Origin of the sequence: Sphingobacterium sp. UBA1498, from assembly GCF_002325125.1 — a bacterium.
Classification (GTDB): Bacteria; Bacteroidota; Bacteroidia; order Sphingobacteriales; family Sphingobacteriaceae; genus Sphingobacterium.
On sequence record NZ_DCRG01000001.1, the window covers coordinates 163,471 to 221,141 of the forward strand.

51 protein-coding genes (2 of these 51 only partly in view) are annotated in these 57,671 nt (G+C 39.7%); 19 read left to right on the plus strand and 32 right to left on the minus strand.

From position 1 onward, the window contains the following. A protein-coding gene (locus B3139_RS00650) for an alpha/beta fold hydrolase (protein WP_293879234.1) crosses the window boundary here: on the plus strand, positions 1–135 show its 3' end. It extends 648 nt beyond the left edge of the window; only the last 135 of its 783 coding nucleotides appear in the window; its start codon lies beyond the left edge, outside the window; its stop codon occupies positions 133–135. Positions 136–212: 77 nt separating this feature from the next. On the opposite strand, the gene B3139_RS00655 is transcribed toward B3139_RS00650, so the two are convergent. The 7 genes from B3139_RS00655 to B3139_RS00685 form a co-directional block, all read right to left on the minus strand. Continuing rightward, positions 213–1,511, minus strand: coding sequence for a cryptochrome/photolyase family protein (locus tag B3139_RS00655; protein WP_293879236.1), 1,299 nt, complete (start codon positions 1,509–1,511; stop codon positions 213–215). Between the two features lie 154 nt (positions 1,512–1,665). Further along, complete coding sequence (locus tag B3139_RS00660; protein ID WP_209574381.1) at positions 1,666–2,721, minus strand: NAD(P)-dependent alcohol dehydrogenase; 1,056 nt, start codon at positions 2,719–2,721, stop codon at positions 1,666–1,668. A gap of 242 nt (positions 2,722–2,963) precedes the next feature. Continuing rightward, positions 2,964–3,194: a hypothetical protein gene (locus B3139_RS00665; RefSeq protein ID WP_293879239.1), complete on the minus strand. Its 231-nt coding sequence runs from the start codon at positions 3,192–3,194 to the stop codon at positions 2,964–2,966. Between the two features lie 7 nt (positions 3,195–3,201). Further along, positions 3,202–3,510 carry a hypothetical protein gene (locus tag B3139_RS00670; RefSeq protein ID WP_293879241.1) on the minus strand — a complete coding sequence of 103 codons (309 nt, stop codon included), beginning with the start codon at positions 3,508–3,510 and terminating at the stop codon, positions 3,202–3,204. A gap of 127 nt (positions 3,511–3,637) precedes the next feature. Continuing rightward, positions 3,638–4,225: a TetR/AcrR family transcriptional regulator gene (locus B3139_RS00675; protein WP_293879243.1), complete on the minus strand. Its 588-nt coding sequence runs from the start codon at positions 4,223–4,225 to the stop codon at positions 3,638–3,640. A gap of 186 nt (positions 4,226–4,411) precedes the next feature. After that, complete coding sequence (locus B3139_RS00680) at positions 4,412–5,092, minus strand: hypothetical protein (protein WP_293879245.1); 681 nt, start codon at positions 5,090–5,092, stop codon at positions 4,412–4,414. A 248-nt stretch (positions 5,093–5,340) separates the two neighbouring features. After that, positions 5,341–5,535, minus strand: coding sequence for a hypothetical protein (locus B3139_RS00685; protein WP_293879247.1), 195 nt, complete (start codon positions 5,533–5,535; stop codon positions 5,341–5,343). A gap of 286 nt (positions 5,536–5,821) precedes the next feature. Here B3139_RS00685 and B3139_RS00690 point away from each other — a divergent pair, with 286 nt between their 5' ends. Next, on the plus strand, positions 5,822–6,022 hold the full coding sequence (locus B3139_RS00690; RefSeq protein WP_293879249.1) for a YqaE/Pmp3 family membrane protein: 201 nt from the start codon (positions 5,822–5,824) through the stop codon (positions 6,020–6,022). Positions 6,023–6,214: 192 nt separating this feature from the next. Then, the gene (locus tag B3139_RS00695) at positions 6,215–6,664 is read left to right on the plus strand and encodes a hypothetical protein (RefSeq protein ID WP_293879251.1); all 450 of its coding nucleotides are present in this window, start codon (positions 6,215–6,217) and stop codon (positions 6,662–6,664) included. 68 nt (positions 6,665–6,732) lie between these two features. Here B3139_RS00695 and B3139_RS00700 read toward each other — a convergent pair whose 3' ends face one another. The 12 genes from B3139_RS00700 to B3139_RS00760 all read right to left on the minus strand — a co-directional run bounded on the left by B3139_RS00700 (position 6,733) and on the right by B3139_RS00760 (position 18,576). Continuing rightward, positions 6,733–7,941 (minus strand): DUF1266 domain-containing protein, encoded by a 1,209-nt coding sequence (locus B3139_RS00700; protein ID WP_293879253.1) that lies wholly within the window; start codon positions 7,939–7,941, stop codon positions 6,733–6,735. Between the two features lie 29 nt (positions 7,942–7,970). After that, the gene (locus tag B3139_RS00705; RefSeq protein WP_293879254.1) at positions 7,971–8,624 is read right to left on the minus strand and encodes a hypothetical protein; all 654 of its coding nucleotides are present in this window, start codon (positions 8,622–8,624) and stop codon (positions 7,971–7,973) included. 187 nt (positions 8,625–8,811) lie between these two features. After that, positions 8,812–9,165 carry an arsenate reductase (glutaredoxin) gene (gene arsC / locus B3139_RS00710; protein WP_293879256.1) on the minus strand — a complete coding sequence of 118 codons (354 nt, stop codon included), beginning with the start codon at positions 9,163–9,165 and terminating at the stop codon, positions 8,812–8,814. Between the two features lie 286 nt (positions 9,166–9,451). Then, positions 9,452–11,191 carry a HAMP domain-containing sensor histidine kinase gene (locus tag B3139_RS00720; RefSeq protein WP_293879258.1) on the minus strand — a complete coding sequence of 580 codons (1,740 nt, stop codon included), beginning with the start codon at positions 11,189–11,191 and terminating at the stop codon, positions 9,452–9,454. Between the two features lie 24 nt (positions 11,192–11,215). Continuing rightward, positions 11,216–12,337 (minus strand): sensor protein KdpD, encoded by a 1,122-nt coding sequence (locus B3139_RS00725; RefSeq protein ID WP_209574406.1) that lies wholly within the window; start codon positions 12,335–12,337, stop codon positions 11,216–11,218. Positions 12,338–12,400: 63 nt separating this feature from the next. After that, positions 12,401–13,486, minus strand: coding sequence for a porin (locus tag B3139_RS00730; RefSeq protein WP_293879261.1), 1,086 nt, complete (start codon positions 13,484–13,486; stop codon positions 12,401–12,403). A 47-nt stretch (positions 13,487–13,533) separates the two neighbouring features. Then, positions 13,534–14,100, minus strand: coding sequence for a K(+)-transporting ATPase subunit C (locus tag B3139_RS00735; RefSeq protein ID WP_293879263.1), 567 nt, complete (start codon positions 14,098–14,100; stop codon positions 13,534–13,536). 22 nt (positions 14,101–14,122) lie between these two features. Then, the gene (kdpB, locus tag B3139_RS00740) at positions 14,123–16,132 is read right to left on the minus strand and encodes a potassium-transporting ATPase subunit KdpB (RefSeq protein ID WP_293879265.1); all 2,010 of its coding nucleotides are present in this window, start codon (positions 16,130–16,132) and stop codon (positions 14,123–14,125) included. A gap of 24 nt (positions 16,133–16,156) precedes the next feature. After that, the gene (kdpA, locus tag B3139_RS00745) at positions 16,157–17,842 is read right to left on the minus strand and encodes a potassium-transporting ATPase subunit KdpA (protein ID WP_293879267.1); all 1,686 of its coding nucleotides are present in this window, start codon (positions 17,840–17,842) and stop codon (positions 16,157–16,159) included. Positions 17,843–17,971: 129 nt separating this feature from the next. Continuing rightward, positions 17,972–18,049, minus strand: a complete 78-nt coding sequence (locus tag B3139_RS00750; RefSeq protein WP_209575115.1) for a potassium-transporting ATPase subunit F — start codon at positions 18,047–18,049, stop codon at positions 17,972–17,974. Further along, positions 18,050–18,427, minus strand: a complete 378-nt coding sequence (locus tag B3139_RS00755) for a DUF7674 family protein (protein ID WP_293879269.1) — start codon at positions 18,425–18,427, stop codon at positions 18,050–18,052. Positions 18,428–18,453: 26 nt separating this feature from the next. Further along, complete coding sequence (locus B3139_RS00760; protein WP_293879271.1) at positions 18,454–18,576, minus strand: hypothetical protein; 123 nt, start codon at positions 18,574–18,576, stop codon at positions 18,454–18,456. A gap of 728 nt (positions 18,577–19,304) precedes the next feature. On the opposite strand from B3139_RS00760, the gene B3139_RS00765 reads away from it, so the two are divergent. Further along, a complete protein-coding gene (locus tag B3139_RS00765; protein WP_293879273.1) occupies positions 19,305–20,036 on the plus strand; it encodes a 3-keto-disaccharide hydrolase in 732 nt (243 codons plus the stop codon). A gap of 255 nt (positions 20,037–20,291) precedes the next feature. On the opposite strand, the gene B3139_RS00770 is transcribed toward B3139_RS00765, so the two are convergent. Both B3139_RS00770 and B3139_RS00775 read right to left on the minus strand, forming a co-directional pair. Next, entirely contained in the window at positions 20,292–21,200 is a 909-nt protein-coding gene (locus B3139_RS00770) for an NAD(P)/FAD-dependent oxidoreductase (protein ID WP_293879274.1), read from the minus strand. Between the two features lie 10 nt (positions 21,201–21,210). Then, on the minus strand, positions 21,211–21,837 hold the full coding sequence (locus tag B3139_RS00775; RefSeq protein WP_293879276.1) for a class I SAM-dependent methyltransferase: 627 nt from the start codon (positions 21,835–21,837) through the stop codon (positions 21,211–21,213). A 245-nt stretch (positions 21,838–22,082) separates the two neighbouring features. Between B3139_RS00775 and B3139_RS00780 the strand changes: the two genes are divergently transcribed. Further along, complete coding sequence (locus B3139_RS00780; RefSeq protein ID WP_209574425.1) at positions 22,083–22,745, plus strand: DUF1349 domain-containing protein; 663 nt, start codon at positions 22,083–22,085, stop codon at positions 22,743–22,745. A 45-nt stretch (positions 22,746–22,790) separates the two neighbouring features. Here the strand turns inward: B3139_RS00780 and B3139_RS00785 are convergent, their stop codons facing one another. The 3 genes from B3139_RS00785 to B3139_RS00795 all read right to left on the minus strand — a co-directional run bounded on the left by B3139_RS00785 (position 22,791) and on the right by B3139_RS00795 (position 26,874). Further along, entirely contained in the window at positions 22,791–23,576 is a 786-nt protein-coding gene (locus tag B3139_RS00785) for a helix-turn-helix domain-containing protein (protein WP_209574427.1), read from the minus strand. 35 nt (positions 23,577–23,611) lie between these two features. Continuing rightward, positions 23,612–26,167 (minus strand): BamA/TamA family outer membrane protein, encoded by a 2,556-nt coding sequence (locus tag B3139_RS00790; RefSeq protein WP_293879281.1) that lies wholly within the window; start codon positions 26,165–26,167, stop codon positions 23,612–23,614. 263 nt (positions 26,168–26,430) lie between these two features. Next, positions 26,431–26,874: a DUF1572 family protein gene (locus B3139_RS00795; RefSeq protein ID WP_293879283.1), complete on the minus strand. Its 444-nt coding sequence runs from the start codon at positions 26,872–26,874 to the stop codon at positions 26,431–26,433. Between the two features lie 342 nt (positions 26,875–27,216). Between B3139_RS00795 and B3139_RS00800 the strand changes: the two genes are divergently transcribed. From B3139_RS00800 to B3139_RS00845, 10 genes are all read left to right on the plus strand, one after another. Further along, positions 27,217–27,816: a TetR/AcrR family transcriptional regulator gene (locus B3139_RS00800; RefSeq protein ID WP_293879284.1), complete on the plus strand. Its 600-nt coding sequence runs from the start codon at positions 27,217–27,219 to the stop codon at positions 27,814–27,816. 78 nt (positions 27,817–27,894) lie between these two features. Next, on the plus strand, positions 27,895–29,097 hold the full coding sequence (locus B3139_RS00805) for an efflux RND transporter periplasmic adaptor subunit (protein WP_293879285.1): 1,203 nt from the start codon (positions 27,895–27,897) through the stop codon (positions 29,095–29,097). A gap of 13 nt (positions 29,098–29,110) precedes the next feature. Next, positions 29,111–32,299, plus strand: a complete 3,189-nt coding sequence (locus B3139_RS00810) for an efflux RND transporter permease subunit (RefSeq protein ID WP_293879286.1) — start codon at positions 29,111–29,113, stop codon at positions 32,297–32,299. A 6-nt stretch (positions 32,300–32,305) separates the two neighbouring features. Beyond that, positions 32,306–33,751 (plus strand): efflux transporter outer membrane subunit, encoded by a 1,446-nt coding sequence (locus B3139_RS00815; RefSeq protein WP_293879287.1) that lies wholly within the window; start codon positions 32,306–32,308, stop codon positions 33,749–33,751. Between the two features lie 371 nt (positions 33,752–34,122). Next, positions 34,123–35,070, plus strand: coding sequence for a sensor histidine kinase (locus tag B3139_RS00820; protein WP_209574441.1), 948 nt, complete (start codon positions 34,123–34,125; stop codon positions 35,068–35,070). Between the two features lie 8 nt (positions 35,071–35,078). Then, the gene (locus B3139_RS00825) at positions 35,079–35,831 is read left to right on the plus strand and encodes a LytR/AlgR family response regulator transcription factor (protein WP_209575117.1); all 753 of its coding nucleotides are present in this window, start codon (positions 35,079–35,081) and stop codon (positions 35,829–35,831) included. A gap of 302 nt (positions 35,832–36,133) precedes the next feature. After that, complete coding sequence (locus tag B3139_RS00830) at positions 36,134–37,252, plus strand: efflux RND transporter periplasmic adaptor subunit (RefSeq protein ID WP_293879290.1); 1,119 nt, start codon at positions 36,134–36,136, stop codon at positions 37,250–37,252. A gap of 138 nt (positions 37,253–37,390) precedes the next feature. Further along, the gene (locus B3139_RS00835) at positions 37,391–40,552 is read left to right on the plus strand and encodes an efflux RND transporter permease subunit (RefSeq protein ID WP_293879292.1); all 3,162 of its coding nucleotides are present in this window, start codon (positions 37,391–37,393) and stop codon (positions 40,550–40,552) included. A 1-nt stretch (position 40,553) separates the two neighbouring features. Further along, complete coding sequence (locus B3139_RS00840) at positions 40,554–41,969, plus strand: efflux transporter outer membrane subunit (protein WP_293879294.1); 1,416 nt, start codon at positions 40,554–40,556, stop codon at positions 41,967–41,969. Between the two features lie 146 nt (positions 41,970–42,115). Then, entirely contained in the window at positions 42,116–42,481 is a 366-nt protein-coding gene (locus B3139_RS00845; RefSeq protein ID WP_293879296.1) for a VOC family protein, read from the plus strand. A 63-nt stretch (positions 42,482–42,544) separates the two neighbouring features. Here the strand turns inward: B3139_RS00845 and B3139_RS00850 are convergent, their stop codons facing one another. The 3 genes from B3139_RS00850 to B3139_RS00860 form a co-directional block, all read right to left on the minus strand. Next, complete coding sequence (locus tag B3139_RS00850; RefSeq protein WP_293879298.1) at positions 42,545–43,771, minus strand: DEAD/DEAH box helicase; 1,227 nt, start codon at positions 43,769–43,771, stop codon at positions 42,545–42,547. A gap of 200 nt (positions 43,772–43,971) precedes the next feature. Beyond that, on the minus strand, positions 43,972–45,159 hold the full coding sequence (nhaA, locus tag B3139_RS00855; RefSeq protein ID WP_293879300.1) for a Na+/H+ antiporter NhaA: 1,188 nt from the start codon (positions 45,157–45,159) through the stop codon (positions 43,972–43,974). A gap of 549 nt (positions 45,160–45,708) precedes the next feature. Beyond that, positions 45,709–46,689, minus strand: a complete 981-nt coding sequence (locus B3139_RS00860; protein ID WP_293879302.1) for a hypothetical protein — start codon at positions 46,687–46,689, stop codon at positions 45,709–45,711. 275 nt (positions 46,690–46,964) lie between these two features. Here B3139_RS00860 and B3139_RS00865 point away from each other — a divergent pair, with 275 nt between their 5' ends. Continuing rightward, positions 46,965–48,590: an ABC-F family ATP-binding cassette domain-containing protein gene (locus B3139_RS00865; RefSeq protein WP_209574457.1), complete on the plus strand. Its 1,626-nt coding sequence runs from the start codon at positions 46,965–46,967 to the stop codon at positions 48,588–48,590. Between the two features lie 134 nt (positions 48,591–48,724). On the opposite strand, the gene B3139_RS00870 is transcribed toward B3139_RS00865, so the two are convergent. Then, positions 48,725–49,711 (minus strand): endonuclease/exonuclease/phosphatase family protein, encoded by a 987-nt coding sequence (locus tag B3139_RS00870; protein WP_293879305.1) that lies wholly within the window; start codon positions 49,709–49,711, stop codon positions 48,725–48,727. A 203-nt stretch (positions 49,712–49,914) separates the two neighbouring features. On the opposite strand from B3139_RS00870, the gene B3139_RS00875 reads away from it, so the two are divergent. The 3 genes from B3139_RS00875 to B3139_RS00885 are packed head-to-tail and all read left to right on the plus strand — an operon-like array spanning position 49,915 to position 53,223. Then, positions 49,915–51,090: a glycosyltransferase family 4 protein gene (locus B3139_RS00875; protein WP_293879307.1), complete on the plus strand. Its 1,176-nt coding sequence runs from the start codon at positions 49,915–49,917 to the stop codon at positions 51,088–51,090. Beyond that, positions 51,078–52,079 carry a lysylphosphatidylglycerol synthase domain-containing protein gene (locus tag B3139_RS00880; protein ID WP_293879309.1) on the plus strand — a complete coding sequence of 334 codons (1,002 nt, stop codon included), beginning with the start codon at positions 51,078–51,080 and terminating at the stop codon, positions 52,077–52,079. The genes B3139_RS00875 and B3139_RS00880 overlap by 13 nt, the downstream gene beginning before the upstream one ends. Then, a complete protein-coding gene (locus B3139_RS00885) occupies positions 52,066–53,223 on the plus strand; it encodes a glycosyltransferase family 4 protein (protein ID WP_293879311.1) in 1,158 nt (385 codons plus the stop codon). The genes B3139_RS00880 and B3139_RS00885 overlap by 14 nt, the downstream gene beginning before the upstream one ends. 38 nt (positions 53,224–53,261) lie before the next feature. Here B3139_RS00885 and B3139_RS00890 read toward each other — a convergent pair whose 3' ends face one another. From B3139_RS00890 to B3139_RS00905, 4 genes are all read right to left on the minus strand, one after another. Continuing rightward, the gene (locus tag B3139_RS00890; RefSeq protein ID WP_293879313.1) at positions 53,262–54,491 is read right to left on the minus strand and encodes a sterol desaturase family protein; all 1,230 of its coding nucleotides are present in this window, start codon (positions 54,489–54,491) and stop codon (positions 53,262–53,264) included. Positions 54,492–54,796: 305 nt separating this feature from the next. Continuing rightward, positions 54,797–56,380 carry an MDR family MFS transporter gene (locus tag B3139_RS00895; protein ID WP_209574471.1) on the minus strand — a complete coding sequence of 528 codons (1,584 nt, stop codon included), beginning with the start codon at positions 56,378–56,380 and terminating at the stop codon, positions 54,797–54,799. A gap of 2 nt (positions 56,381–56,382) precedes the next feature. Further along, positions 56,383–57,486: an HlyD family secretion protein gene (locus B3139_RS00900; protein WP_209574472.1), complete on the minus strand. Its 1,104-nt coding sequence runs from the start codon at positions 57,484–57,486 to the stop codon at positions 56,383–56,385. Between the two features lie 14 nt (positions 57,487–57,500). Further along, positions 57,501–57,671, minus strand: the final stretch of a protein-coding gene (locus B3139_RS00905; RefSeq protein ID WP_293879318.1) for a TolC family protein. It continues 1,140 nt past the right edge of the window; 171 of the gene's 1,311 nt are visible here — the last part of the coding sequence; its start codon lies beyond the right edge, outside the window; the stop codon is at positions 57,501–57,503.

The following is a 57,671-nucleotide window of genomic DNA, read 5'->3' on the forward strand; positions in this document are numbered from 1 at the left end:
TTACCGGAAGATAAGGCAAAGATCAAGGAACAATTTCCAAGTGCTGAGTTTAAAACAATACCTAATGCAGGTCACTGGGTTCAAGCCGAAAATCCACAGGTGTTCGACGCTTTTGTCGATGAATTCTTAGATTAGTAAATTCACAAATAGCCAATGTCTATCCCTGTTTGCCAGTTAGTAAAACCTGACGTTCTAGGCAGACATTGGCATTTTTATTTCAAAGCCGTCGAATAGGTTTTTATTGCTCGATCGCGAGCCATTTGGTGATCTACCATAGGCTGGCAATAATCTGCAGTACCTAATTCCGGTACCCACTTTTTTATATATTCCTGATTTTTATCAAACTTTTCCGCTTGCAGAGCCGGATTGAAAACCCGAAAATAAGGTGCGGCATCACAGCCACTCCCAGCGGCCCACTGCCAGTTGCCATTGTTGGCAGACAGGTCATAATCATTTAGCTTTTGAGCGAAGTAAGCCTCCCCCCACCTCCAGTCGACCAATAAATGCTTGCAAAGAAAACTTGCCACGACCATTCGTACACGATTGTGCATATAGCCTGAAGTATTCAATTGTCGCATGCCTGCATCGACCATGGGATATCCGGTCTCTCCCTTGCACCATTGCAGAAATTCCTCTTCATCATTCCGCCATGGTATAGTGTCGTATTGCTTTCTAAAGGATTCGGTAACGACATGGGGATAGTGATAAAGTATCTGCATAAAAAATTCACGCCAGATCAACTCAGATAACCATGTTGCATTATGTTTTAACGCAAATGCAACACATTTACGAACACTGATGGTTCCAAAACGAAGTGCTATCCCCAATTTGGTGGTACCCGTTAAAGCTGGATAATCGCGTGTTTCATCGTAATGGTCTATGATACTCGCATCCAGATGCGGTTCTTCAAAAATGAGGTCTGTTTCTAAGAAACCCATCTGTTTTAACGGAATGATTTGCTGCTGTTTTTGCTGAAAGAAAAATTCCGTTCCATAAGTATAGGAACGATAATCGTCGGGGCTCAATTTCTCCCGCCATTTTTTTGCATACGGTGTATAAACCGTATATGGCGTTCCATCATTCTTTAAAATGTCTCCCTTATCAAAAATTACCTGATCTTTTATAGCTTTGAAAGGAATTTCAATCGATTTGCAATATTCGAAAATTTCCTTGTCCCTACGAATTGCCTTCGGCTCATAATCTCGATTACAATAAACTCCCTGGATGTCAAATTTTTCAGCTAGGTCTTTAAAAATATTGATAGGTTTACCATAAAATGTATTTAACGAGGCACCACTTTCTTGCAGTACAGCATTGATATGCGTTAGCGCTTGATGAATGTAATGAAGCCTACGGTCCCCTTTATCTTCCAATTGCTCCAAAATTTCCTCATCAAATATGAATATGGGCAATACAGGGATTCCAATCGTCAACGCGCGAGCAAGACCGCTATTATCATCTAAGCGTAAGTCCCGGCGAAACCAAAATATAGTAACTTTAATTTTTTCCATAAAATGACGAATTTTCCATTCCCTAATCTTAGCTAACAACTCTTCGGCACAAATGGTCAGTGCAGCAATTAGTCATCATTAATGCTATACAAACTAAACCATCAAGAGTAATAGATATGATGCCTGATGGTTCAGGGTTAAAAATTATATTGGATTAGTTTTTCAAACTTGCCATATCGATAACAAACCTATATTTAACATCACTTTTCAGTAACCTGTCGTAGGCATGATTGATATCCTGCATTTTAATTAGCTCGATATCGGATGTAATATTGTGCTTACCGCAAAAATCAAGCATCTCCTGCGTTTCTGCAATTCCACCGATCATCGAGCCTGAAAAACTTTTACGCGTTGGAATCAGACTAAACGGAGCGACGGGTAATGGATGTTCTGGAGCACCGACAAGGGTCAGTGAACCGTCCCGCTTCAATAAACTTAAATAGGCATTGATGTCATGCTGTGCCGAAACGCAGTCTAAAATGAAATGTAATGTTCCCGCATGCTCTTTCATTTGTTCTGCATCGGTTGATAAGATGACTTCATCAGCACCTAACCGTTTGGCATCGTCGACTTTCGAAACAGAAGTTGTAATCACAACCACTTGAGCGCCCATTGCTTTGGCTATTTTGACACCCATATGTCCCAAACCACCAATACCAACTATACCAACTTTTTGTCCTGGTCCGACATTCCAATGTCTCAACGGGGAATAGGTAGTAATTCCGGCACACAATAAAGGAGCTGTTGCTGCGAGGTCCAAATTTGCAGGGATATGAAGCACAAAACCCTCATCCACCACTATGCGTTCGGAATAACCACCAAACGTCTGTTTGTTGAGATGTTTATCGTGTCCATTGTATGTTTGGATATTTCCATTTTCACAATATTGTTCCAGCCCTTCTTTGCAACTTTCACATTCACGACAACTATCTACCATACAACCTACGCCGGCTAAATCGCCGACTTTAAACTTGGTTACAGCATCCCCAACTTTAGTAATTCGTCCTACAATTTCATGGCCGGGTACATTTGGATAAACAGTCCCACCCCACTCGTTTCGCGCTGTATGTAAGTCAGAATGACAAACACCACAAAATAAGATATCAATCTCGACATCTTTTCCAGTGACTTCACGCCGTTCAATAGCCATCTGTTGCAGCTCGGCAGCTGGTGCGCTTGTGCCAAACGCTTTAATTGAAAATGTACTCATACTTGATAAAATCGTTATATTATTTTTGAATAAATGCCTAAAATCCCCATAGCTCCTAAATCCATCCACGCGATAAAAATAACCACTGGATGTGAAAAATGTTTTGAAGGAATTACAGTAAAAGTAAATAGTAACTTTTAAATTAGCATTATTCGAAGGCTCAAATTGCAGTTTCTTTATGGCTCATCACATACTGGGTTAAAAAGCACTTTAAATATACGAAGTGTTATAAACCAGATGCACTAATCAGTATCCTCTACTTGTACAAATTGCATTGTCAAACCTTGCTGCTGACATATATTCAGAATAGAGAATTCTAGTCGGCTACTCATCCGAAGGACAAGCAGAAATTGTTGGTCATCCAACATGAGATCAATATTTTTTATCTCGGGGAAACTCTGATAGAGAAAATGATAAATCTCGCTGGCTCTCCATTTTAGCTTGCGAGACAACGAATAAACTACTTTATACATATTTAGATTATTTCAAAATTTTAACGGCAATTTGTTGTAGGTGATGGCTCAAAAAGTGCATCTGCTTTAGTTCTTCAATGTCCCGGGCTAGTCGAACTTTTTTATTTTCATTTTCCAGCGCAAGAGCAAGCCCATCCAACCGCTCTACATCACTGTTGATTAATAAATAACAATCTATATCTGGATCCAACAGTCCCATAATCTCAGTACGGCCGGCTTGCTCTCCCTCCACCATAATCAAAATGCACCTTTCTGATGCAACACGCTTTACCGACTTGCCCACTTTTGCATTTAATGCCACAGTACTTTTCCCCATATATGTTTTTTATTAAAAGAGTTTAAAAATTAATATAGACATATTTTGTATTAATGTCGAATCAGAAAACAAAAAAACAGCAGGTATATTCCTCACTATCCAAAAAATTTTCCTTATTGTAAAACTATTAGCGAAGCCCCTTGACACAGATACTTGTTAGCCAAGAAAGTCGGGCTTCAAAATCTGGAAAACGATCAAAGAGTAAAACTTCCTGCTCAAAACAACGCGATGTGGTCACTAACATTTCCGATAAGAATAAGATGTCATTTTCGCCAAGTGGCTGAATCTCCTCTTTCTTAATGGCCAATTCAATCATTTCACGGATCAGCTTGATTTCGTCATCCAACATGTAACGCGTTTTTGAAACCATCAAAGCTGGATCTGACTTCATGTCTTCAAATGCGAGATGAAAACGCTTAGTGATTAAGTTGATTTGGCGCAATTTTGCCTGTAAAAAACCAACTAGGTTATCTTCCAATGTAGCATCTCTATGATATGTTTGACTCGCAACTTGAAATACTTGTTGACACAGGTACTCCGCAATTGCATCGAACACGTCCATTTTACTGGTAAAATAATAATACAAAGTGCTCCGCCCCTTTCCACAAGCTTTTGAAATATCCTGCATAGAGACTCTTGCAAATCCATATGTTTCAAACACTTTCATGGAAGATAAGATAATTTCTTCTCTAATATTTTCCTGTTGACCTGTCATTGTTCGACAAATATATAAAAAATGTCGAAAACAAAAGTTATATCATTATTTTTTTATTATGGGTATTGATTTCCTTTATCTGCTTTTGTTATTCTTTACTGTTCCTATTCTTTGGCGAATCGAGAAATGATGATAGATTTAAAGCTAGTGGATTTATCAAGACTGAGTGTCTAACCATTTGTACGTCTATTCATTGCCATGAGGGATATAATCTGGTAGATAAACGTGTTCTTTTCTCATCGTTTGGATATACATTTTACCGTAAATCTCCAAACGGATATCGACAATTTCAGTGATTGCAGGTTTATTGTCTTCATCTTCCCCGAATGAGAAAATCTGTTCTTCCCGTCTATTTTTTTTTAGTAAAAAATAATAAAAATCTTCGCTTTCCCAACCTTCTATACTGCCGCCGACATCATTCTGAAGCTTTAGTGCTCTATAGTTTTTTTGTAAATAGCGATGAATTTTATCAAAATCATCGCTATTTTTTGAGCTCTTCATCGCATTTAGATAAGCAAATTTACCACCTTGATCTTCCGCCATCGTTAGGGAAGGAAATGAGACTCCGTTAAAGAGCGCTATGGTATCTTTTTCTTCATTGTAAGAAACAGTGGTATAACGATATCCAAAATTTTTGACTGGCTTTAACTTTCTTGTCCCCCAACCACCGGTAGATTCCAGGTAAAATGCGGTCGGTAGACTGCCTTCCGAATTGAAAATAGCCAGGGTATCCTTTTTAAATATAGCAGTTTCAAAGATTTCCTTTAGCCTTTTTTTATCCATATTTTTAACATCTGCATGCAACAATTCCTCACTCCTCTTTATTTTGGGTTCATAAAATCTGGACACATTGAATGTTTTATCCATTTTTTCAAGTATCACCCTATCCCCGTTTTTCGGTTGACAGGAATACAGGATACCAGATAAAAAAATCAGACAAGATGTAGCTTGGAATAGAAAGTGAAATGGCCTCATGGGAATTATCAATCAAATTATTTTTTTGAGTTACGATTTTAATACGTCGTAAAGATCTTCAAACTAAAATAAATTTGTAGTTATTTGCAAATGAAATAGGGCCATATCGCCTATTATCTGAAGTCGTCGGGGACTTACAATCAGTCTTTCGGTAACAATTGATCGACGTATTCTCTTATCTCTTGTGGCAACATGAGGTAAACTGATGTTTTCAGATTTTCTTTACTCGGCACGCCATCGATAAAAATATTTTGAAACCCTTCATTGAGCCATTTTCCTTCATCTTCCAGGTATCCACTATATTTGTTGTTTAAATTTTCAATAATACTACTCATGTTTTCCGTCATTTATTCTATGTTAACTGCACCTACGCTATACGATAGGAAGATATCAACATTGGTGCCACTCCAAGCTAAAATTTTAAAATTTAATGATCAAATAGTATATTTTAAGTTTTCTTAACATTTACTTTTTCTGACAAAACGTAACCTTTACGCATTGCCTATTAATGCATTTAAACAGAGTAAAAAAGTAACGCAATTTGCTTTAGTCGATATTATTTTCGACTTTTATAAATCAATACGCTGATTTGTATTTTATTCTATAATTCACCGATTATTTATGATATTAATAGCAGTTTTACTTCCTTGGTTATCATTCTTTTTGCGCGGAAAGATCCTAAGCGGTATCCTCTGTTTGATTCTGCAGATGACCATACTGGGCTGGATTCCCGCAGCTATATGGGCAGTTGCATCCCGTGTCGATGGTAAGAATAAACAGCGCATACGAAGGTTGGAACGTTATATGCATCATGAACGGTAAAGCTTTAACACCCCCCACCTATAATTGATTAATCTAACTAGTAGGCAGCTTTCTGCATGTAAAATAAGAAAATAACTGAGCTGTATAGTTCATCTATAATAGGGTCTGAAGTCTCATCAATATATCTATTAAGGATGAAACACTGTGGTATATTTATTGTATGAACATCATGAAATTTAAAACCTGATTCATATGAGAAAATTAGCATGTATAGTAGCCGGCCTTGTTACTTTAGCCGCTTGTAACAATGCTCAAAGGGACAATGAAACCACACATTCAGCGACTGACAGCGTGAAAGGAGAAACGCCATCAATCGGCGGCAGCAAGGATGAGCACGGCTGTCTTGTATCGGCAGGACAAACATGGAGTGAGATCAAGCAGGGCTGTATCCAGGTCTTTACTATTGGCTTTCGCTTAAATCCGGTTGATGTAGAAAAAGGAAAAGCCGTTATAAGTGCCTTCGTTGTGCTAAGCGAAGATAAGTCAAAGGCAGAATTATTTTTACCTGAAGCCAGTAAAAATAACATTCTCCTAGATAAAGTTGATAATGACATTTACCAAAAGGATAGCTATCGATACGATGCCAAGAAATCAGTGCTCTATGTCAATGATGCAATCAAATATAAGGGTAACATTGAGTAGGACCATCGACCGAATCTTTGCGTAGATAAAGCTGACTGATTCGTACATTCGCCGAATCAGTTAGTGTTTTAACTTCCACAACTCAGATAGAACATCGGAATTCCCTCTTCATCTTTTTCAATTACATCCAATCCTTCAAAAAAGACATGGTCTCGGAGTTCTTTCTGAGCGATTTGTTGCTCCAATTGATAAAGCAAATCCAACGCCGTAAAATATCGGCTATTTGAAGACTTTAATTTTGCGCACAATTCTACCTGGTAAAATCCAGCGTGATTCTTATCTTCAGAAAAGGCCTCTATCTCATTGTCCAATAAATATTCATTTTCTTCTAAATCGTTCATACTCCGTATCCATACACGATAGCAGACCTCAATTTGTGCTTTGTCAACGACAATTTGATTCGGGATCCAATGATTCCATTTTTCAACTGTACCTTTTTGATACGCGTTAACTTCATTTTCAAATTCTTCGATATGAAGATATTTTTTCAGCTGGAATCTCCAAGTCAAATGTGTTAGTATTCCAGACGGGCTTCCTGCACGCCATGCTATATTATTCCAGGGACTTCCTTTCTTTTCCCTCAAATATCCGATGTATCTTTTCAAATAAGATTTCCTGATTTTGCTAGTTAAACCTACATGGTTCTCTCCTTCTAAAAAATAATCGGCAAATAAAAACCAATCACCAAAATGCTTTTTCGCATAGTGCGACAAATTCTTTAGAATATTTGAAGCCACAGGTTTTGAAAGGTACCCAGCGTCGGTTGCAGATGTAGTAATATAACTTATTATAGCAATAGCAAAAGCATCTACCCCTACTTTGGAAATGTTCCAAACATCTGTATCAATTTGACCATTTTTTTCCTCCAATGCGGTTCCTCTCTTTTCTATGCCAAGCAAATTAAAATATGAACTCAAACTATCGAGACAACTTTCCGTATCTTCGATAGCAAAGTCACTTTTTAACAGTCTGATAAAATCATTTTTGTATTGATCAATTTTTGGATAATTTCCAAATTGATATAAGTGAAGAGGATAGCTCCCGTCATCGCCGTTACTTCCGGATACGGTAAACCAGTCTCCAAAAACAATCACCCTAAATGCGGCTCCAAGTGCGTTACCAAACTGTTCTTCATAAGGAATACCCAAGATTATGTTGCTATCGATCAATGTGCTGTCAGCCTTTTGTTCCTCTCCAGCTTTCAAACTGAGTTCTTCTTTGGGCTCATTTACGCCAAGCTTCGCTGCATTTAATAATTCTTTAAAAAATTTCAACATAATCCTATGGCTATTAACTGCATAAAAACTTACTTGCTATACTTTGCAACTAAAGCATAATCATAAGGGATCTGCATGGATAATTCGCGTGCCTGCCAAATATCTCCTTCCGACGTTTGATAAAAGTCATAGGCATTTTTCATAAAATTCTCTCCGTTTGGAGCTTCAACCCAATCTTTCTTCTCTCGATTATACAGTAAAATCATGCAACTTACGCAGCGATAATAACCTGATATGTTCGGATTTTGATAACAGGTTCCAACTTTAATATTGATCTTTTGATTGATAATGACATCGGTCAATTTCCGATCTGTGAGATGAATTAATGCGATCTGCGCGTCTTCATGGTCTGGCGCCAACTTTGTAGCCACTAATCGTCCAAAATCGACTTTTTTAATTCTTTCGATTTCCAATGCCTTAAACTCCGGCGATACGCGATTTGTATCCACGGGATATAAGTCATTTTCTGGAGCGGCCGCAACCACATCGGTCATAGCGGATTCGTTTGTTACAGCAGCAAGAAGTTTCTTATTGTGTTCATAATTTTCCCAATCCGTCTTATCATACGTCATCCACTGCTGCATTTTATACAACAAAGTCTCGTTTTTATTGACTTTCACAAAAAAGGCTGTCACTAAAAATGCAATGAGCAAAATAAATAGTACAAGTAGTATTCTTTTCAAACCAAAATTATTTATTGTTAGTATGCTATATATTATTAAATGCGTGTAGCATCTTTCATTTGATGCTATAAATCTGCATATAATTATTCAATCAGTACATCTAGAACCTATATTAGGTCAAATTTTGACGATATTTGTAGCTCAATATTCAATATTTGAAATAACTTAAAAAAAAATTAAGCGATTGCTATGGTTTGATGGCAATGAGTTCTATGACTTTTTCAATCGGCCTGCCAATTATTGCGACACCGTCCTTTACCACGATGGGTCGCTCAATCAAAATAGGATGCGCGAGTAGCACATCTATCCATTGCTCATCCGTCAGTTGACGGTTTTGAAATTTCTCTTGAAACACCGATTCTCCTTTTCTAATGAGCTCAAAAGGTGTTATCCCGAGTTGCCCCAATAACTCGACTAATTGTGCCTTCGTCGGCACTTCATTAAGATAATCGTGTACCTCAAATTGAGCGCTATGCTTTTCTAACAGTTTCAGTACATTGCAGCTCTTGCTACAATGTATATTGTGGTAAATTTTAATCATGGTCGCAACGTGTAAAAATTTCATCCCTCAGAAACCCCATTCTGAACACTCCAAAAATAGCAACAAAATCATGAATCATTCGAGTAAGTAGCGCATTGCCGCTTTAGAAAAGACGATAGTTTACCTAAATGGATAAAAATAACGGTAAAAAAAAGTCTGAAACGTCTGGTTACAAATATGATAGACCTCTATTATGCACATGGTGTAGATCCGAATCTAGCGGAAAATGCTGGAGCCATTGACGTAGAATTATTGGATATTATAAAATAATTATCCATCGGAGACATTAGTTTTCATTGGAAGCCGCACTGCGCAATGAAAAATAAAAAGAACTTCCAGCACCATAATCACTTTCAACGCCGATTTCTCCCCCCTGTGCTTCTATAAACTCTTTACTGATACTTAAACCAAGACCGGTTCCCCCTTTCTTAGAGCCCGGCACACGAAAGTAACGTGCAAAGATTTTCTCGAGGTACTTAGCTTCTATTCCTTGTCCATTGTCTTTTACGGTAAATCTGGTTTTAAGTCCTATACTTTCAACGGCTATATGGATGACAGAATCTTCGTAGGAATATCGTACTGCATTGGAAAGGAAATTTGTCAATACCCACGCTGTTTTTTCATTGTCAGCAACAATGTACTTCGCCGTCGGCGCTACTTCAATAGTAAAATGAATATTTTTCTGGTTGGCAGCAAATTGATTAGCCATGACTGCGTATTCAATAATAGGCTGTATTTCTGTCGTATGTAAATTAATCTGAATAGAACCGCTTTCAACTTGGGTCATATTTAACAGTTCGCCTGTAATCTGAAGTAAGCGGTTGGAATCATCCTTTATTCCATTTACAAGCGCGAGCTGTTCGGTATTCAACGGGCCTATTTGCTCGTTCTCCAGCAATTGAACTCCCATCTGAATCGCTGCAATAGGTGTTTTGAACTCGTGAGAAACGGTGCCGATAAAGTTTGTTTTTGCAAGATCAAGTTCCTTAAATGGCGTAATATTCTTTAGGATAACCACCTGCCCAATAAACTTTGATTCCAGTTCACCTGTCGGCAAAACATTGATATCGATAACATCTTTCTCAAAATAGCTTTCTCTATCGTCCGCATAAATTTTAACAGCATTCTTTTCACGTTGCTCCACAGGAAGGAATAGGTCTTTAAAAATATCTTTAGCAAGATCATTTTCATCTGAAACCGCCAAAGCAGATCTTCCGAGAAGTTGATCTTTATGTAGATTGGTGATGCGAAGCGCTTCCTCGTTGACAAAAATAACACGTCGCTCTTCGTCGAAGCCTATCACCGGATCATGCATATGATCAACAAGAGACTCGATTCGACTTTTTTCCTTTAAAATTTTTTCAAGTTTACTTTCAGCGTATTCTTCCAATTTCTCTGCCATGGAATTGAATGAAGCGACGAGTTCAGCAAACTCACCTCCGCTCTGTACCTGAATTCGTTCTTTGTAGTTCTGTCCTGCAATCTGTCGAATACTCGCTGTCAATTTTGCTATGGGATCAGCTATATTGGATGGCAAATTGACCAGCAATATAAAAGCAATAATAAAACAGAGTGCCCCAGCAAATGAAATGACCAGAATGGCATGTTCTGCGGTGCGATCCGCAACAATACTCTTCCGAGAAATTGCCGTCATATTTTGCTCCATTAACAAAGCAATATCCTTTCTGATGGACGAGATAATAGTGATGTCTAAGGGATTATATTTCAGTTTTAAAAAATGTTCAGCAATCGCGTTCGTTGTTTGTTGCTCTCCGACTTCAGTAACATTTCTCCGTTGTTTGTCAAGGTTGACCTCGAAGTTCTTAAAAGCAGTTTTTTCTACAGGAATTTCCTCCAGTGCCAATAACATATTTTTGGCATACAGCAGCGTATTATAGTTCGCCGTCAATATATTTGCGGTATCTTTTTTTAATCGGTTCACATACCAGCCACTTAACGCGGCAAGTAAAAAGATCATGAGAAACAGTGCCCCCACACCGAATGTAAGTTTGGTTTTTATTTTCATCTTATTCAAAATTGGTCTTTATCATTAAGACAATATTATCAGATCAACATCTTCAGTAGACAGCTGTGCCAAAAGTTTGCTAAAAATATCTCTAGCCAGTAAAATCCTCAAAAGGGACAACCGCGGTTTCCCAATACAAACTGTAGTGATCTTACGTGTCACACAGAGGGTGATGATCTCCTTGGCTACGCTCCGGCTTTCTACTTTAATAATTTCCCCTCCTAGTTCTGTTGCCAATTTGAAATTATTGATCAAGTGCCGTTGTTTATTCAACGCAATCCGATCGCCGCGTTCTTTTGGTAACTGTACATATAGCAAAAACCAGCTACTGTTGTAATATCCTGCCAATCTTGCTGTCTTTCGGATGACGTTTTTTGCTTTTGTTTCATTGGAACTTATACAGGCCAAGAAACGTTCCTTTCGCACCCATCGCTGGGGCTGCACTTCGGTCTCTACTTTGCGCTGGACCTGGGAGGCCACTTCTTTCAATGCCATCTCGCGCAACTGCAAAATATGCTCACTTTTAAAGAAATTTTGAAGTGCAGCCTGAATTTTTGAGGCATCATAGATCTTGCCCTCTTTTAGACGAACAATAAGTTCCTCTGCGGTGAGGTCAATATTAACGACTTCGTCTGCAGAATCAATAACACTGTCGGGAACTCTTTCTTGCACTTCGATCCCTGTAATTGCTTTGACTTCTTCGTTTAAACTTTCGATATGCTGGATATTAACAGCACTGATTACATTAATCCCTGCCTCGAGAATTTCTATGACATCTTGCCATCGTTTGGCATTTTTGCTGCCTTCAATATTGGTATGTGCCAGCTCATCGATAATGACAACCTCTGGACGTGAATTCAAAACAGCATACAGATCCAATTCCTCCAACTGCTTGCCTTTGTAAAAAAGATGACGCCGAGCAATAATCGGAATACCATCAAGCAATTGATGTGTATCCTTTCGATTATGGGTCTCAATATAGCCGATACGCACATCGATTCCGCCCTGTAAAAGTGTATGTGCATCCTGTAGCATGCGATATGTTTTTCCGACACCAGCACTCATTCCAATATAAAGTTTGAATCGCCCTCGTTTCGATTTCCGGATCAGATCCAAAAAGTGCTCAGCGCTTTTCCTTTCTTCCATGTCTAATACCTTTCATTGTCAAAAGGTTCCTGCCGATGTAACACAAGGCAGGAACCTTTGTTTTTAAAAACTAACCGTTAGTGCCGTGACAGCCGTCACGGTATTTTTAAGCAGCTGATTTGACCGATCAAGGAACATAGCATCTTTATTCCTGAGGTTGCGCAACTCTGTACGCCAAAGAACATTTGGGAGAATCGCATAATCCGCATTTAAAGAGTAGCCAAATGTTTGAAAGCCCTGAGCTGTTCCAGTAGAGACAATAACACCATGTTTATCGTTGTAATATTCTCCTCTTGCTGTTAAGCTAAATCTTTCAGTCGTTGCGTATCGTGCAATTAATACGGGCGTGTACCATACGTTGTACGTTGAGCTCCCCCTTCCTTTTTGTTCTGCCCCAATATCAAATCCCACTGTAATGCCTAGCTTTTGGTTCATTTGATAGATTGCATACAGGTTATGGAAATAACGCATCTGTCTTACACTATCCGCTTTATCGCTGCCGATAAAAGAACCGCTATTAATGGTCCATTTATCTGTGGGTTTATAGACCAATTGATGTCCAAATGCAGGCAAACTACTGCCATCTACACGTTGAATACGCTGCCAGCCGTTTAAAACAAGCCCACTTAAAAACAGTTTTCCAGAAGCAGATGTGTACGATATTTTTGCGCCAGTTTCGAAATATGGCGAATTATCAGCAAAAATACTTCTCGTTACCGTCCAATTGTCCTTTCCTATAGCGCTTTCAAAGCCCAAATGGGAGGAAAATATTCCCGCATCGATCCATAGATTATGCTTTTTCGAGATGCGAACACCAGCATTCGCTTCGTAAATATTTTTTAAAACGCCAGGTTCCGCACTATAATTGGCATTCATATATGTACCGACACCTAATGCAAGATTTGCACGGGTATTCGTTGTTTCGTATGCAGCTTTTAAAAGTGCCAAATTTATGTTTACTTCATTCGTTCTGTTATGGCTATAAACAAACCCGGGGCGGGTGTTTCCAATTGAATTATTAAAGTCCCGAAGATAATATGCTTCAAGGTAACCGCTAATAGCCAATGAGGTATTTTTAGTCGTATCCTGCTGTGCAAATAATTGTGTTGTGCCTAGTAACATAAAGGCCAACATCGCGAGTTTTTTCATATATATCGTTGTTATAAAGTGTATGTCAAGGGATCCTGCGGTCAATTTTATTTTTCAGCCATCTTATCCAATGCTATATTTAGTTCAAGGACATTGACCTTTCGAGGTCCGAATATATGCCACAAAGGTGCCTGCACGTGGGCATCGACAAGAGACTGTAAGCTATTGACCGATATACCTCTCGCTTTCGCAATACGGTCAATTTGTATTTTTGCTGCTTCAACGGAAATATCGGGGTCCAAACCACTACCGCTGGCCGTAACGATGTCTACAGATACCTGTTCGCGTTTTACCGTAGGATTGTGCACTAAGAAAGTATCAATACGGGATTTCACTTCCAAAAGGTATTCTCCGTTGGACGGACCTTTGTTGCTTCCCCCCGATCCTGCTGCGTTGTAACCGACTATTGAAGGACGCGACCAGAAATAATCATCGCCTGAAAAAGCCTGGCCAATATTCCTGTAATACGTCTGACCATTATGTTTTAGGATTTCGCCTTTTCCACGATTGGGTGCTATTTGAGCTATCGCCCATACAAGGGCTGGATATACAACTGCCAGTAGGAGCAATAAAATCATTGTAATCTTTATCGCTGGATATAGATGTGTTTTCATTTTCTTTTGTGATTAAAATTCATTAGATGAATAGAGAAACCAGTAGATCGATGGCCTTGATTCCAACAAATGGAACAAGTACCCCTCCAAGTCCAAATACGAGCAGGTTTCGTCGCAACAATGCACTTGCACCGATCGGTTTGTATGCAACACCTTTTAATGCTAAGGGAATAAGTAATGGAATAATAATGGCATTAAATATAACGGCAGATAGTATAGCACTTTGAGGGCTACTGAGCTGCATGATATTCAAGCCCTGAAGTGCAGGTATTGCTGCAATAAATAAAGCTGGAATAATTGCGAAATATTTGGCGACATCATTTGCGATACTAAAAGTCGTCAAAGTCCCTCGCGTCATCAGCAATTGCTTACCTATTTCTACCACTTCAATCAATTTGGTGGGATCGTTGTCAAGATCGACCATATTGCCGGCTTCTTTTGCAGCTTGTGTTCCACTATTCATCGCTACTCCAACATCGGCTTGCGCAAGTGCCGGGGCATCGTTTGTGCCATCCCCCATCATTGCTACCAATCGCCCGTCGCGCTGTTCTTTTTTAATGTAGTTCATCTTATCTTCAGGCTTAGCTTCTGCAATGAAATCATCTACGCCTGCTTTTTCAGCAATATACTTGGCAGTTAGCGGATTGTCTCCCGTCACCATAACGGTCTTGATACCCATTTTTCGCAATCTTTCAAATCTTTCGCGTATTCCGGGTTTTATCACATCCTGTAATTCTATCACTCCCAGCACCTGTTCATTCTCGGCAACGACCAGTGGTGTACCACCGTTTTGGGAAATAAGCTTCACGCGTTCATCGATTTCCTGCGGAAATCGATTACCAGCTTTTAAAACAATATTTCGAATAGCATCAGTCGCACCTTTACGAATACGTGTTTGTGCAAAGTCTATTCCTGAGCTGCGGGTCTCGGCGGTAAACTTGATAAATTCGGGGTTTTCGACGTTATAGCTCGACGGATTAACCTCCGCCAATTCTACGATTGATTTGCCCTCAGGTGTTTCATCAGCCATCGAGCTCAACGTTGCCGCCCGCACCAACGATTCCATCATGACACCATCTGCAGGGTAAAAGTTTGTCGCCTTACGATTTCCAATGGTGATTGTTCCGGTTTTATCCAGCAACAATACATCAATATCGCCAGCTGTTTCAACAGCTTTACCGCTTTTCGTAATGACATTCGCGCGAAGTGCCCGATCCATACCCGCGATACCAATTGCCGATAGAAGACCGCCTATTGTGGTGGGAATAAGACAGACGAAGAGTGAAATAAACGAAGCAATGGTGATACCGACATTGGCATAATCTGCAAATGGTTTTAAGGTTACGGTTACGATGATAAACACGAGTGTAAAACCTGCTAGAAGGATCGTCAATGCAATCTCATTCGGCGTTTTTTGTCGGCTAGCCCCTTCTACCAAAGCAATCATCTTATCTAAAAAGCTTTCGCCCGGTTCTGTTGTCACCTGTACAACAATTCGATCCGACAGCACCTTGGTACCACCGGTAACTGAGCTTTTATCTCCCCCAGCCTCGCGGATTACCGGTGCCGATTCCCCTGTAATTGCGCTTTCATCAATGGTTGCCAATCCCTCAATAATCTCACCATCCAATGGAATTACATCCCCGGCTTGACAGACAAAGACGTCACCTTTTTTCAATTGTGCGGATGAGACTACCCGGCCATCGCGTAAAGTTGCGGGGGTTTCCTCCCTTGTTTTCCGCAAGCTATCTGCTTGCGCTTTACCCCTGGCCTCTGCAATTGCCTCTGCAAAGTTGCCAAAGAGCAGGGTCAAAAATAGAATAACGAATACCGTAAAATTATACCCCAATGTACCTTGTGATTTTTCTCCAGCCATTATCCATAGACAGACCACAGCCATAATCAATGTTCCGACTTCTACGGTAAACATCACTGGGTTACGGAACATTATTTTCGGATTCAGCTTCACGAAAGATTGCTTTAATGCTTTTTGGACAAGTTCTTTCTGAAACAATGTTTGTTGATTGCTCATTTTAAAGTGCTTTAATTTTACGTATTACATGGAAAAATATTCCGCTATTGGACCCAAGGCCAGTGCTGGGAAGAAAGAGAGCGCTGCGATAATCGCAATCACGGCAAATACCATCAAACCGAATGTACTGGTATCTGTCTTTAACGTCCCCTCTCCTTCTGGTATGAATTTCTTTTCGGCCAACATTCCTGCAATAGCTATAGGGCCTATGATCGGTATAAAACGGCCGAGCAACAAGACGATACCCGTCGAGATATTCCACCAAATTGTATTGTCTCCAAGCCCTTCAAAGCCACTTCCATTGTTCGCCGCAGATGAGGTGTATTCGTACAATATTTCACTAAAACCATGGAATCCAGGATTGTTCAATGTAGAAGCACCCTGGGCTGGAAATGCTGTCGCAAGTGCTGTACCGACAAGGATTAGAAAAGGATGGGCAAGAGCAACAATCATGGCGATTTTCATTTCGCGCGCTTCCACTTTCTTACCCATAAACTCGGGCGTACGCCCTACCATTAAACCGCTGATGAAAACAGCGAGTATAATAAAAATAAAGAAGTTGAGTATTCCAGCTCCCACACCACCATAGAAGGCATTTACCATCATGGCTATCAATTCGTTCATTCCAGATAAGGGCATATAACTATCATGCATCGAATTGACAGAACCTGTCGAAATCATCGTTGTAACGATACTCCAAAACCCAGATGCGGCGGCACCTATACGTACCTCTTTTCCCTCCATAGCTCCCATCGATGTGTCAATCCCCATCTGTGCAATAGCTGGATTTCCTGTAACCTCCATTTTTATATTTGGAATGACCAGCAAGAGAAAACCAATGGTCATTACACCAAACATCATCCATGAAAATTTGCGTTTGCGAATAAAAAAGCCAAAGGCAAATATCATGGCCATCGGGATAATAAACTGGGCGATCATTTCAACCATGTTGGTCAAATAATTCGGATTCTCGAGTGGATGCGCGCTGTTCGCGCCGAAGAAACCACCACCATTTGTACCCAGATGTTTAATTGGAACGAAGGCAGCTACTGGTCCGCGGCTCACCTCTACAGTATCTCCGCCCATTGTCACCATACTGTCCTTACCTTCGAAGGTCATAGGCATGCCTTGGAACACAAAAACGGTAGCAACCAACACAGAAAGAGGCAGTAAAATACGGGTACATGATTTTACAAAGAAATCATAAAAATTACCCAATTGGGTTGTTGTTTTATCCCTAAAAGCTTTGAAAATAACAACTGCGGCAGCCATGCCAACACCAGCTGTCACGAACTGAAGAAACATGAGCCAAATCTGTCCAAGATAGCTTACGCCAGATTCACCCGAATAGTGCTGAAGATTACAGTTGACCAAAAAGGATATACTGGTATTAAAAGCCAAATCAGCAGTCATTCCTGGATTTCCATCGGGATTCAAAGGCAAATGCCCCATATTCATTAGGATAACCATACTCAATAGAAACCAAACCAAATTGATAGTCAAAAGAGCAATAAGGTGCTGTTTCCACGTCATCTGGGAAGTAGGTTCAATTCCTGTCAGTCGATAAAAAAATCTTTCAATGGGCTCAAAGAATGGATCTAACCACGTCTTTTCATTGCCATATACCTTAGCTATATATTTTCCCAGGGGAAGTCCAAGCAGCAATGTTACGATGAACATTACTATGATTCCAAGAATCTCTGTATTCATTTCTTTAATTGATTTGTATAAAAAGTGTATCATTTCCCATCTTTAACTCACACCATCCCACTTTTTCCATTTCATGGTAGGGTAGCGCACTATTACATGAGTGACGATATCGTATGAGCAATCTCATTATTAGAATTTTTCAGGTTTTAGAAGTACATAACAGATATATCCAAAAACCAGTAGTGCTACAATAAATAAAGCTGTCATTTATTTTGATATGAATAGATTATGTATTTGTTGTCCTTTACGGATTTCTAAAAAAGTTACGGGCAACCGAGCTTCGATTACGGTCCATGTATGAACGGTACTGATGCGTTGAAGACCTCCCAAGGATCTTACAAAAAGGTTTTCCAAAATATATTTGACGTAATGGTTTCCATGGCCGTAAATCGTTCCGAGAAACTCGATATGCTGACAGATTTTGTCTGTGCTGCGCACGGTAATCAAGTGTCGAAGATGATTAATCACAGCCTGCAAGACGCCGGCAAAATTGTGCTTCCGAAGCAGGAAATTAATCTCTGATCGAATTTCCTTATAATGAAGGGCCATATACAAACCTGCCCTGTATTGATTTAATTTTTTCATGTTTGAATAGAACTATACTTCAAAATCTAACCGACATAGAGCTGAAAAACCATCGCAATAATTAGCACCATTAAAATAATCTTCGCTATGCGGTCTCCCGATATATTGTGCGGCGATACTGTACCTTTATTTTCTTGCTTCTCTTTCATATGATCTCTTCTATATTTTCTCAAAAAAATCCACCATTTTGTAGAATAACCAGAAGCAAAAGATTCCAGTTATGAGGAGTATGATTGTCATTACCATTGTTAAATTTTATTAGTGATTCGCGATTTCTTTTTTTTTAAATTTCCATTACATACTAGAATTTGTGACAATCACTCCTTTGGAGGACTTTTGCCGCAGGTTATTCTTTTTCGTTCTGTTCCCATTTGTATTGTCATTTGTCCCAATAAGCCAAAGGTTGTTCCAGTATGCCAAAAGACAGCATAAACAATTATTAATCAGTGAATAAAAAAACAAACACTCCGAAAAGCATTTGGAAACCCTATCATTTTGATCGGGTCCTTTTATCAAAATGAGAATGACTATGCGGAAAATGTGATCAAATTATTATAATTTGTACCTTGTCTTACACTTCTGAAAAAAAGGGGGCAAGTTAACGCGCTCTGTCCAACCGACTGACTAGACAGTTATGGTTTCAACTGGCTAGACAGTAAGGTTTAAAAATTGATAAATGCGTATGCTAAGAGGCGTTTTTTCGATTGTATAATCAGAAGCACTGTGTAACTAATTTGCAGAGAAAAAGCAGATTGTTGCGCGAAGTAAGTATTTAAAATTATCTTAGTAGAAACGTAACAAGTGAAGACACTATATTAATTAGCGCTTAGCTGTTGAAACATAGAATTACCAAACGAACACTTATAGAAATAAAACTATGATAGACTTAAACCTTTTTAAGAAAATTATCTTATCGGTCTTTATGGGCTTTGTTTTACTATCCTGCCAAAGTGAAAAAAGCAATCCCAATACATTGACAGAAGAAGAGCAAAGTAATGGGTGGCAACTCCTATTTGATGGTACTACACTCAACAATTGGCATACGTACAACAATAGTAAAAATGCGCCTACAGCGTGGATCGTTAAAAATGGAACGATATACTGCGATCCAAAAAACGAAAGCCAAAAATATGATTTAGTATCGGACAAGGAGTATAAAAACTATGAGTTTAAGTTTGAATGGAAACTGGAAAAAGAAGGAAATAGCGGTGTTTTTGTCAATGTACAGGAAAAACCGGATATCGATGCGACCTACCATTCAGGACCAGAGTACCAATTGTTGGCCGATTCTCATCCTGATTTTGATAAGCCATTAAAGCGTTCGGGATGTCTCTATACATTTCTACCGCAGCAAAACTTTGTCAATGTTAAAGCGCAAGATGCTTGGAATGAATCAAGTATCATCCAAAAGAATGGAAAAGTCACTTTTTACCTCAATGGTAAAATCACCGCTGAAATGGATTTTAATTCAGCAAAATGGAAAGATTTAGTAAAACAGAGTAATTTCAAAGATTATCCGGAGTTTGGTCAGCATATTAGTGGAAAAATAGCGCTTCAGGATTGGTCAAGAGGTGTCTCATTTAAAAATTTAAAAATAAAACCATTGTAATTAAAAAGTCCTATTCTCCTTATTAGGTTAAGTTAAGCAATAGCTATCAAGAAACAGCTGTTCGCTATGGAAGGTATCTCTAGGCCAATGTAGAAAAGATGAAACCGATAGTGGTTTCATCTTTTTTATAACTAGATTCTTCCATTACATCTGCTATTGTCACATGTAATTTTTCAGTAACAACTTTAGGGTAAGGACGTGCCAATAGACGGGAGTAAGGTACAACTAACGCCCGAAAACAGATTAGTACAGTCACTAAAAAGCTTCGTCGACAAGTTCTTTATTGACCATTGCTCCAGCTAAATTTCCCTTAGCAACAGCATTCGCCACTGAACGCATCGCACTGGAGTTGTCTCCACAGGCAAATACTCCTGCGAGTGAAGTTTTTTGAAAATTATCTACTTGGATATGCCCCTGTTCGGTTATTTCACAACCTAAGGCAGCAGGAATAGTAGTGTGTTGTCTGAAAGGAATGGCAGCATAAACAGCATCGAAGGCAAGTTCACGCCCGTCTTTTAATTGAACTTGCTGAACCCATCCATTCTTATGTTGGATTTTATTGATTTCTTCTTCAATAATAGCAATACCATGTCGATTTAGTTTTTCTATCTGCTTGACATCGAACCCTGCTCTACCTGCAGTCAGCAGTGTTAAGTCGGACGATAGATTGTGAACCAAACCTGCAAGGTGAAGTGCTCTTTCACCATTCGCTATAATTGCAGTTTTTCCCTTCCGGAATTCATAGCCGTGACAGTATGGACAATGGATAACCGAAATTCCCCAACAGGCTGAAAATCCTTGTATACTAGGCATAATATCTTCCACACCCGTGGCGAAAATGAGCTTTTTAGCCTTAAATACCTCCCCATTCTCGGTAATTATTTCAAAACCTTCAGTGGTCTTCGTACCGACCACAGCAAGTCCCTTCTGAAACTTGACACTGGGGTAGTTGATGACTTCTTCCCTCGCTTTTTTAGCTATACTCAGCGGCTTTTCGCCATCATGCGTGATGAAATTATGGGAGTGGGGCGTCTGCCTATTACAAGGTAGACCACTATCGATAATCAACACGTTTCGCAAGGATCGTCCTAATGCCATCGCTGCAGAAAGCCCGGCATAACTTCCCCCAATAATAATTACCTCAAAACTTCTATCATCTTTCATATATACATTATTAATTATTAGTCCGCTTCTGACAAATGATGAAGTAGAATGGAAAATTTTCCTCCACTTCCCTAATTTCGATTAATCCATAGAAATCGAATTCGGCATGAATGGAATCAACATCGTAAAAGAACATATGTACTCCTCCAAACATTGCAAATCGATCAGTGCCTATGGCCTCCCCCTTTCCATAGATGCTTGCTAGCTTTGATACGGTCGTAAAAATCATAAAACCTCCTTCAGCCAATTGGTCAAAACAATGCTGGATTAACGCAACGCGTTCATCAGCATCCAATAGATGAATAAGCCCATAACAAAATATACCGTCATATATGTGCCGATCAAAGGGCATTTCATTAACCGAACCATGATAGATAACCGTATCTGCCCCAAAGGATTTACGGGCGAGTTCAATGGCAGTTTTAGAGATCTCAATACCTGTAATTTTTATTCCGTTTTCCAAAAACGGGCGACCATTGCGACCGTAGCCGAACCCGGGGATCAAGATATTTTTGATGTTGCGCTCCAAAAAGAAGCGCACCGCAAGACGTGTAGACTGTGCGGCTTCATCTCCCCACATTTCCTGCTTCTCTACAAAATTACGTTCCCAAAATTCCATACTGCTGTTGCTTATCATGTTTAATATTGAAAATCAATCCTGTAGGCCATACCACTACGGTATACTAACGAATTAAAAGTCAACTTTACGAAGATAATATTTTTTACTATTGCAACTATGTAGCAAAAACACTAAATGCAATTAAATTGCAAATAAATTACAATGGGTATTATTGAAAACGTGGTTATTTATCAGTATTGAAAACTTATACTATGCTTAAATATCTTTGCTGATGAAATCAATTTCATCACAAAAACAAAAACATGAAAACTATAAGGACATTTTTAGCAGCTTCGTTACTTCTATTACTAACTGTACAGGCTAGCGCACAAAAATTGGATCGGATGCTTTGGTTTAACGAACCGACAGAATGGAGTATCAAAAACAATTCGCTGTCGATGCTTGTTACGCCTAAAAGCGATTATTGGCGTATCTCCCATTATGGATTTACAGTAGATGACGCCCCATTTTTCTATACGTTACGCGGGGGAGAGTTTGAAGTCAAGGCGAAGATCTCCGCCAACTACAAAACCCGGTTCGATCAAGCAGGTATTATGCTGCGCATTGATCATGAAAACTATATAAAAGCGGGAATCGAATTTGTGGACGGAAAATATAATTTAAGTACGGTCGTTACCCATAAAACGAGTGATTGGAGTATTGTTCCGATCGATAAGGAAATCCCCTACATCTGGATCAAGGCGATACGCAGATTAGATGCTGTTGAATTTTTCTATTCTTTTGATGACAAGGAGTATATTATGATGAGAAATGCCTGGCTACAGGATAATCATCCTGTTATGGTTGGTTTAATGGCCGCTTCACCAGACGGCAATGGGTTTGAGGCCAAATTTGATTATTTTACGATCAAACATCTTGCAGATCAACGTCGAAGTAAATGGCTGAAAGATAATAATTCAAACTAAGAATACTGACGCCCGCCTAAGATAGCCACATAGACGGGCGTTATCTTAAATCTGTTCAGTATGATCCTGCTGTATCTTATTAAACACACTTACTGCTTCATATGAATTTCGAACACGAAGCTTTTGGAGTATATTTTGGCGATGACGATTTACTGTATTTATACTTAGTCCAAGTTTTTCGGCAATTCGCTTGCTAATCATTCCCTCCTTGATACAGCTTAAAATTTCCTTCTCTCGTGTACTAATCGAAGTTTTCGCGCCATAACCTTCCAGGTGATAGACAACACCTGTTACTTGATTGAGAATATAATTTCGCAGATTGATGGATGTTTCAATTTCTGGCAATACGGTATAACAGCATAAAGCCAACTGCGGAAATTCGGGCCCTGGAGTGTCCAAATAAAAAATCTGATGGGACAACTGCATGATTTGCCCCTCCCTCCCCTCGACCCTAAGGACACTGTTTGCTTGATAATTGAATCGATCAGCTGTATCTATCTTTTTGACCAAGTTGAGAAACTGAAGCTCCAAAGCATGTTTAACAGCCAAATCTTCAGGATAAACACGTTCGAGAAGAAAATCCTCCCAAATACTATTTATTTCAATCTTCTTATCATTTTCGGGAAGGTAAAGCCGCTCTGCAAGTTTACCGATGTAGGTATAACTCCAGTTCGCTGTCAGGTCACTCAGTACCGCTATACCATTATGAATATCGGCAAAAGTCTTTGCGTAGGTCTTATAGTGTTTTAGTACAGACAAATCGACGCTGCTATTCCGCAGCCTACGCTCCGCGAAATTTTTATCTAATTTTTTTTTGATCTCCGATTTCATTTCAATTCATACTTAGGAAGCTCCCTTTTAGGTCTTTAAAAAGAAAGTCCAACGCGTAGATAAGGCAAGGTTGCTTCTTTACTAAAACCCACTACACCCTGGATTGTGAGTAGGTCGCCGGGCATAAAATAAATCCCACCTCCATAACCCATATGCCAGTCATTCGAGTTTTCGTGACTCATCCATACCCTTCCGACATCATAAAAACCAATTGCTCCCACTGTTCCAGGAACGATATAAGAAGCATAGCTAAATAATTTTAATCGCATATCAAAATTATTATAAAGAGCTGTTTTTCCAGTGAATCGCCGTGAATTATATCCCCTTAAGCTCATTTCACCTCCTATTTGTGCATGCTGATAAAAATAGGGATTTCCCCATACAGCATCAAATCCTACCCGGTTAGCAAAAGTAACATAATTGTTGGCAATGGTTTTATAAAAACTCATAGCGTGCTGTAGTTTCGTATAGTTTCGTACTTCGCCTCCAACTTCTGTATTCCAGCCTAACCTGGTATGTAGGTGTACTCCAGATTTAGGGTTAGCAACATTGTCACGGGTATCATATTCTAACCCGGCAGTAAGCCCCGTAAAGAAATTATTTCCATAGATCGGTTCTAATGGATATTTTTGATTGAACTCCTCGAAATAACGTCCAAAATTATTCGATTCTTTACTTGTATAATATTCGGACGAAGATCCATAGAATACCTTGAATTTAGGGTCTAAATACTTTTCCAGAAAAATGTCTCCGCTCACAAGATCATATCGATTCCGATAAAAGGAAATACCCTTTGAATCCGACTTATCAAAACTAGTATTGTTCCCATATCCAAAGAAATTACTCAGGTTTTTGGGACCAAGAGAAGAAAGATGAATATAAAGATCGTGCCCCGCAATGAGATCTTTGTAATTCCCTTTATAATCAAACATAAATGATTCTCGACCAGTTAGGTAATTAGCCAAAAACTGGTGTCGATAAGCATAGGGCTTTTTTCTAAACCCCTGATTTTCGATCATGTACCCCAGTCCAAAAATAAGCCCACGGTCTATTCCATAATCAAGGTTAAAAACGACCCCTTTACGATCATAGATAAAATTCTCGTAATCAAACTTATGGACAGCGGTATCTTTGCTCAGCTTGAGATGAATATCATCATCGACATGCATAGTACCCGGTACTCGCTCTTTCGCATCATAGATGTAAACTTTTCTCCCATTGACAAACTTATCAGTTGTACGGTACAGATTTTGTCCATCACCACCAATTAGCCGGATCTTTATAGGCGATTTGCCCGATCCATGTAGCTTATATTCATCAGCACCCGATATGCCATAAATACGGACTTCTTTAGTCTGATCAGGTAAAAAAGTCCGTTTCAGTAATTTCCGCCCTTCGGTTCCATCTTTTTTCTTATTGTGGATATTAATCGTAACTGAACCATCTTTATTGTAATCAACATCTACAAATTCAGACTTGGAAGACAATGGTAATTCAACGATACGCGCAAGAAATCGATAGTAAGTTAGCCCACTTTCCATCAGTTCGTCCCTTCTCGAGCGAATATTTGTTTCTAATTCATTGGCACTCATTTTCACAATGGTATCGGGCATCGTTAACATCGCTTGGTGAATTAACGAATCCGTCAATGTTTTCTGAACCAATTGTATTTCATCAATCCATTCATCTTCTGTAAGATGAGTAAGAAAGAAATGATCAAAAGTGCTCGCGTTAAAATTCCAGTGAGGCACATTACGGATATGCGGACTAAATGGTTGCAAATGGGCCTTCAACCATTGATAGGAAAGTAATGTTGGAAATACACCCGATGTTTTATAATATACCTTATCTCTGTCCCTAGGGACAGGAGTATAGATCTTTTTACCTTTTTCCTTTTCAGGATCCCAACGCCAGTTATCTTCATGACGATCCCAGTCACCAAGCGTAAAATCGAGCATCCGGGCGCGTAACGTAAGCTTTTGATCAATTTGCGTATCATTATCTTCTAACACCTTACGCATGACCTTTGCCGTGTTATCTGTTTTTTTATCCTCAAAAGGGGTACGAGACTCAAACATATAAGCCCTATTTTTAAAGACTTCGCGATACTCACCTAACCCAGGGTCATCTCCTACAAAAACCAGTTCCGGCGAAGCTGAAGGAATATCCAATGCTTTATTAAATGGCGGTACAGTCAATGCCCCAAATGGGTGATGTATCGAAATCTGATCTTGTACAATATCTTTTGCAAATGTCTTTCGAAGGCTTTCTGGTAGACTGCGTTCAGGATATTTTTGTATAGACCTGAGCACCCACTCCCTACCCATAGAATCTACCAATCGAAGCGACTGTGTCTGCATTCCTCCGCCTAACTTAACAATCTGAAGTCCACCTCGCTCCGTACCGAGATTCATCACCCGCATCTTAACAGGAGTATTGTATAATTTACGGTAACTATCTCCAAGCCAAAATCGATGCAGTAAGCCCACACGGTCATATTCGGGCGCAATAACCGTGGTCATACTGTCTATACGCTGCGCTTGTGAATTAAAAATACAGCAGCAGGCGATTAATGTAAAGATTCTTCTCATTCTATCTCCGTCGGACTTCGAGAAATCAACAGTCGATATAGATAGAATGTTTGATGGCCTCGATGTATAATTGGGATAAAGTTCACCTTTTAAAACAAGGAATCAAAAAATTCAGTTCCTTTTTTAGAATAATGCGGCTATTTCGGTGAAGCTTATGGCGCTCAGTTCGAAGGATGTCGGCAGCTAAGATCCAAAGGCGACAACAGGTTTGCATGCGCCAATTGAATAGTAGGCGCAGCATAATAAGCGAATTACTATCCAGATTAATCCAACAGTCGACGGTGATAATTTATTTGTCCAAGATGATAAGTTAAATGGGTAGTCAGATGAACAAGCAAATACTGAGTCGTTGTTTTTTCCTCAAACACGAGTATGGGATACACCTCTTGAAGGTTTTCTTCCGATAACAGATCCAAGGAACGGGTAACCACATCAATCGTATCGTCTATTTGATCTATCAATACTGTTCGAGGAATATCTTTTAAAGAAAACTCTGCAGATCTGTCTCTAATATATCCTGTCTTTCCTAATTCCGCACCGATATAGGTTTGAAGATTTCCAATCAAATGTAAACACAAATTACCTGCTGAATTAGAAATATCACTTTCAATAACCCATATATTTCTCTCGTTCTTGTATAATGAAATTTCATTTCGTAGTCGGTTTAAGTCCCGGTGGAAAAGGCTTTTTAAAGTTTCTGTTAGCATAGTATAAATTTAAGTATATTTTATGCCAAAAACCAACTTATATAGCAACACATCAACTTTTGCCGCCGAAGCTATCGACTGAATAACCTTTCCCTTCATATAGTAATCGCAAAATCTAAACCAGCTAGTGGTCCGAAGCGCAGTTCGGACAAGTAACCTATTGGATCGCGACGCTAATAAGTGTACACTTTCTATACAAGAGGTAGGTCTGGTTAAAACGATTAAAATGCCAATATTGAGCTTACAAATTGATGCATTTTTATTTAATGACTTTTAGATGTCAATAAATAAAATTAAAAATATCAATTTTGCTTAACACTGTTAAATTGTTTACGCATAAACATGGGTAGTAAAGAACGTATACAAAGGCTCAAAGGTGAGAATAGATCCAATATTCTAGATGCTGCGCTCCAAATCGTAAAAGAAGAAGGATGGCAGGCTTTAAGTATGCGCAAAATTGCAGATATCATTGAGTATACTGCCCCCATGATATATGAGTACTTTGCTAATAAAGATGCTATTTTAATGGAGCTTGCCAGCCAAGGCTATCTCCTACTAGCCAAAAAAGTAAAAAAAGCCAAATCAACTGAAACCGATCTCGAGAAACAATTAGAAGCAATGTGGTTTAGCTATTGGGATTTTGCTTTTGAAGAACGGGAATTGTACCAGTTAATGTTTGGAGTAGGAACTGCCTGTTGTGGTTTTGAAAAAACATATAAATGTGCGGAATCTCATGGAAAACTTATTAGCGATGTCATCCGAGAAATCATGAAAGATAAAGAGCCGTCAGAAGAATTGATCTGTCGAAAGTATTTCACCTATTGGTCGATCATACATGGACTAGTCTCGATCAATCTGGTAAACCAGGGAAATGGTGACACAACCAATCAAGAGGTTTTAAAAGATGCCATTTATGGTATCACTCGCTCGTTAACTGACTAATTTTTTTTATACTAAAAAATACAACGTTAAAAAATCTAACACCGTTAAATACACCAAAACTTCAACTATTAATATCAAATGAAAACTAATTTATTATCAAGTCTTAAAATGCTTTACGCCCTTAAACTTAACAGTGTTAAACGAATTAATATCGTAAAGACCTCATATTTGCTGAGTGTAATCATTCTATATAGCTGTTCAACCGGAACGAGTAAAACAGTTGATTCTCCGCCGGTTAACCTTCCTGTCGTCACGATCGAGAAAGGTAACGAGACCGTTTATCAAGAATATCCTGCCACTATTGAGGCGTCGGCTAATATCGAAATCAGACCACAGGTAGAGGGGATCTTGGAATACATTTATATCGATGAAGGTGCTAAAGTGAGTAAAGGTCAGGCACTATTCAAGATCAACGACCGCCCTTATCAGGAACAATTGAACCAAGCGAAGGCAACTCTACTTGCAGCGAGAGCTGCCTTGGAAAATGCTGAGTTGGAAGTCGAAAAGAAGACGAAATTGGTAAATACCAAAGTACTGACGGATTTTCAGCTAAAAACAGCAATTAGCGCCCGTAATGCTGCTAAAGCAAATGTACAACTAGCGCTATCGGCGGTGGAGGCTGCAAAAATAAATGTGGGATACACTTTAATACGGGCTTCAGCCGAAGGATACATCGGCAGGTTGCAGCGCAAACAAGGAAGTTTGGTGGGCCCAACAGACTCACAGCCTCTTACAGCATTGTCAAATGTAAGCGATCTTCATGTTTATTTCTCATTGGGAGAAAATGACTTTATCGCATTCAAAAACAATACGGAAGGAATTAATCTACAACAAAAGCTTCGCAACCTACCTCCCATCAGCCTAGTTCTTTCGGACCAGACAATTTACGATCAGAAAGGAAAAATAGATATGGTCGATGGACAGTTTGATAAACATACCGGCGCGATTACACTTCGTGCAACTTTTACTAATCCAGAAGGGGTATTACGCAACGGAAACACCGGACGCGTCAGACTACAGAAGAAATATGACCAAGCATTATTGGTACCGCAGCTTGCTACCCTTGAAATGCAGGATAAAATATTCGTTTATACGGTTAGCAAAGAAAATAAGGTGGTCCAACAGCCAATTACGGTCATAGGAAAAAGTGGCACAAATTATCTAGTAAGTAAAGGACTGAATGCGGGGGACCGAATTGTCTATAAAGGCATCGACTTGCTTCAGGATGGACAGAAAATTACACCACAAATTTTACCTATAGATAGCATCAACTCATTATAATAACAGAAAACACATGCTTAAGAAATTTATCGAAAGACCTGTACTTGCTACCGTTATCTCCATTTTACTTGTCATATTGGGAGTGATTGGTATCCTTAAACTGCCTTTGCAGCAGTTTCCCGATATTGCACCGCCGGCGGTGCAAGTAACGGCTTTATATCCTGGGGCAAATGCCGAAACGGTGCTACGCGCCGTAGCCCCATCGCTCGAAGAATCCATCAATGGAGTGGAAAATATGAGCTATATGAGCTCTACCGCTAGTAATGATGGTTCGTTAATGATTACGGTATATTTTAAACTGGGCACAGACCCCGATCAAGCGGCCGTGAACGTTCAAAATCGTGTGGCTCAGGCAACGAGCCAATTGCCAGCTGAAGTTGTACAAGCCGGTATCACCACCGCTAAACAGCAAAACAGCTTAATCATGGTATTGGACCTTTACACGGAAGATCAGAGTAAATACGATCAGACCTTTATTACCAACTACGCACAGATCAATATCATTCCCGAACTAAAACGGATACCGGGGGTTGGACAGGCGCTTCCATTTGGCGGTAGCAAAGACTACTCCATGCGTGTATGGCTCAATCCAAACCAAATGGCGAACTATAAATTAACACCTGAAGAGGTAATGGCTGCCATCCAGGATAAAAACGTAGAAGCTGCTCCTGGTAAATTCGGCGAGAACAGTCGCGAAGCATTCGAATTTGTTATCAAATATAAAGGTAAACTCAATCAACCTAGTGATTACGAAAACATTATTATTCGCTCCAATACCGATGGTTCTGTACTAAAACTAAAAGATGTAGCTCGGGTAGAGTTAGGATCTTATACGTATGCGAGTCATACCCGTATCAACGGTAAAGCAGGATTAAACATTGGAGTCATGCAACTGGCGGGGTCAAATGCAAACGAAATTCAGATTGCAATCCAGGAATTTATGGAAAAAGCCTCTTTGAGTTTTCCCAAAGGTGTCAAATACCTTGTTTTATACAATACAAAAGATGCGCTTGATCAATCCATTGACCAAGTTAAGCATACACTTGTTGAAGCATTTATACTGGTATTTTTAGTTGTCTTTTTATTTCTTCAGGATTTTAGATCGACATTAATACCCGCGATTGCTGTCCCCGTAGCCATCGTGGGAACATTTTTCTTCATGCAACTCTTTGGCTTTTCCATCAATCTGCTGACCTTATTTGCACTCGTCCTTGCCATTGGTATTGTCGTCGATGATGCAATTGTAGTCGTAGAGGCTGTGCACGCCAAGATGGAACATGAGAACTTACCGCCTAAATTAGCGACAACCTCTGCCATGAGCGAAATCACTGGGGCAATTATCTCGATTACATTGGTGATGTCTGCCGTATTCCTTCCCATCGGCTTTATGGAAGGTTCTACCGGTGTGTTTTACCGACAATTTGCATTTACATTAGCGATTGCAATCGTTATTTCAGCAGTGAACGCCTTGACACTAAGTCCAGCGCTATGTGCACTGTTCTTAAAACCAACACATCACGGTCATTCGAGTTCCAGAAAACTTAATTTTAAAGAACGCTTCTTTGCAGGATTCAATGTTGGATTTGAGCGGTTGACAAAAAATTATTTAGGTAGTCTACGCTTCTTGATTCGTTATAAATGGGTTGCATTTTCGGGATTAGCAATTACCCTGCTTTTGACCGTCTTTATGATTCGTAGAACGCCTACCGGATTTATTCCATCTGAAGATCAAGGATTCATTGCAATATCGCTGTCTATGCCAGCAGGTGCTTCTTTAGATCGTACGTCAGGAGCATTGGCCGAAGCAGAAAAGCAACTTCAACATGCTGATTTTACCAAAACGTTAAATGTACTTGCCGGATTCAATATTTTGACACAATCTACAAGTCCATCTGCAGGTGTTGCATTTATCCTCCTCAAACCACACGACGAGCGTGGTAAGATAAAAGACATCAACGCTATTATGACCGATGTCAATCAGCGCTTGGCAAATATAAAAGGCGCAAATTTCTTTGTCTTTACCTTCCCTACTGTCCCAGGATTCAGTAACGTAGATGGTCTGGACATGGTATTACAGGACAGAACCGGCGGACAACTTGGAAAATTCAGTGGCATAGGCCAAAAGTTCATTGGCGAATTGATGAAACGTCCTGAGATCATGATGGCCTTCACAACCTTTAAAGCAGATTATCCACAGTATGAGCTCCAAGTGGATGATATTAAAGCAGAACAACTTGGCGTAAGCACAAAAAGCATATTACAGACCATGCAAGCCTATTTTGGTAGTGCTCAAGCCTCAGATTTTAATCGCTTTGGAAAGTATTACCGTGTGATGGTGCAAGCCGATGCTAAGGATCGAAGTGAACCAACTTCGATGGACGGAATTTTTGTAAAAAACAGATCAGGAGACATGGTTCCCATCAATACATTAGTAAAATTAGAACGTGTATATGGCCCGGAAACAGCATCCCGTTACAACCTATTTAATTCGATTGGAATAAATGCGATACCAAAACCAGGATATAGTTCGGGAGATGCTATCCGTGCGGTCGAAGAAGTTGCGAAACAACAATTGCCTACTGGGTTCACTTATGAGTTTTCAGGCATGACCAAAGAAGAAATTGTCTCTGGAGGTCAGTCCACATTGATTTTTATCCTCTGTCTGATATTTGTTTATTTCCTACTTGCAGCACAGTACGAAAGTTATATCATTCCATTAGCGGTTATTCTCTCTATACCTACCGGTATATTTGGAGTCTTCGCGGCAATTAGCTTCACTGATATTGCCAACAATATCTATGTACAAGTCGCGCTTGTCATGTTGATTGGTTTATTGGCTAAAAATGCGATTTTAATTGTAGAATTTGCTATCCAGGGACGTAAACAGGGGTTATCTATTCCTAGTGCAGCACTGAAAGCAGCACGGTTACGGTTGAGACCGATTATCATGACTTCGCTGGCATTTATCGTTGGAATGATTCCAATGATGACTGCTGTTGGCCCATCGGCTCAAGGAAATCACTCTATCAGTATTGCCGCTGCGGGCGGTATGTTTACTGGAGTCGTTTTAGGTCTTTTTATTATCCCAATACTCTTTATTTTCTTTCAATTTATACAAGAGAAAATAGGACGCGCTCCGCAACAAAAACAGCGTGAACAGGAACAAGCTTCGTTGGAAATACCCGTGCACACAAACAATTAGTACATTATGACAACATCTAAATACACAAATAGTAAAGCAAAATTACTGACGGTTTTGATCTTATCTTTTGTCGCATGGTCTTGCAAAACAGAGAAATTGGTCAGCAACCAGCATCTTGCGCCGAACTTACCAGAACAATACCGCGAGCAGATTAACGCGCCGCAGGAAACTAGTATAGGCTCTATTCCATGGCGTGATTTTTTTACGGATCAGGTCTTACGAACCTTGATCGATAGTGCTATACAACATAACTTAGACATGCAACTGGCACTGAAAAATATAGAAGCGTCTCAACTGAGCCTCAAACAAGCAAAGGCAAACTATCTTCCCACGGCCCAATTACAGATCCGTGGAAATAGCACTAATCCGTCCAATAACAGCATGAATGGATTGAGCCTAGGGCAGTTTTTAGGCCAACATCATGTGGAGGATTATACAGCATCCTTAGGTTTATCGTGGGAAGCCGATATATGGGGTAAAATCAAAAACCAAAATATCGCCGCTTTAGCTTCTTATCTGCAGACAGAAGAAGCTAAAAAAGTAATCCAGACCCAATTAATTGCACAAGTTGCTCAAGGCTATTATCAACTTCTTATGCTTTATCAATTGCGTGATATCGCCAAAAAAAACTTGGAATTAAGTGATACAACCTTACGTATCGTGCAGCAGCAATATGAAGTCGGTGACATTACCCTGCTTGCTTTGGAACAAGTGGATGCGCAGCGATTGGCCGCCGCCGCCTTAATTCCTGACTTTGAACAACAGATCCATATTCAGGAAAATGCTATTCAGACTCTTAGTGGAAAACTTCCACAGGAGATTCAATTAACGGAGAAATTGTCGAACATTCAATTTCCTGAAGACTTAGCAACGGGTATCCCAGCCGATTTGTTAAGTCATCGTCCCGATGTCAAACAAGCGGAACTCGCTATCACGGCTTCACAGGCTTATCAGCAATACGCAAAAGCGCGGATGTATCCTTCTTTGGTCATTAGTGCTGAAGCTGGTGTAAATGCATTCAAGGCAAGCAATTGGTTTAACTTACCAGCGTCGTTATTCGGTGCAATTACAGGAAGTATTACACAGCCGATTTTTCAGCGTAAGGAACTGAAAACCCAGTATGAACTGGCACGTGTTGAACAAGAAAAGAACGTCTTGATTTTCAAGCAAAAAGTAATCTCAGCTGCTGGGGAAGTAGCCGACGCGCTAATTTCAATTAAAAAATTGAAAGAAAAACAACGGATTACATTGGATAGAACCAACCGGTTGAAAGAAGCTACAAAACATGCGAACCTTCTATTTGAAACTGGAATGGCCACCTATCTGGAAGTAATAACGGCCCAGAGCAACATCTTACAAAGCGAGCTTGAGCTCGCTCAGGTGAAAAAAGCGGAGCTTGCTGCTGTTGTTGATCTTTATCGGTCCTTAGGCGGTGGATGGAGCAATAATTAAGGCTTTAAACAAGCATTTTCTAATTTTATTTATACATATCTGGTAGATGGGGACCCTAGGGTCCCCTCTTTTGTGTGCTACAACAATATACGGCTGAGTGCATCAAATTGATATTTCAGTAGGGGCTTTATACGCTTCAGCAGAAATTTGTCGTCTAATACTAAAAGAAATTACAAAATTTGTATAGATTTCACCTAGAAATATAAGTTAAACGAATGCGGGATATAACGATCTATAAAGACGAGAATAATCTAATTAGTAAAAATAAAAAAAGGCTGATATTCACCTTTCTTTCCTTTCTGCTCATTTATTTGGTCGCATATATTATAGATCCTTTCTCGAGTTGTTGGAATGGCTATTTTCAAAGAAACATGTTCGAAATACTCGGGGAGTGGACTTTTACGATCATCTACAGCTTTATCATATCCGAATTCAGCATCATTGTCCATGACAAACTTGACAAGTTTTTAACTTGGAAAGATAGCCCGACGGAGCGACTGCTACTTGAAACCGTCATCAATCTCTTGACGGTATTATTTATAAACTTACTCTTGGAGTACCTCATCTCAAAATATTACGTTGGTCCCCAAAATGTTACTATAGCACCATCGTTGGAGGAAAAAAGGGGCATGATACAAAATATTACAATTAGTGTTTTGATTGCGCTCATGATAATGGGTATCAATATCGGTAGTCATTTGATCACCAACTGGAAAAATGAATCCATGCGTGCCGCTAAGCTCGATCAGGTCATTCTAGAAACAGAACTTCAATCGTTAAAGTTACAAATCGACCCTCATTTTGTATTTAATAACCTGAGCGTACTATCAGAAATCATTCTCGAAGACCAGCAATCAGGTTACGAGTATGCAGAAAACTTCTCCAAGATATATCGCTACCTTCTTGTCAATTCTAAAAAAGATATTATCTCACTCGAAGAAGAGCTCAATTTTCTAAATTCATATATATTTCTTATCAAAAGCCGATTTGGCGATGGAGTTAACTTCGAGATAAACGTTAACCCTGCCAAACGCAATTTCCAATTGCCACCGCTCACCTTGCAGTTATTGGTAGAAAACGCTTTAAAGCATAACCAGACAAATAAGAAAAAACCACTGAAAATCAAAGTATATACCAACGCCCACAATCAACTTGTTGTTGAAAACATATTAATTCCGATTGAGCGTGTCTCCGAATCATCTGGAATCGGGATTTCAAACATCATTAAAAGATACGATTTGCTTTCAAACTTAAAATTGCAAATTAATAATGATGGAAAAACATTTAATGTAATCCTCCCACTTTTAGCGCAAGCATAATGAGTATAATGAAAGTACTAATCATCGAGGACGAAAAACTCAATGCAGATCGTTTAAAACGACTTTTGAAGGAAATTAAGTCATCCATCGTTATCTTGGATGTATTGGATAATATCGCTGATAGCATCAACTGGTTTAATAGTAACGAGCTTCCGGATCTCGTGATGATGGATATTCGCTTATCCGATGGTTTAAGCTTTGAAATTTTAGAAACCATAAAAATAGACTGCCCAATCATATTTACGACTGCATTTGACGAATATGCGGTGAGGGCTTTTAAATTCAATAGTATAGATTACTTGCTCAAACCTGTCGAAAAAATAGAACTGGAAAATGCCGTCCAAAAACTCGATCATCGGAAAGATCTGCTGATTAACCAACAACCGCTTCAAGGTTTACTGGATTTTATCTATCCGAAAGATTTTCGCTTGCGTTTTCTAATCCCTTTCAAAGACGGTTTTAAGACCATCCTCGTGGAAGATGTATTATATTTCTACTCAGAATTTAAACTTACCCATGCCCAGCTTAAATGCGGCACGGTCGAAATCGTACCGCAAACCATGGAAGAACTCGAACAGCAATTAAATCCGAAAGTATTTTTTCGTGCCAATAGACAATTCATCGTGCACATAGATGCCATCAAGAGATTGCACAATCACTTTAACGGAAAACTTAAAATAGAAATGAAAAATAACGACGAAGTGGAAATTCTTGTGAGCAGAGAAAAAGCGCAGCTCCTGAAAAATTGGTTAGACTATTGATAGCGGATATAAAATACACTTAAGACCAATCAAACACTATTATTTTTCTGCATCTGCTTGATGGTCAAAACTGACCTATCCCCTTCTTTTGCGTGAAAGAAAAAATTAGCTTTCCTTACGCAGAAGAGCAAACATTAATCCATCGCGTAATTATCTTCAGCAAAAGCAGGCTATACAGCTTTAGGTCTTAAAATTCAGATCATCACTTTGACGGTTCAGTAAGCAATTGTAACGTCTCAGTCTATTTCTATGCCTAGCGGCTTTGAAGTTTTGTTTTCTTTGCCTCATTATACAATGATAAAATGGCACAAAGAACGATGACTTTAAAACATTTCCTTACACTTATTACAGCAGTAACATTATTATCGTCCTGTGGAAGCAATCAGGAACAACCGCAAGAGCAAGCAGTTACTGTTGACTTTATGACATTATCTCCGACCCAGGCTGAAACCGAAAAAAAGTACCCCGGCTCGTTAGAGGGAACTGTCAACGTCGATATCAAAGCGCAGGTAACGGGGTATCTGGAACAAATTTATGTCAAAGAAGGTGACTATGTATCAAAAGGACAAGCGTTATTCAAAATTAAAGCTGATGTCTACAACGAACAGGTAAACAACAGCAAAGCGGCCTATCAGGCGGCCTTATCAGCCGAACAAAACGCTAAAGTGGAGATCGAAAAAATTAAACCACTTGTCGAAGGTAAAGTGTATACTGAATTACAATTAAAAACTGCAGAGGCAAATTATGCCGCAGCAAAAGCACAGGTAGCGCAAGCACAGGCTGCACTGGGTTCGTCTCAGATAAATGCCAAGTTTACGCTGATCAACGCACCTGTAAGCGGCTATATCGGCCGGATCCCCAACCGGATCGGAAATTTAATTACCGCAGCAGATGCGACACCATTGACAACGTTATCAGAGATCAATACTGTAAATGTCTATTTTTCATTAAGTGAATCCGACTTCATCGCCTTCATCAAAGATCAAAATAAAAAATCTTCTCATCAGCAAGCAACACTATTACTCGCGGACGGAACACGCTACAACCACGCCGGAAAGGTAGAGGTAGCCAGTGGCAACATCGACAGAACAACCGGAAGCATGGCACTGAAAGCAAGTTTCATCAATCCTGAAAAAATTCTACGTTCAGGTGGATCGGCGAAAGTAATCTTAAAAAAAACGCATGAAAACGTATTATTGATTCCTATGGCCGCTGTGAAAGATATTCAAGACCGCTACTTCGTTTATGTTATTGGCGAAAAGAACAAAGTTTCTATGAAGCAGATTGAAATTGCAGGAAATACCGCCGATGCCTATTTACTGAAATCTGGTCTGAAGACAGGTGAAAAAATCGTTATGAACCGAATTGACGTGCTTAACGATGGCATGCAGGTTAAACCATCTCAGAAAACCAACATGTAACAAGGTTCGCCGTCCATAACGAGAACGGAGCACTGAAGATTTCTTTTTATGTATGCCTTGGAACAATCCCGGCACAGCAAATTCAGTATTCCCTTTTTAAAAAAATGGTACTTAAAGCTTTATAAAATTCAAACTAAAATGCTAAAAAAGTTTATTGACAGGCCAGTTTTGGCGACTGTTATATCGATCATATTTGTCATACTAGGGGTAATCGGTCTGTTTAGGCTACCTCAAACGCGATTCCCAGATATTGCTCCGCCGACGGTACAGGTTACCGGAAGCTATCCGGGAGGAAATAGCGAAACCGTATTAAGATCGGTAGTTACCCCGCTTGAAGAGCAAATCAATGGTGTGGAAGATATGGAATACATTACGTCTACAGCTAGTAATGACGGTACGTTCTCGGTACGTGTTGTCTTTAAAGCAGGTGTAAATCCAGATCAGGCAGCGGTAAATGTACAAAACAGGGTACAGCAGGCCACTCCCATCTTACCACAAGAAGTTGTACGAATGGGATTAACGACCTCCAAGCAACAAAATAGTATGATCATGATATTCAATATCTATACAGAAGATAATAAAAAATATGATGAACTATTTTTACAGAACTATGTGAACATCAACCTGATCCCACAAATCAAACGCGTACCCGGGGTCGGGCAGGCTATGGTATTTGGTTCCAAGGACTATTCGATGCGTGTATGGTTGAATCCGCAGAAAATGGCGGGTTATGGACTTGTACCACAAGAGGTTATTGCTGCAATTTCCAAACAAAGTTTGGAATCTGCACCTGGAAAATTAGGGGAAGAATCAAAAGCACCACTTGAATATGTCATACGCTATAAAGGGAAAAAGAACCTTCCGGAACAGTATGAAAACATTATCGTTAAAAACAATGGCGTCCAGATCGTTCGTTTAAAGGATGTCGCACGTATTGAATTTGGATCAATAAGCTATAGTGGTAATTCGCAAAATAACGGCCTCAACACCGTTACCATTGGTATATTCCAGACATCAGGCTCCAACGCCAATGAAATTGAGATCGGGATCGATAAACAGATTGAAATAGCACAACGCTCTTTCCCTCCTGGGATCAAGATTTTTAAATTGATCAGTACCAAAGAACGCTTGGATGAAAGTACGGCACAAGTACGTTCGACATTGATTGAAGCCTTCATTTTGGTTTTCCTCGTTGTATTTTTGTTCCTGCAGGATATACGGTCGACTGTTATTCCAGCAATCGCAGTTCCCGTAGCTATCGTAGGTACTTTTTTCTTCCTGCTGGTGTTTGGCTTTACCATCAATATATTGACGTTATTTGCCTTAGTACTCGCCATTGGTATCGTTGTCGATGATGCAATTGTCGTTGTCGAAGCAGTACATGGAAAGATGGAGACTTCCAATTTAACCGGTAAGCAGGCTACCCATAGTGCCATGAGTGAAATCACAGGAGCTGTCATCTCCATTACCTTGGTGATGTGTGCAGTTTTTATTCCCATTGGATTTATGACAGGTTCATCGGGCATGTTTTATAAACAGTTTGCCTACACCCTTGTTATCGCCATTGTGATCTCTGCGATCAATGCCTTGACTTTAACACCAGCACTCTGCGCGTTATTGCTTAAAAATACGCACGCCGAAAATCACGATGGGCAGAACCCAAAAACAGGATTTTCTCAACGTTTTTTCAAAGCGTTTAACGCTGGCTTCGAGAACATGACTAACCGATACGTTGGTTCATTAAAATTCCTGGCAAAGAAAAAATGGATTTCGGCACTTTTGATCCTGGCTACAATTGGCGTTGCGGGATATCTCATGACAAGCACTTCCAAAAGTTTTGTACCGATGGAGGATGATAACTTTGTTGTATACAGTTTGGAAATGCCCCCAGGAACGGGACTTGATCGAACTACAAAAGCAGTAGAAAAAATCGAAAAACTACTTGCCGATATCCCTTCTATTGAAAGCCATACAAGTATTACTGGATTCAATATGATCGGCAACAACTCCAGCGCAGCCTATGCAACAGGATTTATACGCCTGAAAGATAAAAAGAAACGTGGTAAAATGAACGATATCGATCAGATTCACCAAGTGATCTCGCAAAAATTATCCAGTGTCAAAGAAGGTAATGCAATGGCCTTTCGCTCCCCTCCTGTTGATGGTTATGGTATGATGAATGGCGCGGAACTCGTTTTGCAGGACAGAGCTGGTAAATCGCCGGTAGAGCTGAAAGCAATGTCCGACTCCGTTATTGCGCAGATAATGAAACAACCAGGGGTGCAGCTTGCCTATACCATGTTCAGAGCAGATTATCCACAGATGGAATTAGAAGTAGATGAAGACAAAGCTGCCCAACTTGGCGTAGATGTCAGTGAAATGCTTTCGTCCGTTCAAACTTACTTTGCTGGCGACCAATCATTGAATTTCAACCGCTTCGGAAAATTCTATCGGATAGCAGTAAAAGCAGACGGTATTTATCGAACTGATAAAGAAGCCTTCAACGAAATATTTGTCAAAAATAATCTTGGCCAAATGGTTCCCGTGAATACCTTGGTTACCCTTCGTAAAGTATATGGCCCTGAATCGGTAACCCGTTATAATTTATACAATTCACTCACGATAAACGTGGTTAGTACGCCTGGTATTAGTAATGGTGCGATCATGGAAACATTGGAGAAAAATGTATTGACCAAGTTACCGGGAGACTATAGCTACGAATGGACGGGACTTAGCTTAGAAGAGAAGTCTTCGGGCAATCAAACCGTACTTATCCTAGCATTAAGCTTACTATTTGTATATTTCTTACTATCAGCACAGTATGAAAGTTATTTATTGCCCCTTGCAGTCCTGTTATCAATCCCAACAGGTATGATTGGCTCTTTCCTAGGAACACGTGCTATTGGACTGGACAACAATATTTACGTCCAGGTCGGCTTGATCATGCTCATCGGTCTTTTGGCGAAAAATGCCATTTTGATTGTTGAATTTGCTTTACAGCGGAGAAGAGCAGGCTCTTCACTCATTGATTCGGCTTTGGAAGGCGCAAGAGCGCGTCTACGCCCAATCTTGATGACTTCATTGGCTTTCATTGCGGGTATGGTACCCTTGATGTTTGCTACCGGCGGAACGGCTACAGGTAACCATTCCATCAGTACAGGAGCAGCAATGGGTATGTTAAGCGGTGTTATCCTTGGGGTAATCATCATACCATTACTGTACCTGGTGTTCCAATATTTGCAAGAAAAAGTTTCGGGTAACAAGCTTACGGACAATACAGTACACAATACAAACGATTAAAATGAAAAAATTTCATCACTATATAACAACTTTCGCAGCCAGCGCCCTTTTATTGTCCTCATGCAGCGTGGGGGAAAAATACACACGTCAAGAGATGGTGCTGCCCGAAAATTTTAAAAACAGCGCGGTTGTCCTGACGTCTGATACGCTACAGCTATCCTGGAGCAAATTTGTAAAGGATCCCTTGTTGACATCACTCATTGAGAAAGCATTATCTAACAATACAGACGTCAATGTTGCACTTCTCAATATGCAACAACTAGCACTCGCGTACAAACAGTCTAAGAAAGGGTTACTGCCGACAGCTGACTTAAGCATTGGAGCGAATAGAACCTGGTTATCGAGCAACTCCTTAAATGGCTCGCTGAGCGATCAATTTATAGGAACGCCCTATATGGACGATTATAGCGCCATGCTCAGAATCTCTTGGGAAGCCGATATCTGGGGAAAGGCAAGATTGCAAAAAGAAGAATCCATGGCTAACTTTTTTGGCCAAAAGGAAAACTTATCGGCTTTGAGAACTCGGATTATTGTACAGGTCATCCAGTCCTATTATAATCTAATCGCTTTGGATGAGCAGCTTAAGATTGCACAAAAAAATGTTCAACTGAGCGATAGCACGCTTCGTATGATACGTCTGCAATACAATTCATCAGTGGTCAGTTCGCTTGCCGTAGAGCAAGCAGAAGCACAGAAGAAAACTGCTGAATTGTTAATTCCCCTAGCCTATCAAAATATGGAAGTTGAAGAAAATGCACTGAGCATTCTTTGCGGAAGTTTCCCTGCGCGCATGCGACGTACAGCAAGTTTAGATGATACCATTGTTGGCGATGGACTTGCCACAGGAGTACCGGCCGAACTCTTGAGCCGCAGACCTGACGTCAGAGCTGCAGAATACGCCGTTGCTGCAGCCACAAGCAGAATGGGGCTAGCCAAAGCTGCGATGTACCCTTCTCTCAGTTTGACACCCTCCATTGGAATAAACTCCATTCAATTTAATAAATGGTTTGATCTACCGGGTTCGATCGTAAAAACAATAGCCGGGAATATTGCACAGCCAATTTTTCAGAAAGGTGCTTTAAAAACAAACTATGAAATATCGGTTATCGAACGTGAGAAGATAGCTTTGCAGTTTAAACAGGCGGTTATGGTCGCTGTTTCAGAAGTTTCTGATGCCTTGGCGAAAATTAAACACACAAAACAGCGACTTCAGCTCATCCATGCAAAATCAAATGCACTTGGCAAAGCTACTACTGATGCAACATTGCTTTACAAAAGTGGAATGGCAAACTATCTGGAAGTGATAAATGCGCAAAACAACGCCCTTCAAAATGATTTGGAATGGATTACAGTAAAAAGGGAAATGCTAAATGCGACTATAGATCTTTACCGTGCACTGGGTGGAGGAACAGATTGAATTGTGAAGAAGACATGTTGAAAATAAAAATGCGTATCATTTTCAGCAAAGCCTTATATTTATCAAACGGTTTGGCTTTTGATTCCCAACCCGTCAAAATAGATCGAACAATTTATTATACATTACATTAAATAGATATTTCCGTTATGAACAATACCGATACTGAAAACAAATTTGTTAACCAGCAGATCCAATACCTTGAGTTTGTATCAAGTGACCTTGAACGTGCCAAAGCATTCTATACGAAGAGCTTCGGTTGGGAGTTTACAGATTACGGACCGGAATATACATCTTTTGGAGGAAAATATGTTGACGGTGGCTTTACGCTCGGCGCCCCAGTAAACGGCAGCATTCTTGTCGTTATCTATGCAGACGATCTGCAAGTTACGCGCGATCAGGTTATCCGTGCCGGCGGCACGATATTAAAAGATATTTTTAGTTTCCCGGGCGGAAAAAGATTTCAGTTCCAGGATCCTGATGGATATGAATTAGCCGTGTGGACGATAGAATAAAAATATACATTTCATTATAAAGCCCCCATGTTCTTCTGATATGGGGTGCTTTATAGTTTAAAACTAAGCCTTTTTAGCTTTCTGATGATTTTTATTTTTATTCCTACTGAAACGCTTCTTCTTATTTTGCGGATTTTTTTTGCCAGGGTTGTAAGTAGGTCCCACTTCGAACCCATCCGGCAATGGTAGCTGTTCAATCGGGTAGCCTATTAAATTCTCAATCTGAGCAAAACGATTTTGATCTTTCTCATTGACAAAAGTAATAGCGGTTCCCGTGGTCGCTGCCCGAGCGGTACGCCCGATACGGTGAACATAGTCTTCCGGGTCTGGTGGAACATCATAATTAACGACCAAACTGATCCCCACAACATCGATACCACGAGAAATCACATCGGTCCCTACCAATACCCGAACTTGACGAGAACGGAATCTGCCCATGATATCTTCCCGTTTTGACTGTTCGAGATCCGAATGGAAACCCTCGGCATCAATTCCTTGCTTCTGTAATTCCTGAGCAAGAAGTTTGACCGTAGTTTTTTGGGATGCAAAAATAATAACCGATACATAGTTCGGATCCTTCAATATGGATTTCAGGAGCTCCATTTTTTGTTGATCATAGACAAGATATACACGTTGATCTATTCCTTCCGAAGGTTTGGAAATGGCAATATTGACTTCCACAGGATCTTGCAGGATTTTTCGGGCAAAGGACCTGATTTTCACTGGCATAGTTGCTGAGAACAAAAGCATCTGCTTTTTCTTCGGCAGATAACTTACAATACGTAAGATATCGTCTTGAAATCCCATATCCAGCATGCTATCGGCTTCATCCAACACAAAGTGCTTTAAATGAGTGAGATCAATCTTCATGGAGGTAAGATGGCTTATCAACCTTCCTGGGGTGGCTACAATGATATTTACCCCCTCTCGTATAGCGCGCTTTTGCTGCTCGTAGCCCATACCGTCGCCCCCACCATAGATGGCTATGGATGTTGCACCTGTATAATAAGACATGCCCATAATTTGCTGATCGATTTGCATAGCAAGCTCCCGGGTCGGAACAAGGATAATAGCAAGAATGGATTCCCTTGAATCCCGTGCTATCGCATCGAGGATCGGCAACATATAAGCCGCTGTTTTACCTGTACCTGTCTGTGCGCAGGCAATCATATCTTTTCCCTCTTTAATAATCGGGATGGTCTGTTCTTGGATCGGCGTAGCCTCCTCAAACATCATACTTTCTAAGCCTTCTCCCAAAGCTGGAACAAAGCCAAATTCATCAAATCTCAACGTATTGTTTTTATTGTTGTGCCCTAAATTACTAAATCTAATTCATAAAAGTCTAAAATTAATACCTATAGCTCGTTATCTTATTCCAAACAACGTCGCCATGGGACTAATCCACGCGGATAAATAGGGATGAAGTTGAACAAAACAATTGTACTGCCCATTATTGTAAGCCAGACATAGGACTATTTTTGTAGGTGAAATTAATCGGTAATTTGATTTTTGTTTGCAGATGACACGACACTCAAAACAGTATAACCGAGCAAGCCTGCGCAAAAAGAAGCGATCAGCACGGCAAACTTTGCTTCCTCAATTAATATGGTATCATCAAAAGAAAGTATGGAAATAAAGATGGACATCGTAAAACCTATTCCACCCAATAATCCTACACCAAAAATCTGCTTCCAGCCAGCTCCTTCAGGTAATTGTGCAATCTTCAGTTTTTTAGCAATGAAACAGATCAAGAATATTCCAATTGATTTACCAGCGATTAGACCAAGGATAATACCAATACCCAATTTTGAAGTCAATCCACCAATCATTTCGCCATGAATTGGAATCAGTGTATTTGCAAAAGCAAATAATGGAATGATAATGAAATTGACAGGCTTGGCCAACAGATGCTCCAGTTTTTCCAGCGGAGATTCTTCCGCGTCTGGTGTTGTTGGCAACGTCATGGCTACTAGTACGCCCGCTATTGTAGCATGAATACCAGAATGGTGCACAAAGTACCATATAAACAGTCCCGGAGTTAGGTAAGCCCAGATGGCCTTAACACCCAATTTATTCAACAAAATCAAAAATAGAAAGATACCTATAGCAATAAATAAATAGGTCGCATGAATACCATTGCTATAAAAGATCGCAATCACCAATATAGCAAGTAGGTCATCAACAATGGCCAAAGCAGCCAAAAAGATCTTAAGACTGGCAGGAACTTTATTTCCAAGAAGCGTGATAACGGCTAAAGCAAATGCAATGTCTGTTGCCATGGGGATACCCCAACCATGCACAGTCGAGGCGCCCTGGTTCAATGCAAAATAAATAATAGCAGGCAGAAGCGCACCGCCAATTGCAGCTAATATCGGCAGGATTGCCTTACTAGGGGATGAGAGTTCGCCTTCCACAATTTCGCGCTTTATCTCGAGTCCTACCAACAAAAAGAAAATAGCCATCAAACCATCGTTGAGCCACAATAACCACGAATATTTTAAATGAATTTGCCCGCTATTAAAACCTACCTCCTGATTGAGAAATTTCATTACACTAGAATACAATGGCGTATTTGCTACGATCAAAGCTAGAATAACACAAGAAAAAAGGATAATTCCGCCCGCAAAGCTGGATTTTAAGAATTCCCTAAAGACAGTTAAATTGATAAGTTTTGACATGATTGAATATCTAAAAAATGCTCACAAAGGCTCACAATATACGATTTTACGGCCATTTATGGAATATACCCCCTATTAATGCACATTCTTATTAAAGGGTTAACGAGTAATTATCTAAATTTTATGAGCAATAAATGAGCCGAGCACTTGAAATAAAAAAGATATCATGGTAAGATGTTTGTGTTATCTATTAAAATTTATAAAAAGCGCAGTGATTTTACCAAATTAATTTGACTTTGTTGTAAAAAATACTTAGCTTGCTACTATAGTTAATAAACCGTTTATTATGTGCAAGAAGTGGATTTTCATGGTGCTTCTTTTCGTAGCAAATTTTACATATGCGCAGACGACAGAGGATAAAACCCAACATTCAGGTTCCCATTACATTATTTTAGCAATAATCGCTATTATTGTCATTGTTTATATATTGTACAGGAGGCAAAAGAGGAAATTTAATGAATAAGGGAGATCAAATGATCTCCCTTATTCATTAAATTTCCTCCCATGTATCTCAAATCCCCTACCGATCTTTCAATACCTACCAAGCCCTTAATGCCGAATTGGCTCATTGGTTTGCGCTAACCGCTGCGATCCAGTATTCGCTGGACAAGCAATATCGTCCGTTGCGTCGTACACGAGTTTCTTCCCATTCAACTTTGCAATTAATTCCTGTGGGACATACACCTGCACTTTTGTCATTGAATACCCGCTTGGAAAATAACGGACATAATAACCATCGGGATGAAGCGTCCAAATTCCACTTGGCACATCCGCACGAGGTTCGGCCATACCGGCCATTATTGCATATTGTTCAAAGTCTGCATAGGAGTAATTTCCCGAAGATACCAATTGTCGAATATTATTTTCCGCTTCAAAGATGGTCTGAACCGCTGGAGGCATCTGGTCTTTGGCTTTTTGGACAACATCAAATGGCAACACACCGAGAGCCCCACCTTCCAAATGCAAAATTTGTTCAGCGGTTAGTAACTTTAAGGCTGTCTCTTTCACCGACCCCGAATAATCAATAAATTTAGTCTTCGCAATAATTGTCCACAATAACATCTGTATGTCCGACTGTGCTACTTCCGGGTGCTTTTCAGCATTCTTTAAAATGGCAATGACTACCTCTCTCTTTTTGCCCAGTGTAGGCGCATACATATAACCGTCACCTTTTGAAGGTGCATAGGTACCCGCTTTCAAACAATAGCTCTTATTGGTCATTTCAAAATGTCCGGCTTCCAATATATAGCCATCACTTCCATTTCTTTGTAGATTTTCTAACGGTTTGTAAACTGCCGTATTTTGAAAATCGGGCATTTGCTCCCCTTTCCTATCGACATCTTCAAAACTGGTACGGATAGCTTCCGGTTCTTTCAGCAACTTGTCCAGCCCCAGCATCTTGCTTCCCTTTGAAGCAACAGCTTTGCTCGCTTTGTCTAATAGCCCTCCAAATTGAGCCGAGGCTCCTTGAGTATGAAAGATAAATGCAACAGCGAGGATAAAAACACTTTTTATTCTATTTCTTTTCATAATTGATTTCATTTCAGCTCTCGTCCACAAAAAAGAAGCCAATTTAAACCACGAGCACTATAATTTGCAATTTATCCATTCAGTCGCATCGCAGCATATTGCGTTCCACATTTCATTTCAATGATTGTATTCCAGTCAAAAAAAATTCACCGGAGACTATTTTTCCATAAGAGCTGTAAAAAGCTGATTTTTGTAATAGAATTATCTTAAATTTCTCCATATAACTGATGCCCTTGAATAGTTAAAAATACAATATTTAAACGTATCTTTGCAGCATGATTAATGTGTCAAATCTCTCGCTTCGTTTTGGTAAACGTATACTATTCGAAGATGTCAATTTAAAATTCACACCTGGAAACTGTTACGGTATTATTGGTGCTAATGGAGCAGGTAAATCTACTTTCCTAAAAATTATCTCCGGGGAGGTTGATCCTTCGACAGGTTCAGTGGCATTCACCCCGGGTGAACGCATGTCGGTATTAAGCCAGGATCACTATGCTTTCGATGAGTTTACTGTTCTTGAAACTGTTATGATGGGTAACCAAGAGCTTTACAAAATCATGAAAGAGAAAGATGCCATTTACATGAAAGAGGATTTCTCCGATGCCGACGGCGAACGTGCCGGCGAATTGGAAAGTCTTTTTGCCGAAATGGATGGCTGGAATGCCGAATCCAATGCTGCAACTTTATTGAGCAGTTTGGGGATCAAAGAAGAACTACACTACAAGTTGGTTTCTGAAATCGACGGTAACCAAAAAGTCCGCGTGCTCTTAGCGCAGGCATTATTTGGCAAACCTGATATTTTGATTCTGGATGAGCCTACCAATGATTTGGATATTAATACCATCGCGTGGTTAGAGGACTTCTTGGCAAGTTATGAAGCCATTGTTCTTGTGGTATCCCACGACCGTCACTTCTTGGATGCAGTATGTACACATACAGTGGATATCGATTTCGGTAAGATGACAATCTATACGGGTAACTACTCGTTTTGGTATGAATCTTCTCAATTGGCGTTAAAGCAACGTTCTGATCAAAACAAGAAAATGGAAGATAAAGTGAAAGAACTTCAGGAATTTATCCGTCGGTTTTCAGCAAATGCTTCTAAATCCAAACAAGCTACTTCTCGTAAGAAAGCATTGGATAAGATCAATATCGACGAGATTAAGCCGTCTAACCGTAAGTATCCTGCCATCATGTTCAATACCATGAATCGTGAACCGGGAGATCAAACGTTACATGTAGAGGGATTGAGCAAAACGGTCAATGGCGAGGTATTCTTTAAAGATATCACGTTTATGATTAATAAAGGTGATAAAATTGCTGTGCTAGGTCCAAATTCACTGGTTACCACCGCATTCTACGATATCCTGACGGGTAGAGATACCGATTTTGGCGGTGAATTCAAGTGGGGTGTTACGATCACTCCTGCCGATATGCCAATTGAAAATGCAGAATTCTTTGAAGGTAAAAATGAAAATTTGGTCGACTGGCTCAGAAACTATACCACTAACCCAGAAGCAGACGAGCAATTTATACGTGGATTTTTAGGAAAAATGTTGTTCTCCGGTGAAGAAGTTATGAAGAAAGTATCTGTACTTTCTGGAGGAGAAAAAATGCGTTGTATGTTCTCTCGCATGATGCTTCAGGGCGCCAACTTCTTAATTTTCGATGAACCGACCAATCACTTAGATTTGGAATCCATTACCGCATTAAACAACGGTATGTCTGATTTTAAAGGGTCAATGTTGTTCACATCCCGTGACCACGAATTGACTGAAACGGTTGCAAATAGAATTATCGAATTGACACCAAAAGGTATCATCGACAAATTGATGACTTACGATGAATACATCAATAGCGATGTGGTAAAAGCGCAACGTGCAGAAATGTATAAATAAGATAATTTATCCCAATTTAATAAAGGCTCCATAATTTATTTTATGGGGCTTTTTTGATGGGCAATAAAAAAGCACTGAAGGGCTCAGTGCTAATCGCGATTGATAGAAAAGATTTGAGAAAGTGCTGTTTGTAATTACTGAAATGAAGATTTGACCACGCGCCAGCCCAACTGTACGGAGACAGCACAATGATCAGATAGATCCTGCCCGCGTTCGTTCTGAAAAAGCCTTTTTTGAACTTGATAATTCTTAGCCTCAAAGAGTAGATGATGATCATTGCGGTAATAAATCTTATCAATTCCTTCGCAATCTTCTGTCAATTCGAGCGCTGATTTAGCTTCAAAATCAGCCTGAAGATGAGGAATAATACCCTTATTCCGCAAGCTTACCCAAGCATCTACCAAACCTAAGTCCTGCTGAAAGGATCTGATGTTATCCAGCTCGTCTGCATAGTGTGCATTGAAGTCACCCATAATCAAAAGAGGTCTTCCAGCCGAGTACTTTTTAATATAGGTTTTCAACTGATTAATATTCTTCTGCCGGGCAACAGTCGCATTCTGATCATCCTGAGCTGTAGCATGTACATTATAAACATCTATAAATACTGCTTTGGCCAATTGAATTCGAGCATAAGAAAAACCTTTAGGAGTGAGACAATCTGCACCATTACAATCGGCCCAAGCTACGCGCTTAAATTCAACAATAGGGTATTTTGAAAGCGTACTTAGGCCATCTCCAAAAGGTACTCCACCCATGTTTGCTGTGCGGTAACTGTGTTTATTTTCACTGTAAAGAAATTTGTTATAATTAAAGTCTTCTTGTACATTGACTATGTCAAATGCATTGATTCGTTTTCCGATGGACCTAATACTTGAAGAACGCTCGGCTACAGCACTGGAAAGCAATTCAGGAAGACCAGCGATGTTGTATGTTAACAAATTGAGCCTTCCGTAAACCGCTTCCGGCATGTCCGCATACACCAAATTACTAAGCTTCGGTTGATGTTTAGGTTTCAACTTAAAACCCAGTATAACACCAGCAGACGCACAGATAAACAAGAGGAGAATCTTTCGAAGATCCTTCGGTCTGATTTTTCTTTCGAACAATAGATTTAATAACATGGGCAGAATATTTTGTTCCTTACAAATCTACCCTAACAACATTAGCTTAGTTCTCATTTACAATTAACTTTCCTTTTAATAATTATACACAAATCATTAAAAACTAATAATTTATAAACACTATAATGACAAAAGATTAATACCGCCATAAAGTATGCATTAAAGCTTTCAGCTATTTTTATACAACCCCTAATAAGAATAACATGAGAAAGGTAGCATTCTTTACAGAAATACTCGTTGAGGATTTCGACGGAGCATCACGGACAATGTTTCAACTGATCAACCGTATCGATCAGCTGAAATTCAACTACTTCTTTATTTATGGTGGTGGCCCGGTACAATTTAGAAATTTTCAATCGTACAAGGTACCTTCATTCAAAATACCCGTCAATGACGATTATTGCCTAGCTATTCCACAGCTTATCAAAAAGAAACTTGAGCTCGCTTTAGATAAATTTGCTCCGGAAATAATCCACATTGCAACACCTTCCCTCTTAGGTTTCTTTGCCCTAAATTACGCCAAACGGAAGGGTATCCCCGTACTTACCATCTACCATACACACTTCATTTCATACATTGCCTATTATTTTAAAAATGTCCAACCATTGGTCAAACCAACGGAAAAATGGATAAAAAAAGCAATGAACAACTTTTACAATAAATGTGATATTGTTTATGTCCCAACCAAATCCATTCTAAATGAGTTGCGACAAATCGGTTTACAACCAGAAGGACTAAAGCTCTGGCAAAGAGGTATAGACACAGGCCTATTTACTCCCCATAAAAAGAATATCGCCTACATCCAGAATATCACACAGAATGACAAACCGACAATCCTTTTTGTCAGTCGTATTGTCTGGGAAAAAAATATCAAAACGCTTATTGAAATCTATCAACAAATACAGACACAAAATCTTGATTATAACTTCATTGTTGTCGGTGAGGGAACAGCGAAAACAATCGCGATGCAACAGATGCCTCAAGCCATTTTTCTGGGAAAGAAAAATCATGAAGAACTCGCGGTTCTGTATGCTTCAGCAGATGCTTTCGTCTTTCCTTCCGTTTCAGAAACATATGGTAATGTTGTTGTCGAAGCCTTAGCCTCTGGACTTCCTTGTGTTATCGCCGACGGGGGTGGTTCGGCCTCGCTAATCCAGCACGGTAAAAATGGTTTTAAGTGCCATTCTGAAAATCCAACGGCCTATGTTCATTACCTCAAAAAGATCTTGTCTGACGCTAGGTTAACAAAGAATCTCGTTACCGAAGGTCTCTTGTATGTGGAGTCCTTGGATTGGAATAGTTTATCTGCTCGCTATTTCAAAGACATTGAATTGATGGCAGAAAAAACACATACAATAGATTTGGCATGGGCAAATTAACACAACTAAGTAAACTAATCAAAGGCATCTTTCTATTTTTGGTTTTAACCTCTATTGCTATATTTTTAGCTCAAAGCAATTTAACTGCAATAAAAAAAGAACTGTCATCCGTGGGTTATCACTTCATCGTAATTCTTTTTACAACTTTTGCAGCCTATTCTTTCGGAACCTTAGCTTGGTGGATTTGCTTGGGAGCCGCAAAAAAAAAGGTCAATCTGATCGAACTCTTTGCCATCCGCCAAATCGGTGAAACCGTTGGGCTATTTAACCCTACAAGTATTATTGGTGGCGATCTATTGAAAGCCGACTTGACAACCCGCTATAACATCCCCTTAAAAGAGGGATTAAATTCAGTAGCAATATCCCGAATTACCGCTGTACTATCTCAATTGACTCTTTTTTTGATCGCTATTTGCTGGTTGATACTATCTCCGTTAAAAAATGATGTTATATCTTACGCTGGCCCCCTGGTCTATATTATCTGTATACTTTTGCTATTAGTGATGATTTTGATATTCTACTGGTTAATAGTTACAAAAAATCCTTCAGAAAACAAGGCTTCAACAGCAACAGTACTCGGAAAAGCAAAAGCACAAGTTCTGTCGCTACTTTTGACGGTAAAAGACTTTTATCGAAATCAAAATAAAACTTTCTGGTATTCTTACTTACTCTTTGTACTTCATTGGACTGTTGGCAGTCTCGAATTCTATTATATTTTAAAATTTTTGGGTACCAATGTGCAGCCCATACATGGTTTAATACTGGATATGAGTGTCATCGTCCTGAAAAGCATCGGCGCTTTCATTCCCGGGCAGCTTGGCATTGAAGAAATCGCCAACAAGCTCCTACTTAGTATGGTTGGCATTACAGGGACCAGTATTTGGCTCAGCGTTTCTTTATTACGCCGCAGCCGACAACTCATCTGGGTAGCCATCGGATTTATATTTTATCTATTCATCAAAAAGAAACCCGCACATGTCTTCATCTGAAATAGAAATACTATTTGTCAGTCATAAATATCCACCAAATGTTGGAGGTATGGAAAAACAGAGTTTCGAACTGATCAACACGACAGCACTTTATTTGAAAGTACACACTTTAGTTTACGATAACAGCGAACCACTTTTAAAATTTTTCATTCAGCTAAATCGTCGCATTTTAGTTAAAATTAAGGATAATCCCAGCATCAAAATTATTCACTTCAATGATGGATTAATTGCATCCCTAGCCTCTTTTCACAAAGGCTACAACCATTTAAAGCGTGTTGTTACAATTCATGGATTGGATATAGTCTTTCCCCTTCGTTATTTTCAACGCAAAGTCATACCAAGATTCAACACATTTGATCAGATTGTTGCTGTGAGCCAAGCTACCGCCGACGCTGCGAAATTACGGGGTATCAACCCCGCCAAAATTATTGTCATCCCCAACGGTGTAGATCCTATACAAATCTCTGCTCAAGTCAATGGCACAAAAATAGAAAGCAAACCCTACTTTATAACATTAGGACGACCTGTCAAAAGAAAGGGCTTTTCGTGGTTGATGCAGCATGTGATCCCCGCTATTCAAGGTGATTTCAAATTACTAATGGTCGGCCCTTTCGATCGCAGACCTCGATGGAAGGAATACCTCTTAGATCTCTTTCCTAGTGGAATTAGTCACCTCATCACTCTATTCTTAGGCTTTCCGACCGATCAACGTTTGATCCGAAAACTGTTGAAATCATATCCCGAAAAAATTGAACATCTTGGAAAAGTGCCCTTCGAACAACTTAAGCATCTTTTGACCAACGCTCATGCCTTTTTGATGCCCAATATTGAAGTGTTGGGTGATATGGAAGGTTTTGGGTTAGTCTGTCTAGAAGCTTCTACCGCGGGAACTATCGTTGTGGCCTCCGAATTGGAAGGAATCACAAGTGCTGTTGCACATCATTGCAATGGTCTGCTTGTAGCAAGCAAAGACGAAAAAGCATGGATTGAACAGCTCCAAGCTATTTTAGACAACCCAGTTCATTATAAAAAACTCAGCCAACAATTTAAACAAAATACTTTAGCACAATATGGATGGGATATTATGGCGAGATCCTACTGTCAATCATTTTTTGATTTATGCAACAAAACCACAAATGATTAAGCGTGCGACTTCTAAATTTTAAAACAACGTATATTGTATCAGCACCTTTCAAGACAAAGAACTTTCTTGTAATGGCTGGCTAGCCTTGTATAAAAAATCAATAGTGCTAAAACGCCACAACCCATTAATATAACACCCAAAGGTGAATAAAAAGTAAGGGCAATGTACAGCATAAATAGAAATAATCGCAGCACTTCAAGTGGAAAAACCCATCGTTCATGCTCTAGCAGTCCACCGATACAAATGACACTGCAGAGAATAAAACCGCCGCCGATAACGAGTTGTATCACTTGCTGATAATTCCCATAAAGCAAAAAGAAAAAAAGAAGGATCATCGTCAACATTGACTGAAAAAAAATATACCGGCTCAAGCCTCGTTTGTGAACTTGCGACTTAGTTCCAGCAAATATCCGTACTTCTAGCTCTTCGCGAATTTCTGGCTGTATGTCATCAGGGCGACCAAATATAGTTCGCATCTTATTTTTAAATCCTTTTGCCCGCTGAAATGATAAGCCGATTTCAAATAGATAATGAAAATGTTGCCAAAGAAAAGTGTATCGATGAATAGGCTTAGTGAGACCATAAACACAAGGCTGCTCCTTTTGTTCCGAGATAAATGTTCCAAAAAGCTTATCCCAAATAATTAGGATATCCCCATAATTCTTATCCAAATAAATTTCGTTACTGCTGTGATGCACGCGGTGGTGCGATGGCGTGACGAATACCCGCTCCAAGATTCCCAAATTCCCAACGGTCTGCGTGTGGGAGAAAAATGGATATACACCATGAACTAATAAAATAGTGGTCATCATAAAAGGTGGAAAACCCAAAAGAGGAATAAAAGCCCAAAATAGCGAACGAAAGACAGCCTGGAATATAGTAATGCGGGCTGCTACCGTAAAGTTATAATCTTCACTTTGGTGATGGACAACATGGGCTGCCCACAGGAGGTTTATCTCATGGCTGTATCGATGATACCAATACCAAAGGAAATCTGTAAAGAGAAAAAGAATAATCCAGGTCCAAAGATTAGCTTCAATATGAAATAGCGCAAAGTTTTGGTACAGCCAAACGAAAAAAAAGTAAAATAAACTCACGGAAAACATATCACACATACGCTCCACGATACCAACATTGAGATTTGAGATGGATTCATCAAAAGAATAAAAACACTTCTGCTTTTTGAGGCTATACCAATATTCCAACAGCATCAAGATTAAAAATAGTGGGATGATAAATGCCAAAAAATTAAGTTTCTCTGTATGCATGCAGTTGCTATTTTTAAAATAAAAACTCTACCTGAATTACATTTCAGAAGGAATTATCCTTTGCTTCCTAAAAAGACGGGTTCTCCTAAACTGGTTTTTATTAAACAATCAATTTTAAATCAGGTTTTTGAATTGCAAATTTTTAGATTGACGAGGCCAACCGCCGACACTACTAAACAAAAAGCGGAGTATACAAAAAAGTCCTCAAAAAATTCAAACACTTTTTGAGGACTTTTTAATACGTGGATAAGTGCTGTTTAGGACAGGATACCCCTTTAAAACCAATGGATCTGAGCGATCTTGGACTAATGCACACTAGACATATCGATCTGCGTTTTGCCTTGTTTTATCATCAATACAAAAGGAACGCAAATCAAAAATACAACCCCTAAATACAGAAATACATCCATATAGGACAACACAGTAGCTTGCTTCATCACGTTTAGATCTAATATCTGATACGCTTTGGCCAAAGCTTCATTTGGTGCAAAACCTTTCGCCTGAAAGCTCATTTGCAATTGCTGTACACGCTGCTGCACATCAAACTTACTAGGGTCCAAATTACCAACTAGATCAACACGATGTTTTTGGGTATCCCGGGCGATAAAAGTCGTAATCAATGCAATTCCGAACGAACCACCCAATTGACGCATCATCCCTGTAAAAGCAGCACCTTCACCGATTGATTTACCTTGCAATGTCGATAAAGAAAGCGTCATAACAGGCACGAACAACAATCCCAATCCAACTCCACGTAAAATTAGTGGCCAAAACATGTGCTCCGAACCCGTGTCATTCGTCATTAAACTGTACATCCAAAAACAGAAGCCAAAAAAGATACTGAGTCCTACTGCAACCATGTATTTTTGAGGTACACCATTTTGAATCATCTTACCAATAAACGGCATCATAATACCAGTCATGATCGAACTTGGTAACAACAGCAAACCAGCGTCTGTTGCTGTCCATCCTAATATAGACTGGGTATAAATCGGTATAATAAAAGTAGACCCGAACAGACCAAAACCGAGTATAAAACTCATCACTACACCAACCTGCAAATTCTTATCTTTCAATACGCGCAGGTTGACGATAGGTTTATCATATACCAATTCCCGCCAGATAAAGAATAACAATCCAAAAGCCGATAAGATCGATAAGCCCAGAATTAAGGAGTCGTCAAACCAGTCATCCTGTTGCCCATGTTCCAATACAAATTGGAGCGATCCGATAAACATAACCAAGAAAATCATGCCGAACCAGTCCACTTCTTTGGCAGACTGTTTTTGGCTATATTTGGGACTTCGGACAAAAGACAATGTCAACAATGTAGCGATAATTCCAAGTGGCACATTAATATAAAATATGTACGGCCAAGAGAAATTATCGATAATATAACCACCCAGAGGTGGCCCTAAAGTAGGCCCAACGATAACCCCCATCCCGTAGATCGCCTGAGCCATACTACGTTTTTCTTTGGGATAACTTTCCGTAATAATTGTTTGAGCTGTAACCAATAAGGCACCCCCACCCATCCCTTGTATAAAGCGAAAAGCGACGAGTTCCCACATATTGGTTGCGTTACCGCACAAAAATGAAGATACGGTGAATATGATAATAGAGGCAGCAAAATAATTTCTACGTCCAAACTGTTGGGACAACCAGCTGGTCATCGGAATTACAATGACATTGGCAATTGCATAAGCCGTTATCACCCATGCTACATCCGTTAAAGTAGCACCCAACGAACCTTTCATATCGTTAAGGGCTACATTGACAATCGTGGTGTCCACAATTTCCAGCAGAGCACATAGCACTGCTGTAATAGTGATTACGACGCGTCGAAAACCATATTCAACCAGACTATCTTGTTGATTTAAATTTTCCATAATTATTGAACATGCACATCTACGTCAGCATTCATGCCCGGTCTGAGCAAAGCCACGTTTTCTGCTTTATTGTCTTTTGTCAATTTAATTTTTACCGGCAAACGCTGCACAGTTTTCACAAAGTTACCCGTGGCATTATCTGGAGGCAATAAAGAGAATCGTGAACCAGTAGCTGGTGAAAAAGAGTTTACTTCGCCTTCAAACTCGATATTAGGATAAGCATCCACTTTAATTCCAACCTTTTGGCCTGGTTTCATTTTTTCCAGCTGCGTCTCTTTAAAATTAGCTACAACCCAAGTTTCAATATTATCTACAATATAGAATAACGATTGTCCCGGATTGACCATCTGGCCTGGTTGCACCTTGATATTGGACACCTGGCCATCTACAGATGCGAGCACCGCCGTATAAGAGAGATTCAATTTAGCTGCTTCGAGCTGCGCATTCGCTCTCTTTATATTTGCCTCTGCAACAGACGTTTGTTTAGAAGCTACTGTTGTTTTACTAACGATTGCATTGCGTTGAGATGCACTTGCATTACGTTGTTGTTGCAAAATTTCAACCTGCTTGTCAGCTTCTAGCTTAGCGGTTAATGCTTGTTCATATTGTTGCTTCGTAATCGATTGGTTGTTGTACAAGTTTTGGTAGCGGATGTAATCATTATTCGCTTGCTTGGCACGAATACGAGCCGCTTCAATACTACCCAAATTAGATTGGATCGTTGCATCAGATATGGCTACATTTGCCGAAGATGCAGACACGTCCGCCTTTGAAACATCAAAACTGCTTTGAGCCGCTGCAAGTGCTGCTAAAGCCTCATCTACGCGAACCTGATAATCCTGGCTTTCAATGGTAAACAAGGTGTCGCCTTTTTTTACCAAATCGTTATCCTTTACGTAGACTTTCGAAATGAATCCACCAACACGCGGAATAATCGGACTCATGTTTTTTTCTACTTGTGCGTCATCAGTCGTTTCGTGCGCCTGACCATGCAGGTATTTATAACCACCGTAAGCCCCACCGAAAATAACGAGTGCAGCCAAAACAATGGTGAATTTTTTATTTGTACCTTTTTTCTCAGGTGCGTTTTCTATTGTATTTTCCATGTCTAGATTAATTGCTATTTAATATTTAACGACCCATTTGCCAATAGAAGGTCATAGTATTTTTCGATTGTGTTTGCTTTGCTGATCGCAAGGTTTATTTTACTTTGAAGTTGCTGTACATCTGCCGTCAACAAATCATCTGTATCTGCAATACCGTTATCATACTTATCTTTGGTAATACGATA

Bases quoted from the DNA above. Each gene is read 5' to 3' on its own strand.
- B3139_RS00655 (WP_293879236.1), bottom strand. From the start codon at position 1,511: ATGGAAAAAATTAAAGTTACTATATTTTGGTTTCGCCGGGACTTACGC.
- B3139_RS00660 (WP_209574381.1), bottom strand. From the start codon at position 2,721: ATGAGTACATTTTCAATTAAAGCGTTTGGCACAAGCGCACCAGCTGCC.
- B3139_RS00665 (WP_293879239.1), bottom strand. From the start codon at position 3,194: ATGTATAAAGTAGTTTATTCGTTGTCTCGCAAGCTAAAATGGAGAGCC.
- B3139_RS00670 (WP_293879241.1), bottom strand. From the start codon at position 3,510: ATGGGGAAAAGTACTGTGGCATTAAATGCAAAAGTGGGCAAGTCGGTA.
- B3139_RS00675 (WP_293879243.1), bottom strand. From the start codon at position 4,225: ATGACAGGTCAACAGGAAAATATTAGAGAAGAAATTATCTTATCTTCC.
- B3139_RS00680 (WP_293879245.1), bottom strand. From the start codon at position 5,092: ATGGATAAAACATTCAATGTGTCCAGATTTTATGAACCCAAAATAAAG.
- B3139_RS00685 (WP_293879247.1), bottom strand. From the start codon at position 5,535: ATGAGTAGTATTATTGAAAATTTAAACAACAAATATAGTGGATACCTG.
- B3139_RS00690 (WP_293879249.1), top strand. From the start codon at position 5,822: ATGATATTAATAGCAGTTTTACTTCCTTGGTTATCATTCTTTTTGCGC.
- B3139_RS00695 (WP_293879251.1), top strand. From the start codon at position 6,215: ATGAGAAAATTAGCATGTATAGTAGCCGGCCTTGTTACTTTAGCCGCT.
- B3139_RS00700 (WP_293879253.1), bottom strand. From the start codon at position 7,941: ATGTTGAAATTTTTTAAAGAATTATTAAATGCAGCGAAGCTTGGCGTA.
- arsC (WP_293879256.1), bottom strand. From the start codon at position 9,165: ATGATTAAAATTTACCACAATATACATTGTAGCAAGAGCTGCAATGTA.
- B3139_RS00720 (WP_293879258.1), bottom strand. From the start codon at position 11,191: ATGAAAATAAAAACCAAACTTACATTCGGTGTGGGGGCACTGTTTCTC.
- B3139_RS00725 (WP_209574406.1), bottom strand. From the start codon at position 12,337: ATGGAAGAAAGGAAAAGCGCTGAGCACTTTTTGGATCTGATCCGGAAA.
- B3139_RS00730 (WP_293879261.1), bottom strand. From the start codon at position 13,486: ATGAAAAAACTCGCGATGTTGGCCTTTATGTTACTAGGCACAACACAA.
- B3139_RS00735 (WP_293879263.1), bottom strand. From the start codon at position 14,100: ATGAAAACACATCTATATCCAGCGATAAAGATTACAATGATTTTATTG.
- kdpB (WP_293879265.1), bottom strand. From the start codon at position 16,132: ATGAGCAATCAACAAACATTGTTTCAGAAAGAACTTGTCCAAAAAGCA.
- kdpA (WP_293879267.1), bottom strand. From the start codon at position 17,842: ATGAATACAGAGATTCTTGGAATCATAGTAATGTTCATCGTAACATTG.
- B3139_RS00750 (WP_209575115.1), bottom strand. From the start codon at position 18,049: ATGACAGCTTTATTTATTGTAGCACTACTGGTTTTTGGATATATCTGT.
- B3139_RS00755 (WP_293879269.1), bottom strand. From the start codon at position 18,427: ATGAAAAAATTAAATCAATACAGGGCAGGTTTGTATATGGCCCTTCAT.
- B3139_RS00760 (WP_293879271.1), bottom strand. From the start codon at position 18,576: ATGAAAGAGAAGCAAGAAAATAAAGGTACAGTATCGCCGCACAATATA.
- B3139_RS00765 (WP_293879273.1), top strand. From the start codon at position 19,305: ATGATAGACTTAAACCTTTTTAAGAAAATTATCTTATCGGTCTTTATG.
- B3139_RS00770 (WP_293879274.1), bottom strand. From the start codon at position 21,200: ATGAAAGATGATAGAAGTTTTGAGGTAATTATTATTGGGGGAAGTTAT.
- B3139_RS00775 (WP_293879276.1), bottom strand. From the start codon at position 21,837: ATGATAAGCAACAGCAGTATGGAATTTTGGGAACGTAATTTTGTAGAG.
- B3139_RS00780 (WP_209574425.1), top strand. From the start codon at position 22,083: ATGAAAACTATAAGGACATTTTTAGCAGCTTCGTTACTTCTATTACTA.
- B3139_RS00785 (WP_209574427.1), bottom strand. From the start codon at position 23,576: ATGAAATCGGAGATCAAAAAAAAATTAGATAAAAATTTCGCGGAGCGT.
- B3139_RS00790 (WP_293879281.1), bottom strand. From the start codon at position 26,167: ATGAGAAGAATCTTTACATTAATCGCCTGCTGCTGTATTTTTAATTCA.
- B3139_RS00795 (WP_293879283.1), bottom strand. From the start codon at position 26,874: ATGCTAACAGAAACTTTAAAAAGCCTTTTCCACCGGGACTTAAACCGA.
- B3139_RS00800 (WP_293879284.1), top strand. From the start codon at position 27,217: ATGGGTAGTAAAGAACGTATACAAAGGCTCAAAGGTGAGAATAGATCC.
- B3139_RS00805 (WP_293879285.1), top strand. From the start codon at position 27,895: ATGAAAACTAATTTATTATCAAGTCTTAAAATGCTTTACGCCCTTAAA.
- B3139_RS00810 (WP_293879286.1), top strand. From the start codon at position 29,111: ATGCTTAAGAAATTTATCGAAAGACCTGTACTTGCTACCGTTATCTCC.
- B3139_RS00815 (WP_293879287.1), top strand. From the start codon at position 32,306: ATGACAACATCTAAATACACAAATAGTAAAGCAAAATTACTGACGGTT.
- B3139_RS00820 (WP_209574441.1), top strand. From the start codon at position 34,123: ATGTTCGAAATACTCGGGGAGTGGACTTTTACGATCATCTACAGCTTT.
- B3139_RS00825 (WP_209575117.1), top strand. From the start codon at position 35,079: ATGAAAGTACTAATCATCGAGGACGAAAAACTCAATGCAGATCGTTTA.
- B3139_RS00830 (WP_293879290.1), top strand. From the start codon at position 36,134: ATGGCACAAAGAACGATGACTTTAAAACATTTCCTTACACTTATTACA.
- B3139_RS00835 (WP_293879292.1), top strand. From the start codon at position 37,391: ATGCTAAAAAAGTTTATTGACAGGCCAGTTTTGGCGACTGTTATATCG.
- B3139_RS00840 (WP_293879294.1), top strand. From the start codon at position 40,554: ATGAAAAAATTTCATCACTATATAACAACTTTCGCAGCCAGCGCCCTT.
- B3139_RS00845 (WP_293879296.1), top strand. From the start codon at position 42,116: ATGAACAATACCGATACTGAAAACAAATTTGTTAACCAGCAGATCCAA.
- nhaA (WP_293879300.1), bottom strand. From the start codon at position 45,159: ATGTCAAAACTTATCAATTTAACTGTCTTTAGGGAATTCTTAAAATCC.
- B3139_RS00860 (WP_293879302.1), bottom strand. From the start codon at position 46,689: ATGAAAAGAAATAGAATAAAAAGTGTTTTTATCCTCGCTGTTGCATTT.
- B3139_RS00865 (WP_209574457.1), top strand. From the start codon at position 46,965: ATGATTAATGTGTCAAATCTCTCGCTTCGTTTTGGTAAACGTATACTA.
- B3139_RS00870 (WP_293879305.1), bottom strand. From the start codon at position 49,711: ATGTTATTAAATCTATTGTTCGAAAGAAAAATCAGACCGAAGGATCTT.
- B3139_RS00875 (WP_293879307.1), top strand. From the start codon at position 49,915: ATGAGAAAGGTAGCATTCTTTACAGAAATACTCGTTGAGGATTTCGAC.
- B3139_RS00880 (WP_293879309.1), top strand. From the start codon at position 51,078: ATGGGCAAATTAACACAACTAAGTAAACTAATCAAAGGCATCTTTCTA.
- B3139_RS00885 (WP_293879311.1), top strand. From the start codon at position 52,066: ATGTCTTCATCTGAAATAGAAATACTATTTGTCAGTCATAAATATCCA.
- B3139_RS00890 (WP_293879313.1), bottom strand. From the start codon at position 54,491: ATGCATACAGAGAAACTTAATTTTTTGGCATTTATCATCCCACTATTT.
- B3139_RS00895 (WP_209574471.1), bottom strand. From the start codon at position 56,380: ATGGAAAATTTAAATCAACAAGATAGTCTGGTTGAATATGGTTTTCGA.
- B3139_RS00900 (WP_209574472.1), bottom strand. From the start codon at position 57,486: ATGGAAAATACAATAGAAAACGCACCTGAGAAAAAAGGTACAAATAAA.